This window comes from Streptomyces sp. NPDC006655 (assembly GCF_040703965.1).
Lineage (GTDB): Bacteria > Actinomycetota > Actinomycetes > Streptomycetales > Streptomycetaceae > Streptomyces.
Window position 1 is genome coordinate 1 of record NZ_JBEYJU010000067.1, and the last position, 48,236, is coordinate 48,236.

General features: G+C 69.4%; 40 protein-coding genes and 4 pseudogenes. 26 read left to right on the top strand and 18 right to left on the bottom strand.

The annotated features are described in order from the left end of the window. Positions 1-29 precede the first annotated feature (29 nt). On the bottom strand, positions 30-968 hold the full coding sequence (locus AB0958_RS30865; protein WP_366893760.1) for a zinc-dependent alcohol dehydrogenase family protein: 939 nt from the start codon (positions 966-968) through the stop codon (positions 30-32). Positions 969-1,084: 116 nt separating this feature from the next. Further along, positions 1,085-1,696, bottom strand: coding sequence for a TetR/AcrR family transcriptional regulator (locus AB0958_RS30870; RefSeq protein WP_366893761.1), 612 nt, complete (start codon positions 1,694-1,696; stop codon positions 1,085-1,087). Positions 1,697-1,877: 181 nt separating this feature from the next. Between AB0958_RS30870 and AB0958_RS30875 the strand changes: the two genes are divergently transcribed. From AB0958_RS30875 to AB0958_RS30890, 4 genes are all read left to right on the top strand, one after another. After that, a complete protein-coding gene (locus AB0958_RS30875) occupies positions 1,878-2,294 on the top strand; it encodes a nuclear transport factor 2 family protein (RefSeq protein WP_366893762.1) in 417 nt (138 codons plus the stop codon). A 126-nt stretch (positions 2,295-2,420) separates the two neighbouring features. Continuing rightward, positions 2,421-3,173 carry a glucose 1-dehydrogenase gene (locus AB0958_RS30880; RefSeq protein ID WP_366893763.1) on the top strand — a complete coding sequence of 251 codons (753 nt, stop codon included), beginning with the start codon at positions 2,421-2,423 and terminating at the stop codon, positions 3,171-3,173. A 254-nt stretch (positions 3,174-3,427) separates the two neighbouring features. Next, positions 3,428-3,844 (top strand): nuclear transport factor 2 family protein, encoded by a 417-nt coding sequence (locus AB0958_RS30885; protein WP_366893764.1) that lies wholly within the window; start codon positions 3,428-3,430, stop codon positions 3,842-3,844. A 73-nt stretch (positions 3,845-3,917) separates the two neighbouring features. Then, positions 3,918-4,508 carry a flavodoxin family protein gene (locus AB0958_RS30890; protein WP_366893765.1) on the top strand — a complete coding sequence of 197 codons (591 nt, stop codon included), beginning with the start codon at positions 3,918-3,920 and terminating at the stop codon, positions 4,506-4,508. Positions 4,509-4,825: 317 nt separating this feature from the next. On the opposite strand, the gene AB0958_RS30895 is transcribed toward AB0958_RS30890, so the two are convergent. Continuing rightward, positions 4,826-4,963: a hypothetical protein gene (locus AB0958_RS30895; RefSeq protein ID WP_280892723.1), complete on the bottom strand. Its 138-nt coding sequence runs from the start codon at positions 4,961-4,963 to the stop codon at positions 4,826-4,828. 139 nt (positions 4,964-5,102) lie between these two features. Between AB0958_RS30895 and AB0958_RS30900 the strand changes: the two genes are divergently transcribed. Next, positions 5,103-6,878 (top strand): CocE/NonD family hydrolase, encoded by a 1,776-nt coding sequence (locus AB0958_RS30900; RefSeq protein ID WP_366893766.1) that lies wholly within the window; start codon positions 5,103-5,105, stop codon positions 6,876-6,878. 186 nt (positions 6,879-7,064) lie between these two features. On the opposite strand, the gene AB0958_RS30905 is transcribed toward AB0958_RS30900, so the two are convergent. Next, positions 7,065-7,289, bottom strand: a complete 225-nt coding sequence (locus tag AB0958_RS30905) for a hypothetical protein (protein WP_366893767.1) — start codon at positions 7,287-7,289, stop codon at positions 7,065-7,067. A gap of 613 nt (positions 7,290-7,902) precedes the next feature. Here AB0958_RS30905 and AB0958_RS30910 point away from each other — a divergent pair. The 5 genes and pseudogenes from AB0958_RS30910 to AB0958_RS30930 form a co-directional block, all read left to right on the top strand. Next, entirely contained in the window at positions 7,903-9,579 is a 1,677-nt protein-coding gene (locus AB0958_RS30910) for an AMP-binding protein (protein ID WP_366893769.1), read from the top strand. Beyond that, a complete protein-coding gene (locus AB0958_RS30915; protein WP_366893770.1) occupies positions 9,576-10,364 on the top strand; it encodes an enoyl-CoA hydratase/isomerase family protein in 789 nt (262 codons plus the stop codon). The genes AB0958_RS30910 and AB0958_RS30915 overlap by 4 nt, the downstream gene beginning before the upstream one ends. Then, positions 10,361-11,119: an SDR family NAD(P)-dependent oxidoreductase gene (locus AB0958_RS30920; protein ID WP_366893771.1), complete on the top strand. Its 759-nt coding sequence runs from the start codon at positions 10,361-10,363 to the stop codon at positions 11,117-11,119. Before AB0958_RS30915 ends, AB0958_RS30920 begins: the two co-directional genes overlap by 4 nt. A gap of 393 nt (positions 11,120-11,512) precedes the next feature. After that, positions 11,513-12,133, top strand: coding sequence for a TetR/AcrR family transcriptional regulator (locus tag AB0958_RS30925; RefSeq protein ID WP_366893772.1), 621 nt, complete (start codon positions 11,513-11,515; stop codon positions 12,131-12,133). Between the two features lie 124 nt (positions 12,134-12,257). Further along, positions 12,258-12,484 (top strand): annotated as a pseudogene (locus AB0958_RS30930) (transposase); the annotation flags it as partial. 543 nt (positions 12,485-13,027) lie between these two features. Here AB0958_RS30930 and AB0958_RS30935 read toward each other — a convergent pair. From AB0958_RS30935 to AB0958_RS30945, 3 genes are all read right to left on the bottom strand, one after another. Further along, positions 13,028-14,737 carry a thiamine pyrophosphate-binding protein gene (locus AB0958_RS30935; RefSeq protein WP_366893773.1) on the bottom strand — a complete coding sequence of 570 codons (1,710 nt, stop codon included), beginning with the start codon at positions 14,735-14,737 and terminating at the stop codon, positions 13,028-13,030. Positions 14,738-14,809: 72 nt separating this feature from the next. Continuing rightward, positions 14,810-16,534 (bottom strand): thiamine pyrophosphate-binding protein, encoded by a 1,725-nt coding sequence (locus AB0958_RS30940; protein WP_366893774.1) that lies wholly within the window; start codon positions 16,532-16,534, stop codon positions 14,810-14,812. A gap of 299 nt (positions 16,535-16,833) precedes the next feature. Next, on the bottom strand, positions 16,834-17,127 hold the full coding sequence (locus AB0958_RS30945) for an alpha/beta hydrolase (RefSeq protein ID WP_366893775.1): 294 nt from the start codon (positions 17,125-17,127) through the stop codon (positions 16,834-16,836). Here AB0958_RS30945 and AB0958_RS30950 point away from each other — a divergent pair. From AB0958_RS30950 to AB0958_RS30960, 3 genes are all read left to right on the top strand, one after another. Beyond that, a complete protein-coding gene (locus AB0958_RS30950) occupies positions 17,126-19,981 on the top strand; it encodes a peroxidase family protein (protein WP_366893776.1) in 2,856 nt (951 codons plus the stop codon). The two genes, AB0958_RS30945 and AB0958_RS30950, sit on opposite strands and share 2 nt — an antisense overlap. 32 nt (positions 19,982-20,013) lie before the next feature. Next, positions 20,014-21,384 carry a hypothetical protein gene (locus tag AB0958_RS30955; RefSeq protein ID WP_366893777.1) on the top strand — a complete coding sequence of 457 codons (1,371 nt, stop codon included), beginning with the start codon at positions 20,014-20,016 and terminating at the stop codon, positions 21,382-21,384. Between the two features lie 66 nt (positions 21,385-21,450). Further along, positions 21,451-22,617, top strand: a complete 1,167-nt coding sequence (locus tag AB0958_RS30960; RefSeq protein WP_366893778.1) for a DUF2235 domain-containing protein — start codon at positions 21,451-21,453, stop codon at positions 22,615-22,617. Positions 22,618-23,048: 431 nt separating this feature from the next. Here AB0958_RS30960 and AB0958_RS30965 read toward each other — a convergent pair whose 3' ends face one another. Both AB0958_RS30965 and AB0958_RS30970 read right to left on the bottom strand, forming a co-directional pair. After that, on the bottom strand, positions 23,049-23,690 hold the full coding sequence (locus AB0958_RS30965) for a hypothetical protein (RefSeq protein ID WP_366893779.1): 642 nt from the start codon (positions 23,688-23,690) through the stop codon (positions 23,049-23,051). 745 nt (positions 23,691-24,435) lie between these two features. Continuing rightward, positions 24,436-24,617, bottom strand: a pseudogene (locus AB0958_RS30970) (IS5/IS1182 family transposase); the annotation flags it as partial. On the opposite strand from AB0958_RS30970, the gene AB0958_RS30975 reads away from it, so the two are divergent. Together AB0958_RS30975 and AB0958_RS30980 are read left to right on the top strand one after the other, a co-directional pair. Beyond that, positions 24,564-24,734 (top strand): hypothetical protein, encoded by a 171-nt coding sequence (locus tag AB0958_RS30975; RefSeq protein WP_366893800.1) that lies wholly within the window; start codon positions 24,564-24,566, stop codon positions 24,732-24,734. The pseudogene AB0958_RS30970 and the gene AB0958_RS30975 overlap by 54 nt on opposite strands. Before the next feature lie 481 nt (positions 24,735-25,215). Next, positions 25,216-25,827, top strand: coding sequence for a hypothetical protein (locus AB0958_RS30980; RefSeq protein WP_366893780.1), 612 nt, complete (start codon positions 25,216-25,218; stop codon positions 25,825-25,827). Positions 25,828-25,929: 102 nt separating this feature from the next. Here AB0958_RS30980 and AB0958_RS30985 read toward each other — a convergent pair whose 3' ends face one another. Further along, the gene (locus AB0958_RS30985) at positions 25,930-26,202 is read right to left on the bottom strand and encodes a hypothetical protein (protein WP_366893781.1); all 273 of its coding nucleotides are present in this window, start codon (positions 26,200-26,202) and stop codon (positions 25,930-25,932) included. A 539-nt stretch (positions 26,203-26,741) separates the two neighbouring features. Continuing rightward, a complete protein-coding gene (locus AB0958_RS30990; protein WP_366893782.1) occupies positions 26,742-27,563 on the bottom strand; it encodes a hypothetical protein in 822 nt (273 codons plus the stop codon). Positions 27,564-27,867: 304 nt separating this feature from the next. On the opposite strand from AB0958_RS30990, the gene AB0958_RS30995 reads away from it, so the two are divergent. From AB0958_RS30995 to AB0958_RS31015, 5 genes and pseudogenes are all read left to right on the top strand, one after another. Beyond that, positions 27,868-28,182, top strand: coding sequence for a trypco2 family protein (locus tag AB0958_RS30995; protein ID WP_366893783.1), 315 nt, complete (start codon positions 27,868-27,870; stop codon positions 28,180-28,182). Next, positions 28,179-32,066: a trypsin-like peptidase domain-containing protein gene (locus tag AB0958_RS31000; RefSeq protein WP_366893784.1), complete on the top strand. Its 3,888-nt coding sequence runs from the start codon at positions 28,179-28,181 to the stop codon at positions 32,064-32,066. Before AB0958_RS30995 ends, AB0958_RS31000 begins: the two co-directional genes overlap by 4 nt. 125 nt (positions 32,067-32,191) lie before the next feature. Next, positions 32,192-32,798: pseudogene (locus AB0958_RS31005) on the top strand (transposase); the annotation flags it as partial. A gap of 591 nt (positions 32,799-33,389) precedes the next feature. Further along, on the top strand, positions 33,390-34,016 hold the full coding sequence (locus AB0958_RS31010) for a lasso peptide biosynthesis B2 protein (protein WP_366893785.1): 627 nt from the start codon (positions 33,390-33,392) through the stop codon (positions 34,014-34,016). A gap of 1 nt (position 34,017) precedes the next feature. After that, positions 34,018-35,796 (top strand): asparagine synthase-related protein, encoded by a 1,779-nt coding sequence (locus AB0958_RS31015; RefSeq protein ID WP_366893786.1) that lies wholly within the window; start codon positions 34,018-34,020, stop codon positions 35,794-35,796. Here AB0958_RS31015 and AB0958_RS31020 read toward each other — a convergent pair. Continuing rightward, on the bottom strand, positions 35,780-36,067 hold the full coding sequence (locus AB0958_RS31020; RefSeq protein WP_366893787.1) for a hypothetical protein: 288 nt from the start codon (positions 36,065-36,067) through the stop codon (positions 35,780-35,782). The genes AB0958_RS31015 and AB0958_RS31020 overlap by 17 nt on opposite strands. Beyond that, positions 36,068-37,096: a hypothetical protein gene (locus tag AB0958_RS31025; protein WP_366893788.1), complete on the bottom strand. Its 1,029-nt coding sequence runs from the start codon at positions 37,094-37,096 to the stop codon at positions 36,068-36,070. 508 nt (positions 37,097-37,604) lie between these two features. Here AB0958_RS31025 and AB0958_RS31030 point away from each other — a divergent pair. Next, on the top strand, positions 37,605-38,012 hold the full coding sequence (locus AB0958_RS31030) for an SMI1/KNR4 family protein (RefSeq protein ID WP_366893799.1): 408 nt from the start codon (positions 37,605-37,607) through the stop codon (positions 38,010-38,012). Between the two features lie 131 nt (positions 38,013-38,143). Here the strand turns inward: AB0958_RS31030 and AB0958_RS31035 are convergent, their stop codons facing one another. The 3 genes from AB0958_RS31035 to AB0958_RS31045 are packed head-to-tail and all read right to left on the bottom strand — an operon-like array spanning position 38,144 to position 40,199. Further along, positions 38,144-39,091: a hypothetical protein gene (locus tag AB0958_RS31035; protein ID WP_366893789.1), complete on the bottom strand. Its 948-nt coding sequence runs from the start codon at positions 39,089-39,091 to the stop codon at positions 38,144-38,146. A gap of 15 nt (positions 39,092-39,106) precedes the next feature. Next, complete coding sequence (locus tag AB0958_RS31040; protein WP_366893790.1) at positions 39,107-39,241, bottom strand: hypothetical protein; 135 nt, start codon at positions 39,239-39,241, stop codon at positions 39,107-39,109. A 25-nt stretch (positions 39,242-39,266) separates the two neighbouring features. Next, on the bottom strand, positions 39,267-40,199 hold the full coding sequence (locus tag AB0958_RS31045) for an NADP-dependent oxidoreductase (protein WP_366893792.1): 933 nt from the start codon (positions 40,197-40,199) through the stop codon (positions 39,267-39,269). Between the two features lie 149 nt (positions 40,200-40,348). On the opposite strand from AB0958_RS31045, the gene AB0958_RS31050 reads away from it, so the two are divergent. Further along, positions 40,349-41,242 (top strand): helix-turn-helix transcriptional regulator, encoded by an 894-nt coding sequence (locus tag AB0958_RS31050; RefSeq protein WP_366893793.1) that lies wholly within the window; start codon positions 40,349-40,351, stop codon positions 41,240-41,242. A gap of 537 nt (positions 41,243-41,779) precedes the next feature. Here AB0958_RS31050 and AB0958_RS31055 read toward each other — a convergent pair. Further along, positions 41,780-41,920, bottom strand: a complete 141-nt coding sequence (locus AB0958_RS31055; protein ID WP_366893794.1) for a hypothetical protein — start codon at positions 41,918-41,920, stop codon at positions 41,780-41,782. Between the two features lie 239 nt (positions 41,921-42,159). Here AB0958_RS31055 and AB0958_RS31060 point away from each other — a divergent pair, with 239 nt between their 5' ends. From AB0958_RS31060 to AB0958_RS31070, 3 genes are all read left to right on the top strand, one after another. Next, positions 42,160-42,411, top strand: a complete 252-nt coding sequence (locus AB0958_RS31060) for a hypothetical protein (RefSeq protein ID WP_366893795.1) — start codon at positions 42,160-42,162, stop codon at positions 42,409-42,411. Positions 42,412-42,778: 367 nt separating this feature from the next. Further along, on the top strand, positions 42,779-44,965 hold the full coding sequence (locus AB0958_RS31065; RefSeq protein WP_366893796.1) for an MMPL family transporter: 2,187 nt from the start codon (positions 42,779-42,781) through the stop codon (positions 44,963-44,965). 322 nt (positions 44,966-45,287) lie between these two features. Further along, positions 45,288-46,274, top strand: coding sequence for an L-threonylcarbamoyladenylate synthase (locus AB0958_RS31070; protein ID WP_366893797.1), 987 nt, complete (start codon positions 45,288-45,290; stop codon positions 46,272-46,274). Positions 46,275-46,293: 19 nt separating this feature from the next. Here AB0958_RS31070 and AB0958_RS31075 read toward each other — a convergent pair whose 3' ends face one another. Then, complete coding sequence (locus AB0958_RS31075; protein WP_366893798.1) at positions 46,294-46,935, bottom strand: carbonic anhydrase; 642 nt, start codon at positions 46,933-46,935, stop codon at positions 46,294-46,296. A 1,039-nt stretch (positions 46,936-47,974) separates the two neighbouring features. On the opposite strand from AB0958_RS31075, the pseudogene AB0958_RS31080 reads away from it, so the two are divergent. Next, a pseudogene (locus AB0958_RS31080) lies at positions 47,975-48,166 on the top strand (integrase core domain-containing protein); the annotation flags it as partial. Between the last annotated feature and the right edge of the window lie 70 nt (positions 48,167-48,236).

The window sequence follows — 48,236 nt, forward strand, 5'->3', positions numbered from 1 at the left end:
CGGCTCCAGCTTCGCCCACTGCGCATTCGTCAGATCGTGCCTCCCCACGAAGTGGATCTTGACACATCAAGATCCACTTCTGAAACGCACCCTAGCGGCACGAACAGGGCTCCGCTCGCGACCAGGGGCGCGGCCTCGCGGATGACGGGGAGCACCTTTGTCGCGTAGTCGAAATGGCCGGCGAAGAATCCGTGTACCGTCGCGCGCTTGCCGATCAGGGTCAGTGCGTCGACGGACATCGGCTGTCCGGTCGCCGAGGCGTAGCTGACGAGTGCGCCGCCCTCGGACAGCAGGTCGAGCAGGCGGGCGGGAGCGTCGCCGCCCACCGAGTCGACGGCGAGCCCGACCCGGGCATCGCCGATCGCCGTGCGAACCTCTTCGACCGCCGTCGCGCCGTCGAGGCGGACGATGTCCGCGCCGGCCGCGGTCAGTTCGGCGAACACGGACTCGTCCCGGACGAAGTTGATCGTCCGGAATCCGCGGGCCTTCGCCAGGGCGATCAGGGAACGTCCGACGCCGGAGTTCGCGGCGTTCTGCACGATCCAGTCCCCGGGCCTCAGGTCGGCGTATTCGCTCAGGATCAGACCGGCCGTGGGCGGATTGATGCCCAGCATCGACAACTGCTCGACGCTGCCTTCCGGCAGTCGGAACAGCCCGTCGGCGGGCAGCAGCAGCCGCTCGCGCCAGGCACCGGCGAGCAGCGGCAGAACCACCAGGTCGCCCGCCGCGGGCGTGTCGACGCCGGGGCCCGCCTCGATAACCCGGCCGACACCCTCGGTGCCGAGGACCAGCGGGAGCGGTGGCCGCACGAGCTCGCCCTTGACGAGCTTGAGGTCGTGCAGGTTCAGCGGTGAGAACTCGACCGCGACCTTGACCTCGCCGGCGCCGGGAGCGTTCGGCTCCTGGAGATCGACGACGCGTACGACGTCCTCCGGCTTCCCGAACTGGGTGATCTGGATGGCACGCATGGGGACTCCTGGTGAGAGGCGGCGAGATCTTCGCCGCAGTCAAACTGCACATTTTGCTTATGTCCGCCGCGGTATGTCCGTCGTCGGACGAGAGGGGGGGAATGTCAGTGCCGCACCTATGGCGCGTCTGCCCTGGGGATCAGGTCCAGCGCCTGGCGGGCTGTCTGCCGGAGTGTCGTGGCGTCGACGCCCGCCTTGGCCATGTTGTCGATGCCCCTGATCACGCTCAGCAGCAGATATCCCAGGGCTGTGGCGTCGGCATGCTCGGCCACTTCTCCCGCGTCCTGGGCGTCGCGTATGGCGGATGCGAGGGCGCCGGCGAGATCCTCGAAGGCGCGACGGGCCGTGGCCGCCACCATGTCGTCCTCTCCGGCGCGGTCCGCGGTGGCCTTGGTGAGGAAGCATCCCCGGCGGGGTGACTCGGTCGCGAAGGCGTCGGCGAGTGAGACGACGTAGCGCTCCAGGCGGGCCATCGGCGAGGTGAGCACCGCGTGCGGGCCCTCCTGCAGCTCCTCGCGGGCCTGGGCGACGAGGCCCTGGCAGTAGTCGGAGAAGACGCGCACATAAAGGTCGTGCTTGTTGCCGAACGCCTTGTAGATGCTGCCCTTGCCCAGGCCAGTCGCATCCATGAGGTCATAGGTGGACGTGCCGTCGAATCCGGTGGTCCAGAACCGGTCGCGCACGACATCGAGCACGGTGGTCTCGTCGAAGCCTCGTTTTCGCCCCATGACCTCACGGTACCTCATTGTGGTCCGGTTGGACCACAATGGTCGGCAACCCAGCCCTCATGCCGGCACGGAGGGATCGCCTGACGCTCCTCATTTTTTGACTGACTGGACCACTTCATGCTTCCGTTGTGGTCCGGTTGGTCAACAAAGCCGTGTCGACCGGCAAACCTGTGGAGGACTGATGGCTCAGAGCCGAACGAAGACGGAGACGGAGCGGAACAAGGCCGCCGTCCTCGAATTCCTGACGACCGCGTTCAACTCGAAGGACTTCACCGCGCTGGACCGGTACCTGCACCCCGACTACGTCCAGCACAACCCGTTCATCCCGCCGGCCAGGGCCGGGCTGCGCAAGTTCATCGCGGACCTGCCCGACGCCAGCCGGTACGAGCCGGGAGCGGTCATCGCCGAGGGAGACCTGGTGATGATCCACGGCAGGTACTCCGGCAGCACCGAGACACCCCTCGTGGCGGTCGACATCTTCCGCTTCGAGCAGGGCCTGGTGGTGGAGCACTGGGACGTCCTGCAGGACGAAGTGCCCGCGAAGGACACGGTGGCGGGCAACCACATGTTCACCAACCCGCAGGCCGGCCGGGCCTGAGGCACCGGACCGGCGAGGCGGGCGGCACGCCCCGCGCGGGCCATGCGCCGTTGCCTTCCCCTGATCGGGACATTCTGCGCCCATCAATGCAACAGCAATAGTTGCGTCAAGAAATTGGAGAATCTCATGGGACAGCTGGACGGCAAGACCGCCCTTGTCACCGGCGCCTCCAGCGGCATCGGCCTGGCGATCGCCCGCCGTTTCGCCGCCGAGGGCGCGACCGTCTACCTGACCGGCCGCCGCAAGGACGCGCTGGACGCCGCCGTCGCGCAGGTCGGCGCCCGAGGCATCGCCATCCAGGGCGATGCCTCGGACCTCGGCGACCTCGACCGACTCTTCGCCGAGATCGCGCACCGCAGCGGCCGCCTGGACATTGTGGTGGCCAACGCCGGGGTCGCGGACTACAGCCCGCTCGGCGCGATCACCGAGGAGGAGTACGACCGCACTACCTCGATCAATATCAAGGGCACGGTCTTCACCGTCCAAAAGGCACTGCCGCTGCTGACGGCCGGCGCCTCGGTGCTGCTGCTCTCCTCCAGCTCGGCCCTGCGGGCGCGCCCGGGCCTGGGCGTCTACGCCGCAACCAAGGCCGCGATCCGCAGCCTCGCCCGCACCTGGGCCGCCGAGCTGGCCGGCCGCGGAATCCGCGTCAACACCCTCACCCCAGGCCCTGTCGAGACCCCGGGCCTGGACGAGCTCCACGCCGCTTTCCCGCACAGCGATCAGCCCACCGCGGCCGAGCCCGCCCCACCGACCCCGTTCGGCCGCGCCGGCCGTCCCGACGAGGTCGCCGCCACCGCCCTCTACCTGGCCAGCGACCAAAGCAGTTTCACCACCGGCGCGGAACTGTTCGTCGACGGCGGAGCCACACAGCTCTAGCGCCAAATCGCGGGACGCATCCGATACCCCAGGGCGTCTGAGCCGCGTACTTGCGACCGTCGCCAGAGCAACGGATTCGACACAACGACACATGAAGAGCCGAATTCGGGTTCGCGCCGGTCGACCTTGGCGCGCCGCGTGAAGACGGGGCGCTCATTCAGCTCGGCGGGCCGCTGAGCTGCAAGCACTTCCTGTTCCAGGGCTGAGGCCCGACCGACACCTGATGCAAACGAAGAGACAAAGGACAAGGACCGATGACAACAGATACTCAGACCTCGCGGACCGTGGCAAAGAAGTTCGTGGAGCGCCTCGCAAAGCATGACCCCGACGGCATCCAGGAACTGTTCGCCGAGGAAATCGACTGGCACGTCCCCGGCAGTGACGCGCTGCCCTGGACCGGGCGCCGTACCCGCCGGGAGGAGGTCGCACCGTACTTCACCACGATGTGGTCGCACTTCGCGCACGACAAGAGCAAGGCCGTACTGGAGCGCATCATCGTCGACGGCGGTGACGTGGCGCTGATGGCGGTCTTCACACACACCGTCGCGGCCAATGGCAAGGAGTTCACCACACCGACGGCCATGCACCTGGCGGTCGAGGACGGCCGGATCGTTCGCCTGCACCAGTACGAGGACACCCTGACCGTCGCCGAGGCGTTCAACGCCGGCTGAGCGGACCGTACCCAAGGGCCCCGCGGCCCAGATCCCGCGCGGCCCGACATGCACATCCGAAGGAGCAAGTAACGTGACCACCCCTGTCGTCTCCATCGCCTACCACTCCGGCTACGGCCACACCGCCGTCCTCGCCGAGGCCGTCCGCGATGGGGTGACCACCGCCGGCGCCACCGCCCACCTGATCAACGTCGAGGAGATCTCCGAGGAGCAGTGGAACCTGCTCGACGCCTCGGACGCGATCATCTTCGGCTCGCCCACCTACATGGGCACCGCCTCCGCCGTCTTCCACGCCTTCGCCGAGGCCAGCTCCAAGCGCTGGTTCAACCAGGCGTGGAAGGACAAGATCGCCGCAGGTTTCACCATCTCCGCGGGCAAGAGCGGCGACAAGCTCAACACCCTGCAGTACTTCACCGTGCTCGCCGGGCAGCACCACATGCACTGGGTCGGCCTCGGCCTGATGCCCGGCTGGAACACCTCCACGGCGTCCGAGAACGACCTCAACCGCCTCGGCTTCTTCCTCGGCGCCGCCGCCCAGAGCAACCAGGACCAGGGAGCCGAGGGCGTACACAAGGCCGACATCGCCACCGCCGCCGAGCTCGGCAAGCGCGTCGTCGAGGTCGCCCGTGTCTACGCCGCAGGCCGCACCGCCCTCGCCGCCTGAGCGACCGACGCCCGGGCGGATGCGCGGCCCGGACGACGAGGTGGTGCCCGACGAAGCGCACCGGCAACTGCTCCGGACCGGGCAGCAGCACCGCAGACTCGCGATCAGCGACGCGCAGCGACGCCATCATGAGGCGGTCGCTTGGCCTTGATCAACGGAACCGTGGTTGGCGCTGAGATTGATCTTGAGCGATGGCGCTCTTCGGTACACCCCCCGGCTCCGACCGCGGGCTCAATGGAGCGGGCACAGTGTCGCCGGTCGGACGCCTGTCCATGGGTGAGTGGGGCTGCCACATGGACAGGCGTGACCCGTGGGCCTCACGCCGCTTCGAGGAAGGGGTAGTCGGTGTAGCCCTCGGCGCCCGGCCCGTAGAACAGTTCCGGCCGCGCCCTGCCCTGACAGCCCCGGTAAGACGTCGGCGGCGACCAGCGCCCGTCGGCGACACCCTCGCCCACGGCGAATCACCAGAGATGGACCTTCTCGCGGAAGCCTTCTCGCGGTAATTTACCGAGTACGAACGCACCCTCCAGCGTACCCAATCTCGTCTTCCGGGGCGGCGAGGAGGCCGAAGCGTCGTCGCGCGCGGGCTGTCTCGTGCCGTCGACGATGCCGACGGCAGACCGCCGGCGACTCTGCGGCGTCAACCGGCCTCGCCACCTCCACCCTCAACACCCTGAAAGAAGTGAAATGTCCGATATCCTCATCGACTACGACGTCGACGTGCCCATGTCCGACGGCACGATCCTGCGCGCGGACGTGTACCGGCCCGGAACAGGCCAAGGCCCCTGGCCCGTCCTGGTGCAGCGCAGCCCCTACGGCAAACGTGGGTTCATCACCAAGGATTTCATCGACGTGCTCAGCGTCGCGGCACACGGCTACATCGTGGTGCTGCAGGACACCCGCGGCCGCTTCGCATCGGAGGGCACCTGGAAGCCGTTCGACTTCGAGGTCTCCGATGGCCGCGACACCGTCGAATGGGCCGCGAAGATTCCCGGCAGTAATGGGCTCGTCGGCATGTTCGGGATGAGCTACACCGGCAGCACACAGTGGACCGCCGCGATCTCCGGCGCACCCGCGCTGCGGGCCATCACGCCCGTGATGACGTGGTCGGAACCCCTGGACGGCATCCACCGGCGAGGCGGCGCGACCGAGTTGGGGCTCAACGCGCTCTGGACGCTGTTCACCGGTCCGAGTCACCTGCCGCGCCTGCATTCCGGTAGGGAATTGGGGGCGGCGTTCCACTCACTCGTCACCGACTTCGACGGGCTGCGGGATCGCGGCTATTGGGAACTCCCCACCGGAAAACTGCCGCTCATCGACCGCTACGGCGGTCCGGATATCGGCACCCAGGCCGCCGTGGCCGATCCCGGCGCGGATTTTCCGCACCGCGTCCGCGGCAAGCATCATGACATCGCTGTTCCCTCGCTCAGCGTCGCCGGCTGGTACGACGTCTTCCTGCAGGGCACGCTCGACAACCACGTCGACAACCTGACAGCGGGCAACACCGCCAAGTTGGTGATCGGGCCCTGGACACACCTCGGCCTGCACACCTCGGGCGGCGGCGTGAGCGGTGAGGTCAACTACGGCCTGAGCACCGCACCGACGAGCATGTTCGGCACATCCCTCACCGACCTGGAGGTGCGGTGGTTCGACCACTGGCTGAAGGGCCATGACACCGGCATGCTCGAGGAGCCACCGGTCAAGATCTTCGTGATGGGCGCGAACGTGTGGCGCGATGAGAACGAATGGCCGCTCAGCCGGGCCGTGGACACGCCGTGGTTCCTGCAGCCCGGCGGTGGCCTCGCGACCAGTGAACCGGCGCCCGAGCTGGGCGAGACGCCCGACGACTACACCTACGACCCCGCCGATCCGGTGATCACGCGCGGCGGCAACCTGTTCATGTCCCCCGAGTTCCCGGCGGGACCGTTCGACCAGGCCGCAGCGGAGGCCCGGGACGATGTCCTGGTGTACACCAGCGAACCGCTCACCACCGACCTCGAGGTCACGGGCCGAATCCGCATGCGGCTGTACGCCGCCACCGACGCCCCGTCCACGGACTGGGTCGTGCGGCTGTGCGACGTCGACGAGAAGGGCGTGTCACGCAATCTCGCCGACGGCATCATCCGAATCCAGGCGGAACCCGATTCCGTCGGCGCCTACGACATAGACCTGTGGTCCACCAGCAATGTCTTCCTCGCCGGGCACCGCATCCGGGTGCACGTCACCTCGAGCAACTTCCCACGGTGGGACCGCAACCCCAACACCGGCGAACCCGCCCACGAGGCGACCACCTTCCGGACCGCCCACCAGCGGATCTTCCGCGACCACGTGCGACCGTCCCACATCATCTTGCCGGTGATCCCCCAGTGACCTGGCCTCGGTGATTCAGCTGTCACCGAGTGATCTTGTCGAGATCGAAGAGGGTGCACCCGGCCTGCAAGGATCTGAGTGTCTACGTCAGAATCCCTGCACAATCGGGTGCACCCTTTCGGCGTCGAAGACTGTCGGCCCGGACCGGCGGCCGGCCGTGTCCGCAAGCGCGAAGAACCCGGTCGGTCATGTGGAGGCGGTGCTGCTGCGGGCCCGCGCGGACCGGACCGGGCTGACGGCAGCGTTGTCGCAGGCCATGCCGTCCAGCACCACGGCGGGTCGGCGGGATCGGGGTGCCACGCTGGTCGGCACCGCGATCGGGATCGTCCTGGGGGCGGTGAACCCGACCGACGCCGAACGGTTGTGGGCGCACCAGCCGACCGGGTTCGGGACGCCGGCCTCGGACTCCACGCTCCACCGGACCCTGACCGCGGTCGACGACGTGATCCTGGCGAAGGTCGCCAAGGCCCGGGCCCGGGCACGGTTTCCGCTGGCAGGGTCGTCGGCACGGGCACGCCGTCGCCGGCGGCCTCGAACTCGTCCTGGCCTGCGACGTCGTCGTCGCCGACACCACCCTCATCGGCGACGGCCACCTCAACCGCCGCCTGGTACATCCGGCGGGTCCAGCGTCCGACTGCACGCCACCTGTGCCCAGGATCGACTCTCCGCCTCGGGCAGCGGGTGCCCCTGGGAGTCGTAGCGACGGGTGTTCCCCCGGCCGGCGTCGTGCAGGCCGGCGGGGCATCCCGCCAGCGCTGCCGTCGCCCGGACCACGGCCACGACCGAGGTCCGCTCCTCGATCAGGCTGTCGAGTCATGTCCGCGGCAGTGCGAACATGACCCGTTGCTTGCCCTTCCCTCACGGCCCGGGAAGGGCGTCGACAGCGACCGGCCCCCGTCGCCGACACCGTTGCCTACTGCGAATCACCAGAGGTCAGCCTTCACGCGGTAATTGACAGGGTACGAACGTACCTCCTAACGTACCCACATCCGGGGCAATGCCGCCAGCTCGACGAGGAGCACCGATGCAGCACCTGTACGAGACAAAAGGACCAGTCGTCAGCGCCGCCGACCGGGTCTCCGAGCTGACCGCGGCCTTCGCGGCTCCGTCCCTCGACGTGGCCGGGCTGCTGTGCGACCGGCACCCCGCCGACCGCACAGCGTTCACCGTGGTCGACGGCGACGGCAAGGCATCGACGCTGTCGTACGGCGAGCTCGCCGCACACTCGCACCGGTACGCCCGGGCGCTGCAGGGGCTTGGGGTCGGTCCGGGTGACCGGGTGGCGACCCTGATGGGCAAGGGCACCGACCTGGTCACCGTCATCCTGGCGATCTGGCGGCTCGGTGCGGTCTACGTCCCGCTGTTCACCGCGTTCGCGCCCCAGGCCATCGCCCTGCGTCTGGAGGGCGCGGGTGCGCATGTAGTGGTCGTCGACCCGGACCAGCGTCACAAGCTCGACCCGGGCCCCGACCTGCCGGACGACCCCGAGCGCCGCGTCGTCGTCACCGGAACCGGCACCTCGCGCGGTGACATGGTGCTGGCCGACCTCGTCGCGGCCGCGTCGCCCGACCCTGTGCCCCCGGTCACCACGAGCGGGGACGGGCCGCTGGTGCACATGTTCACCTCCGGCACCACGGGCAAGCCCAAGGGCGTCATCCACCCCGTCTCCTACATCGCGGGCTGGCAGGTCTACCTGGAGTACGCCCTGGGCGTCACCCGCGACAGCAGCTACTGGTGCGCCGCCGACCCCGGCTGGGCCTACGGCCTGTACTCCGCCATCGTCGCTCCCCTGGCGGCCGGCATCCCCAGCCTGCTGCTGTCCGGCGGGTTCTCCCCGGAGACGACCTGGCGGACCCTCGTGGACCACCAGGTCACCGACTTCACCGCCGCCCCGACCGTGTACCGGGGCCTGCGGTCCTCGCCGGTGCCGGTTCCGCAGGGTCTGCGGCTGGAACGGGCGTCCAGCGCGGGTGAGCCCCTGACCCCCGAGGTCAACGAGTGGGCCGCCACCGCGCTCGGGCTCACCGTGCACGACCACTTCGGCCAGACCGAGGTCGGCATGCCCCTGGCCAACCACCACCACCCCGACCTCACCCGCCCCCTCAAGACGGGATCGATGGGCCGGCCGGTACCCGGCTGGAGCCTCACGGTCCTGGCCGACGAGAAGGACGAGGTCTCCGGACCTGGCCTGCTCGGCCGGGTCGCGATCGACGTCGCGGCGAGCCCGCTGATGACCTTCCGCGACTACCAGATCTCCGGGCAGAGCGCTTCCAAGTTCACCCCCGACGGCCGCTGGTACCTCACCGGCGACGCCGCGCGCATCGACGCGGACGGCGACTTCTTCTTCTCCTCCCGTGACGACGACGTCATCATCATGGCGGGTTACCGGATCGGGCCGTTCGAGATCGAGAGCGTCCTCGCCCAGCATCCCGCCGTCGCCGAGTGCAGCGTGATCGGCGCACCCGACGACGTGCGCGGCGAGGTCATCGAGGCGTACGTCGTCCTCCGCGACGGCCACGACGCCTCGCCGGAACTGGCCACCGAGCTCCAGCAGTTGGTCAAGACCCGTTACGCCGCCCACGCCTACCCACGCACGATCCACTTCATCGACGCCCTGCCCAAGACGCCCAGCGGCAAGACCCAGCGCTACCTGCTGCGCAACCGCCGACGCACCGAACTTTCCAGCCGAGAGGCACAGTGACCGACACCGATCCCCTCATCGTCGAGCAACGCGGCCCCGTCCGATGGCTGCTGCTCAACCGCCCCGAGCGGCGCAACGCCCTCGACGTCACCCTCATCGAATCCCTGGACAAACAGATCACCAACGCCGAGGCCGACCCCGACACAGCGGTCGTCGCGGTGGCAGGCAGGGGACCGAGCTTCTGCGCCGGCGGAGACTTCCACCAGTTCCTCCAACTGCACGACCGCGGCGACAACCCGGTCGGCTTCCTGACCGACGTATCGGCCTGCTTCAGCCGTATCGCGGCCAGCCCGAAACCATGGGTCGCCGTGCTGCACGGCCACGCCGTCGCCGGGGGCCTCGAACTCGCCCTGGCCTGCGATGTCGTCGTCGCCGCCGACACCACACTGATCGGCGACGGCCACCTCCAGAGGCGCCTGGTGCCGGCCGGCGGGTCGAGCGTACGGCTGCCCGACGCGGTCGGCCGGGGCCTGTCCCGCTGGCTCCTGCTCACCGGCGAACTGCTCCCCGCGACCGCCTTCGCCCACACCGGCTGGATCCACGCGATCGTGCCCGAGGCCGACCTCGACGCCACCGCCACCCGCATCTGCCACCAGCTGGCCGACCGCCACAGCCCCGCCCAGCAACGCCTCAAGACACTGCTGCACCGGATCGACGGCATGCCCCCCGAGCAGGCCCTGCGCGAGGAACTGGCCGTCTTCGCCGACAACTGGCCGGCGAGCTCGGTGGCCGACGCCCTGCGTGATTTCCTCACTCCCCCCACCACGAAAGCAGACACCAAGTGAACCGCTACCAGGGACGCGTCGTCGCCATCACGGGGGCCGCACAGGGTCTCGGCCTCGCCATGGCGACCCGGTTCGCCGCTGAAGGCGCCACCGTCGCGCTGGCCGACGTCAACGAACAGGCCCTCACCGCCGCCGCCGAAACCATCACCGACGCCCACGAGGCGAAACTCCGCACCGACGTGGTGGACGTGACCGACTCCACCCAGGTCAACGCCTGGATCGAGTCGGTCACCACCGAACTCGGCCGCCTCGACGTGCTGGTCAACAACGCCGGCATCATCCGGGACAACCGCGTCGAGGACATCACCGATGACGACTGGCACGCGGTCGTCGGCGTCAGCCTCACCGGCGGCTTCCACTGCGCCCGGGCCGCGTTCGGCCCCATGAAACGCCAGGGCTACGGCCGTATCGTCAGCTTCTCCTCCATGTCCTGGCGCGGGAACTTCGGCCAGACCAACTACGTGGCCGCCAAGGCCGGCATCGTCGGCATGACCCGCACCCTCGCGCTCGAAGGCGCCCGCCACGGCATCACCGCCAACGCCATCGCCCCCGGCCTCATCGAGACCCCCATGCTCGCCTCCATGAATGGCCCCGCACGCGACAAACTCACCAACAAGATCCCCATGCGCCACACCGGCAGGCCCGAGGACATCGCCGAAGCCGCGGCCTTCCTCGCCAGTGAAGCCGCCGGCTACATCACCGGTGTCGTCCTGGACGTGGACGGCGGCATCTCCATCGGATCCTCCATCCGGTAACCGAGAACAGGGCGGACGAGCAGGCGATCAGCCGCTGCATGAGCCCTCGTCGTCCGGCCGAGCCACGCCGACCGGACCGTAGTGACAATGGGGCCGGAGGTACTGATGCAGGGTGTACTCGTCACCGCGTTCGAGGATCCTGGACCCTGGTGGTACGAGAGCTTGCGGATCCGGAGGCTCAAGAGGGCCAGGTCCTCATCGATGGGACTGCGGTCCGCTGCTGCGGACATCGCCTGTTCCGACGCCCTTGTCTGAACGTCGCTCACGGGGGCACTCCAGGCGGGTACGGTACGTTAGACGGTACGATGGTACCCATTCGGAAGGGTCGGAAGCCTTCCGGCCTGGACGACCACCCGCCGCTTCCGGCGGAGAAGCTCATGGGGGACTGCTGCGGTGACGGCCCAAACTGACTCGCGTGACCGACGCCCGCGCCGAAGTGCGCGCAGGCGGGTCGTCGACACCCGTCGGCGGGACGAACTGCTGCGCCAGGCCGAGACGATCATCCTGACCGAAGGCTTCACCGCGGTGACCATGGATGAGCTCGCCCAGCGACTGGGGTGCTCCAAGGCGACGCTGTACAGCCTCGCCTCCACGAAGGAACAGCTGGTCCTGGCGGTCACCCGGGCTTTCTTCCGGGATGCGACCGCCGAGATCGAACGGGCTGTCCAGGCCGAGCCCGACCCCAGGCAGCGCATCCGGGTCTATCTCGCCGGCGTCGGCACGGCCATGCGCCGCCACTCCAACGCCTTCTACGACGACATGGTGGGCTACGAACCGACGGCGCAGATCTACCGGACGAACTCCGCCGCAGCGGCGCGCCGGGTTCACGAACTGATCGAGGAGGGCGTGCAGACCGGCGCTTTCCGCGCGCTCAATGGCCATTTCGCCGCCCAGGTCGTGGCGGTCACCATCGACGCGGTCCAGTCGGGTGTCCTCCTGGAGAGGACCGGCCTGACCGCCGGCGACGCGTTCTCCGAGCTCGGTGACCTCCTGCTGGACGGGCTCAGTTCGTAGCAGGGCGCATTCGAGCCTCCGTCCACAGCTGTGCGCTCGCCCGGGGACCAGGTCTCGGCGCCCAGGCAAAGCCCGCGGAAGGGGGCACCTCCCGAATCGCCCGCCCGGCGGGGGCACCTCAGGCAGCCCGGTCGACCACGCACGTCCGGGCAGCAAGCACCGCGTCATCACCGACGTCCAGGGCATGGCGCTCGCGGTGTCGCTGACCGGCGGGAACCGCAACGACGTCACGCAGTTGCTGCCTCTGGTCGACAAGATCCCATCCGTTGCCGGGACCGTTGGTCGGCCCCGGCAACGCCCCGACGCCTTACTCGCCGAGCGCGGCTACCCGACCACGACAAGTACCGGCGCTTAGGGGTTGTCTCCTAGGAGCACAGCGCTGGTCGCCCGGTCGCGGAACGCGTCGCGCTGCGGGCGGCGTCCCAGACCCGGGCCTCTTTCCTCCTGCGCTATTTCTTGCTCCCGCTCGCATTGCCCATCGCCGCCCTGCCTCCGAGTGTCTGCCGGTGCTGATCGTCCAGCTCCGGTGGACGCTGGGAAGCGTGCCACGGCGTCACACGGCCGGACCGGTGTGCCCGTCACCACCTCGCCTGGGGGGACCCAGGCCGCAGATGGGGCTCTGCCGGTCCCGGCCCAGGAACTCGGCGGCCGGCGCGGGAGGGTCCTCGTCCGCGTCGGCCGCCCGGGGCCCATGGACACCAAACGCAGTGCGTAGCAGGACTGCTCTGTCTGTGGGGACGCGTGACGTGAGCCGGCATACCGAACTCGCAGCAGGAATCGCCATGCCACTCATCGGGCGGGAACGGCGGGACCGGCTCGGGGGCCGAATCCTGCGTCCTCGGTCACCGTCGCGTGCGGCCGCGCCACCGCTCGAGGGGCCTGGTCGCGGGGAGGCTACTGGCCACGGAAGCGGTCCTCGAGCATCTCGACCAGCCCATGGATCACTCCGTCGGGTGAGGGGCTGTAGTGGGGCACCGCCCATCGCGCGATCCTGGCGTCGATGAGTGTGGGCCGGCCGGAGGCCAGTGCCGCACGGAACGCCTCCTCGAACTCGGCGAGATTCTCCACCCGGTGGCCGTCGGCGCCGCAGGCACGCGCGTACGAGGCGAAGTCCGGATTGCGGAAGTCGACCAGAGCGGACTCACCGTAGGTGGCGACCTGGAACATCTTGATCAGCTTGAACTCCTCGTCGTCGAAGATGACCCAGATGACGGGGATGTTGTTCGCCACGGCGGTCATCAGCTCGAAACCGGACAGCGAGTAGCAACCGTCACCGCAACCGACTACCACCGTCCGTTCCGGGTGCGCGACTTTGAGGCCGATGGCTCCGTTGACGTGACCCGCCATCGGTCCGAACCCGCCGGCCTTGCGGAATTTCTGGCCCTCTTCGAGCTCCACGTAATACCCGAGCCAGGCCAGATGGGCCCCGGCGTCGGCGAGCAGCACGCCGTACGGCGGCAGCATCCGGCCGATCGCCTGCGCGAGCTGTGCCGGGTGGATCTTCCCGTTCAGGTGGACGACTTGCCGGGCTTCGTAGTCCCGGCCGTCCACCTTCACCGCCGGCACTGTGCCGATCCGCTGCTCCAGCGCGCGGACGAGGGCCGCGACAGCGGCACGCGCATCGGACAACAGCGCGTAGTCGGGCCGGTAGGCCTTGCGGAATTCCGTCTCGGCGATGTTCACATGAATGAGGACCTTGTTCTCGAACAGATCCTCTCGGTAGTTGAACGTGGCGTGCTGGCCGAGGGAGTTGCCGATGCACAGCACGATGTCGGCTTCACGGAACGCCTTCCACGCGCTCGAGTGACCGCTGTCGGCGAAGACGCCCACCGCCAGCGGGTGCCCCTCCGCTACGATGCCCTTGCCGTCCAGGGTGGTGAGCAGCGGAATCTGGAACCGCTCGATCAGGCGCTTGATCTCCGGTCCGGCTCCGGAGCGGACCGCACCGAAACCGACCAACGCCACGATCTGTTTCTGCTGCACGATGGCGTCGGCCAGTAGAACCGCGATCTCCTCGACCCTCGCCGGGTCGGGCCGCACCGGCGGCACGTCCAGTCGTAGGGGCCGGAAGTTCGTCACTTCGACACCGTGCTCGGTCAGGTCTTCGGGCACATGGATGTGGACCGGTCCCGGCCTCCCCTCGAACGCGAGGTTGACTGCCTCCTCCAAGACGTCGCAGGTGTCGTTCGCGTCGGTGAGCAGGAAGGACTTCTTGGTCGTGGCCGCGAACATGGTCTGCGAGTCGGGGGTCCGGTTGAGCCCGGAGGTCTCATTGAGTGAGCCCCACCCGCGCCATTTCATCCGCGAGTACCCGGAGACGGCGAGGACCGGGTACGAATCCGACATCGCCACGGCCAGCCCGGAGAACAGGTTGAACGCGCCGGGCCCCGCCGTGGCGAAGCAGAATCCCAGTTGATCGGTGAACATCGCGTAGCCGCACGCCATGAACGAGGCGGCCTGTTCGTGCCGCGTGATGATCGGCCGGATCTGCCGCGAGTGCTTCAACGCCACCATCAGGCCCGCGGCGTTCTCCCCGGCGCCACCGAAAGCGGCTCGTACGCCGATTCCTTCCAGCCCTTTGACAATGGCTTCATACACCCTCATCGATTCGCCTCCGTGCTGCGCGGCTGACGGCGGAGTTCTCGCAGGCGGGTTTCCGGCCGCGGCCGGATCACGTCAACCATGGCGGAACCGCTCCTCGAGCATCTCCCACATGCCTGGGACGACGCCCGCGGGAGAGCCGCTGTAGTGCGGGAGGGCCCACCGGGTGATCCTGGCGTCTATCACCGTGGGCCTGCCCGAAGTGAGCGCGGCCTGGAAGGCGTCCTCGAACTCCTCCAATGTCTCCACCCGACGGCCCTCGGCACCGCAGACCCTCGCGTACGCGGCGAAGTCGGGGTTCCGGAATTCCACCAGGCCCGCTTCGCCGTACGTGGCCGCCTGGTAGAGCTTGATGAGCTTGTACTCGTCGTCGTCGAAGACGACCCAGATGACGGGGATGTCGTTCTGGACGGCGGTCATCAGCTCGAATCCGGCCATCGCGTAGCAGCCGTCGCCGCAGCCGACCACGACCGTCCGGTCGGGCTGGGCCAGCTTGACCCCGATCGCGCCGTTGACATGCCCGGCCATCGGCCCGAAAGTGCCGGTCTTGCGGAAGTTCTGGCCCCGCTCTAGGTCCACGTAGTAGCCGAGCCAGGCCAGATGCGCGCCCGCGTCGGCGAGGAGTACGCCACGTTCAGGCAGCATGCGGCCGATGGTCTGCGCCAGCTTCCCCGGATGGATGCCGTCGGGAGCGGGAAGGAGGGGCCATCTCTCGTGGTCGCGGTTCACGGGCTCGAGCGGCCCGGCGGGGGCGTCCCTCTTCTCCAGAGCGTCCGTGATCGCCTCGATCGCCAGACGGGCATCGGAGACAAGCGCGAGGTCGGGGACGTAGGTCTTGCCGATCTCACTGTCGGCGATGTTGACCTGGATGAGAACCTTGCCGTCGAACAGGTCCCTGCGCAGACCGAACGTCGCGTGCTGATTGAACGAGTTGCCGACGGCCAGCACCACGTCGGCCTCCCGGAAAAGCTTGCGGGCGCTGGCGTGGCCGCTCTCCGAGAACACCCCGGCGGCCAGCGGATGGGTCTCGGCGAGAACCCCTTTGCCGTCCAGGGTGGTGATGAGTGGGACGTGGAATCGCTCGACGAAATCCTGCACCGCTGCCTCGGCATGACTGCGGATCGCTCCGAAGCCGGCGAGCAGGACGATCCGGCGTCCGTTCCGCAGTGCGCCGGCCAGCACCTCGGTGATCTCCTCGACCCGCTCCGAGTCGGGCCGCACCGGCGCGATGTCGAGCCGGAGGTCGCGGTAGTTGTCCACGCTCACGTGACGATGGGTGAGATTCTGCGGCACGTGGACGTGCACTGGCCCGGGACGGCCCTCGAAAGCCGTGTTCACCGCCTCCTCGAGCACCTCGCAGGTGTCCGCGACATCGGTGAGGAGGTACGACTTCTTGGTCGTGGCCGCGAACATCGCCTGCGAGTCCGGCGTGCGGTTCCGGCCGGAGGTGTCGTTCACCGCGCCGCGCCCGCGCCAGTCGAGATCGACGTACCCGGTGATGGCCAGGACCGGATAGGAATCCGACAGTGCCACCGCCAGGCCGGAGAACAGGTTGAACGCGCCGGGACCCACGGTCGCGAAGCAGACCCCCAACCGGTTGGTGTACATCGCGTAACCGCACGCCATGAAGGACGCCGCCTGCTCGTGCCGGGTCATGACGGGTCTGATCCTCGACGAATGCTTCAGTGCCAGCGTCAGGCTGGCGATGTTCTCGCCGTTCCCGCCGAACGCCGTGTCGACCCCCACGCTCTCGAGCCCTTTGACGACAGCTTCGTAGACCTGCATGGCGCGGCCGCCCATCCCGTCAAGAGTTCTCTTCCAGGCGCGGCGCCGCTGGCCGGTCGGCAGGAGGGGGAGGCTGGTCTACGGACCGCCGCGGAACAACCCGTCCTGCGTCGGCGGAATCCGCGCGCAGTCGGTGCCGCAATACGGATGATCACAGGCTTGGGGCGAAACGTTCCTTTTTGTCACCCTAGAACAGGGTCGCCGCGAACGCTAGAACAGGGTCGCCGCGAACGTATCCGCTCCTACAGCCACAGCCGCCGTCGGACCGGAACCTCCTGCCAAGGCCGCGCGAGACACCGCCGACGTGCGGGCGGTCACGGATTGCGCGAACATGGTGTGGTGGGCCGGGTGGTGAGGAGAACCCGCCGGCTCCACCCTCCTCGACATCGATGCCCCGTGCCGGTCCGCCTCGCCAGAGGATTGAGGATCCCGTAGGGCGTACCGGCATCCCGCACAGCACCTACGAGTACCGCGCGAGCCGTGCGCGGCGTGGCGCGGCGGTCGGGGGGCAGCGACGGGTGCCACGGCAGACTGCGGCACCCAAGACGCCCGTGGCTCGACGCGCGGCCAGAAGCGTGACTCCGCTGGGAAGGGAACGACGCGATCATGAGCAGGACGGCGCAGTACGAGCGGTACGACGGTGGCAGCGCGGAGGCCGAGCGGCTGGTCTTCGAGCAACTGGCCGAGGAATTGATGCGGGTTCAGGCCAGGAACCGCAAGTCCAGCGGCGCGGCGGCCCTCGCCAGGACCTTCCACGCGAAGCCGGTGCTCGGCGTCGAGAACGCGCGTCTGCGCATCCATGACCAGGTGCCGCCCGAGCTGCGGATCGGCTTCGTCCTGCCCGGTGCCGAGTACCCGGTCACCCTCCGGCTCTCCAACGCCAGTGGCTCCCCGCAGGCCGACTCCCTGCCCGACATGCGCGGCGCGGCGCTCCGCGTCGAGGCGTCCGACGGCACGCACGACCTCCTCATGACGAACTTTCCGGTGTCCCACGCGCGCAACGCCCGTGAGTTCGTGGCGTTCGCCAAAACGATGGCGGGCGCCCGTACGCGTGTGCAGAAGGCGTTCGCCCTGTTCGTCGAACTGCCCTTCGCCGTAGGCTGGTCGACCGCTGCCCGGATGCGCCGGAATGTGCGGGCCGGCGCGCGCGGTGACGTGCGCAGCCTGGCCCTGGAGACGTACTGGAGCCGTGGCGCCATCCTGTGGGGCGAGGCCGGGCCGGTGCGCTACCAGCTGCGTCCCGTGCGGGGCGCGCCCGACGCGCCCGCACCGTCCCGCGCCGACCGCGACCATCTGAGCCGAGAGCTCGCCCAGCGCCTGGCCCACGGCGACGTCGTCTTCGAACTGCTCGTGCAGCGGTACGTCGACGAGACGATCACCCCCGTCGAGGACGCCTCGGTGGAATGGCGGGAGGATGACGCCCCCACCATCCCCGTGGCCACCGTGACCGTCCCCCGCCAGAACGTCGACACCGCCGAGGCCCGCGCGTCCGCGCGCCGGATCGAGGAGCTGGCGTTCAACCCCTGGCACACCACGGAGGCGTTCCGTCCGCTGGGCAACCTCAACCGCGCCCGCAAGGCCGCCTACCAGGCGAGCAGCGCACAGCGGCTGGGCTACCGGTTCACCAGCGACGAGCCCCTGCGCAACAAAGTGCTGGGCACTCCGGTGGGCGCCGCCTTCCGCCTCCTCAACCGGTGGGTGCCCTGGTACCGGCTGCCCTTGCCGGCCGACCTGCTCAACCTCGTCTTCCTGCGCAGGACGATGCGCAGGAAGAACCTCATCGACACCGATGTCCACGAGGCACCCCCGCAGCCGTTCCCGGTGCCGCCGCCGGTCGACGAGTCGCTGCGGGGCGCCCGCAGCCACGACGGCACGTTCAACGACCTGTCCGCCCCCACGATGGGAGCCGTGGGCGCTGCCTTCGGCCGCAACATGCCTCCCGTGCTGCGCCCGGACCTGTTCGACGTGCCCAGTCCGTACGAGGTCAGCAGGCTGCTGCTGCACCGCGACACCTTCGTGCCCGCCCGGTCCCTGAACCTGCTCGCCGCCGCGTGGATCCAGTTCCAGGTACACGACTGGGTCAACCACAGTCGCTACCCGACGGGTACCTCCAGCGTGGAGATACCGCTCCCGCCGGACGTCGACTGGCACAACACTCCGGGCGGTCCCACGGAACACGTGATGCGGTTCGCCGACAACGTGGCGATGGCCGGGGACGGCGGGCCGGTCCACTTCAGCGACTCGGCCTCCCACTGGTGGGACGGCTCGGAACTCTACGGCAGCGACGAGAAGGCCGCCCGCTCCCTGCGCGACGCCGACGGTGGCGCCGAGTTGCGGCTGGAGGACGGCCATCTGCCGCTCGGCCCGAACGGCATCCCGCTCACCGGTGTCCGCGAGAACTGGTGGCTGGGCCTGAGCGTGATGCACACCCTGTTCGCCAGGGAGCACAACATGGTGTGCGCAGCGCTGCGGCGCGAGTATCCGCGTATGGAGGAGGAGCGCGTCTACCACACGGCGCGCCTCATCGTGTCCGCGCTCATCGCCAAAATCCACACGGTGGAGTGGACACCGGCGATCCTCGCCACCGAGGCGATCGACATCGCGCTGAAGACGAACTGGCAGGGCCCACCCGCGAAGTGGCTGGAACGGCTGGGGCTCTGGTTGTTCGAGGCGCACTCGCTGACCGGCATACCCAAGACCGTGCCCGACCACCAGGGCGCGCCCTACTCCCTCACCGAGGACTTCGTCACCGTCTACCGGATGCATCCGCTGATCCCGGACGACTTCGAGATCTGCGACCACCGCTTCGGACGGCGGCTGGACGTCCTCGGTTTCGATGACGTGCAGGGCGCCGAGGCCGAGCCCCTCATGCGCAAGACCGGGCTGCCCGACTCGCTGTACTCGTTCGGCATCGCCCATCCCGGCGCGATCACGCTGCACAACTACCCCCGCGCACTGCAGCACTTCGAGCGGGACGGCGAGATCATCGACCTCTCCGTCGTCGACCTGGTGCGGAATCGGCGCCGCGGAGTCCCCCGTTACAACGACTTCCGGTCAGGCCTGCACAAGGAACGCATCCGCCGTTTCGAGGACCTGACGGCCGAACCCGGGACGCTGGCGAGGCTGAAGGAGCTCTACCGGTCGGTCGACGAGATCGACACCATGGTCGGGTTGTTCGCCGAGAACCCGCCCACCGGGTTCGGGTTCAGTGACACGGCCTTCCGCGTCTTCGTCCTGATGGCTTCCCGGAGGCTGCAGAGCGACCGCTTCCTCACCGTGGACTACCGCCCCGAGCTCTACACGCCGCTCGGCATGGACTGGATCGACCGCAATGGCATGACCGAGGTCGTCCTGCGGCACTGTCCGGAGCTGGCGAGCCTCCTGCCGCGCGACGCGAGCGCCTTCGCACCGTGGCGGCCGGTGCCGGTGCCGCCGAACGGGCCCCGTGACACGGCGTCCTGAGCCGAAGCGCGTCCTGGGACAAGGAGAGCATCATGACGGTGACCACCCGGCATCGGGGCATCGAAGCGCTGCTGGCGCGGCCGCTCCTGGAGACCATCTGGCGGCGGCGCACCCACCGGGTCAGCCGGGGTGCGGCCGTCCCCGCGGGCTCGATGAGCTATCGCTCGTCCGATGCCCCGCTCCCGCTGGGCGAGCTGGAGGAGGCGGTGCTGATCGCCCTCACCGGCTGTACCGGGCTCACGATGCCGGACCGGCCGTTCGAGGATCCGCGTGACGGCAAGCCGATCATGGCCAAGCCGAACCTCAACATGGTCGGCCGGACGGCAGGCAGCCCGGACAACGCGCAGGGCACCCACTTCTTCATGATCAACGACAGCGGCACCTACTACCTGCGCAAGTTGCCGCCGTCCCCGGACGCCTCCTTCGAGCCGGGCTCGCTGGTCGAGCGGGCCCGGCAGGCCAAGGTGCGGGTGCTGGACCACCGCCTGGACGTCGCCGAGGGAATGCGCGACTTCCCGGCCTACCTCGACTCCAACCGGGTGCTCTCCAACCTGCCGGGCAGCACCGTCCTCCTGCCGGTCGTCGACCTCTCGCACCAGTACATCAACGGCCTGATGTATCTGCTCACCCAACCGGACGGAGCTCGGCCCACACTCGTGGACGACCGCAACTTCTACCGCCCCGCCGGGGTGCGCACCTGGGTGCGGAACGGGTTTTTGAACAAGGACCTCAAGCTTCCACTGGGTGTGCTGGGCCCGCTGCGGACCCAGATCGAGGCCGAGCTGCTGCTGCAGAACCTCATGCTGACCGCGGACGCCATGGGGCTGGGCGCCTGGATCCATGCCTCGATCAACCCCCAGATCATGCTGGGGGACCCGAAGTTCTCGGCCCGGTACGGGCGGATGCTCGGCTTTGACTTCGTCACCCCCCGCTGGCGCCCGCTGGATCTCCCGCGCTGGCAGCTGCCCCTGCCCAGGTTCGCGGCCGCACGGTCTCATCCGGTCGGGCTGAGCGTCGACGGCGAACCGCTGATCGAAGCGGCCTGTCCGCCGTACTACCCGTCGATGTCGGAAGCCGTCGACGCGGTCGTCCGGACGAAGTTCGGCCCGAAGGGCCTTTATCATGACAAGGACATCTTCACAGGGATATACCGAAACGACTACGGGCAGCGCTACCTCGCCGAGGCCCGCGAGTACGACCAGCGGGTCGTGGAATGCGCGCGCGACGTGTGCGAGTACATTCACGCCACGCACGACCGGTTCCCCGCGCACGTCGACGCCGTTCAGGTGCCCGGCATCTGGCTCCAGGTCCACCATCCCGAACTGGACTACTACGAGCGGTTCTTCCGGGACGGCCTGACGGAGGCGCACAAGGAGCACACAAGCCTGTGGGACGCCGACTGACGCGCTCTGCGAAGTGACGCCCGGGGAGGATCCGATGGGCTCCTTCCCGGCACCAGGAGGATCGTCATGTCAAAGCGCCTCGTCATCTGCTGCGACGGAACGTGGAACTTCGCCGACCAGCCGAGCAGGACCAATGTCAGCAAGGTCGCCATGGCCGTGCGCCCAGGGGGCGCCGGCGGCAAGGACCAGCGTGTGTACTACCACAGCGGCGTCGGCACCAGCCGCTGGGAGCACCTCAGCGGGGGCGCGTTCGGCGTGGGCCTGTCCCGGAACGTGATCGACGCTTACCGTTTCCTCGTCGAGACCTACGAGCCGGGCGACGAGCTGTTCCTGTTCGGCTTCAGCCGTGGCGCGTTCACCGTCCGAAGCCTGGCGGGTCTGGTGCGCAACTGCGGCATCCTGCGCCGGGAGCACGCCGGCTGCATCCAGGACGCCTGGAAGCTCTACCGCGACCGGATCGAGATGCCGAACGGCACGGCTTCCACGCTGTTCCGCAGGTCGTACGCCCGGGAGACGGAGATCCGCTTCATCGGGGTGTGGGACACGGTGGGTGCCCTCGGCATCCCGCTCCCGGCCTCTCGGCGGCTCGAACCGGCCGTGGACCGCGTCAACCGTCACTGGGCGTTCCACGACACCCGGTTGAGCAGCCGGGTCAGGGCGGCCTTCCACGCGCTGGCCATCGACGAACAGCGCTCGGCGTTCCGGCCGGCCCTGTGGCACCAGCAGCCGGGAGCGGCTGAGCAGGGCCAGGAACTGAGGCAGGCGTGGTTCGCGGGAGTGCACTGCGACGTCGGCGGGGGCTACCGGGAGACAGGGTTGTCCGACATCACCCTGCTCTGGATGATCGAGCAGGCACGCCGGCACGGGCTCGCGTTCGACACCAAGGTCCTCGGCGCGACCGGGCCGGGTGGGACGAAGCCGGAGGACAGCATCGAGTTCTGGGTGCGGCCCGACGTCCTGGGTGAGGTGCACACCTCCCGGACCGGGCTGTACCGGCTGGCCGAGCCGTTCCACCGGCCCCTCGGACGCGCGGCGGACGAGGACGGGCGGCTCGACGGGAACGAGTTCCCGGCGGCGCAGGCCCTGGAGCGCTACGGCAAGGACGGCGACTACCGGCCGCCCGGGCTCGAGGAATACCTCCGCGACCAGGAAGAAAGCGCTTCGGAGGCTCCGCCCGGGCAGCCGGGGCGCCTCGTGGAGGACCGGCGAGACGCTCACAGGCAGCAATGGTGAGCGCGTCGAGGAAGGCGAGCTCCGCACGAGGTGCGCCCTCACCTCGTGCGGAAGGGCGGTGGTGCGCAGCGCTGCGCCGGAGAAGCCTTCCGTGGTCAGCGTCATCACCGTCATGTGGACGGCGCGGGCAGCGATAACCCGAACAGCGCGTACCCGCCGACACCGCATGCGAGCAGCGCCAGGAGGGCGAACGCCACCGTGAGCACCCGGCTGCCTGCGCGTGGCGCGGCCACGCCGCAGCTTTTGACCCTCACCGCTGTCTCAGTGTCCTCGCTGGGCCTCGGTGGGCAAGCACGGAACGGCCCCGCACCGGCCGGGCGGGGGCGGGGCGCGTCGAGACCGGGCGCGGGCCCGTGGAGTGTGCGGTGTATGGGCCGTGGATGTACGCCGCGCGGGCGGTTGCGCGGCGGTCGGTCGGCCGGCCGGCGAGGTCAGTGCAGGATGCTGACGGCCCGCGCGATCACCAGGAGCGAGGTCAGCAGAGCGGAGATGCTCTGCACGCCCATCAGGGCTTTGGCGCGGGTCGACAGCGGCATGGTGTCGGTCGGGCTGAAGGCGGTGGAGTTGGTGGTGGACACGTACAGGTAGTCCATCAGTGTGGGGACCCAGTCCGAGGTGGCGCTGGCTCCGTCGGCGACTTCCTGGACGGCGTCGTCGTTCTCGTCCTGGGAGAAGCGGAAGTCGGCCAGCGGCAGGGCCGAGCGGGGTGCCTGGGTGCGGCTGACCGGGCCGCCCCGGTCCAGCTCCCAGTAGGCCAGCCCGAAGACGATGATGTTGGTGAGCCAGATCTGCAGCGCGGCCATCAGCAGGGACCGGCCGTCCTTCACCCCGGCGTAGAGCAGTTCATGGATCAGGATGACCAGCGCCACGAGATTGCTGACCACGATGACGCCCACGAGCGTCAGCGACAGAACGCGGAACGTCTTCGTCTGCCGGGTCAGTCTTTTGGGGTTGATCGCGATGAGCGGGATGAGCAGCAGGCACTCCAGGGCGGGCAGGACGTACCGGGGAGCGATCAGCAGCCGTTGCGGCAGCAGCAGGTACAGGGCGATCGCGGCCAGGGTCGCGACCACCGCCGGAAGCCGTGCCTCTCCCCTGCGCTCATGCCTGGGATGCCGGGTGCTCGCCTGCGCCCGCGTACATGCCATACCTCGCGACCTTCCCGTCATTCCCCAACGAACCGTGCCCCAGCGCCTGAACATCCCTCCATGCCCGACGCCGCGCACCCCCAGCACGTACCCCCGAACAGACAACTCGTGCCGTGAGACCGCAGGACCCCTGCAGGCGAGGAAATGAGGCCCGACGATTCCGACCGGAGGGTCCCGGCCAGGATGCCAGGACCCGCCACAACCCGAAGCCCCGCCTCACGCCACCTCACTGCGCACCCTCCCCCGGCCCGCCGCGCCGCTTGTTGAAGACCGCGGCGGTGAGGGTGGCGACGGCGGTGACGACGGCCACGATGATGAAGTCCACAACTCCCCGTGCCCCAGGGCGCCGGGTCACGCCCGGCCATCACCACGGCACGCCGAAAAAGACCCATAGACCACTCAAACTGGCTGCTCAACAACGGTGTCCAGGTGTGACGGCGCCCGGTCGCCTCCTGACGCTGATCGGCACCACGCCTGAGGTCGCCCCCGCGCGCACCCCTGACACACCACCGTCGAACACGCCCAGCCCTTCGCCGAGACCCACGGCCACCTCGCCGTCCCCCGCGACACCCCCAGGACGGCTCCCCACCCGGCCGATGGCTGGACAAGCAGCGCTACCCTCGCTCCGTTCCCCCTGGTGGCCGTCAGCATGGCACGCGGAACCGACAGTTCAGGCCGGTCGTAACCATTCACCGATCGCGGCGATCAGGACGGTGGCTTCGAAGCGGACGGCGCGTTGTCGAACCTGGTGGCGACCGCCCGGTTGCGCTTGAGCCGGTTGCTCCCGCATTCGACCGCGTGCCGGGCCTTGTAGTCCTCGCGGTCGAACGCCGGAGGCCGCCCGCCGGAGCGCCGCCGCCCATCCGCACGACGAACCAGACCACCATCAAGACGATCCACGTGGTCACCAGCCTCGCCCCCGAACAGGCCACCCCGGAACGGATAGCCGAACTGATCCGTGGACACTGACAGGTCGAGGCACTGCACCACGTGAGAGACGTGACCTTCGCCGAGGACGCCTCCAGCGTCCGCATCGGCACCGCGCCCTGCGCGATGGCAACCCTCCGCAACCTCGCCATCGGCCTTATCCGCCAGGCCGGCTGGACGAACATCGCCGCCGCGACAGACCATTACCGGTCGCGAACCGACCACGCCCTCCAACTACTCGATCTTGGAGCCTGTGAACCCATCGACCCCGCTCCTCGACCCTGCCGACTTCGCTCAGCTCCAGCACCGCGACGAGCACGAGATTGCTGCCGTGAGCGGTGCGCAACGCCTGGCCGCCCGTCTCCTGTGGGCTTAACCTGCGGCCATGTGGGGGCACGGATTTTCATGGACCAAGAACAAGGCGTCTCTCGCAGTGCAACGTCGGCGGCTCGACCGGCACGTGCGCCGTTCGCGGCGAAAGTTGCCGCCCTCCCCGACGGAGCCTTGGCTTGCCCGTCGCCGCATGCGGCAGGGGCTGGGGATCGTGGGCGCGGCGTGGGCGACGGTCGTCCTCGCGGATGCGGGGCTGATCCGAACTCATGTACTGAAGGAGACGGACACCGGGATCGCCACCGGGGCGGGATTCGTCGCTGGAGCGCTGGCATACGTGATCTGGTTCGGAGAAGCGGGCACGCCGCACGTCTCCACCGTCGAGGGAAGACGGCTCCTTTCTGCCCGCACGCTCACCGGCGTCCGCACCATCGAGCTGGACGCTCTGGCCAGTGTCCGCCGATTCGCTGCGATGGGCCGATACGGCGGCACGATCGATGAGTTGCGCCTGCGGGACCGGCATGGCCTGCGCTTGACGATCGGCCGTAACACGCGGGCGGAGGGCTCCATACGCCACGCCGTCGTGAGGGCGGATGCCCAACCGTTCGGCGCGTCGGTCCAGGTGACCAGGCATGCCCGTAGCCGTCTGGGCTTGGATCCGCGCTCATCCGTTCCCCGCTTCGTGCACTTGTTCTTCGGTGTGTGGGTCATGCTCGCGGCGCTCCTGCTGCCCGTGCTGGGCAGCTACACCGTTGCCTGTTTCCTGGCGGGAACCAGCGCGTGGGTTTGGACATCAGGCCGTTGACCGCACCCGACAGCGAATACCACCCGCCGTACGGCACTACGCCCGGGCGACCGGGGAGAGTTCCGCCGCTGCCGTGTCTTCACCCGACCGAGCGGCCGGCCGTCAGGGGCTGTCGCCGCCCCAGTGCCAGCGGGCCGGGTCGCCGGGGCGCGGATCGTACAGCGCCCGCCCGCCGGGGCCGAACTGCCCGAGCTCCGTGTCCAGGGAGACACCGTCGTCGATCTCCTCCGGCCTCCAGCCGGTGATGTCGAGCGGCAGTCCGTCCAGCGGCCCGCCCACCAGTTCGGCGTAGCTCCGTCCCGGCTTCGGGCCCGGGTGGTCGGGGTCGGCTCCGTAGATCCGGCCGCGCAGCAGCGGCTCATCGTCGCTGTCCACCCGATGATCTCCCGTACGGCCTCCGGCCCTCCGTCGCTGTCGGGCTCACCGGAGAGCACGCGGTACGCCACGGATTCCGGGGCGCAGGTACCGAAGGGCAGCCGCCCGGTGGCCGCGTACGCGACGAGCGCGCCCCAAGCGAACATGTCGCCCTCGGGTCCCGACTCGCTGGTGCGGTGATAGTCGGGTCTGATCCACTCGGGCGTGCCGGTCATGACGCCGGTCCGGCCGCGACGGCGTACAGGGTGGCGCCGGTGACCGGGCCGTGCTCGACCAGGTACCCGCTGAGGTCCGGCCGGGGGCGTAGACGGTCGCCGGCCAGGGCGCGTCGGCCTCGGTGTCGGTGGCGAACCGCGGCAGCAGGCACGGCCCCTGCACCCGGGTCGAGAGCTGTACCTGCCGCCGGAAGCGGGCCCGGAACTCGGGTCCTCCGCGTGGGCCGGATGGATCACCTTGACCGCGACCCGCAGTCCCCGGCGTCCAGCGCGGGCGTGCAGGGTGCCCATGTGAATAACACGCAGATAACCGCGGACCGGCGGTCAGGCCGGAACCACCGACGGGAACCGCCGTCCGGTCAGCGCGGTGTAGTCGGCGGCTAGCGTCTCCAGGTCGACACCCTCAAGAAACGCCGGGTGCTGCAGGTGTTCCCGCCAGACCACGACCCATGCCTCGTCCGTGTTGCGTCCCCAGTAGGCATCCGTGAAGCTCGTCTCCTCGGCCCAGGTGATGAAGCGTTCGTCGCCGCCCAGCGGACCAAGGCCGGGTGGCCCGTAGCCGCCGGTGATCACCGAATGGCCCCCGGCATCGGGCGAGTTGCGGTGATAGTCCCACGGCTTCTCCGCCGCGAATTCCGCCTCGTTCGCCTTCTGGACGACGACACCGGTCCACACGAAGCCGAAGATCGCCAGCGCGGCCTTGACCTCGTCGGGGCTCGTCGGATCCACGCGGGCGAACGCGAGGGGCTTGGCGCCGTCCGGCCCGCCCTCCAGGACCAGGCGCTCCAGCAGCGTCTGGATGTCCATGCCGTTGTCGGCGGAGGAGCCGGGCCCGTTGATGTCCGCGCTGCCGTGCGGATCGAAGTCGGGATTCTGCGTCGCGTACACCTTCCAGACGGCGTCCTGGTCCGGATAGCGCTCGTCACCCGAAGCTGCCGTGACGAGTCGGCGGACGTTTGCCCAGGTCACGGCCACACAGTCACCTGCGGTGTCGTTCCCGAGCATGTTCCAGCCGCCTTTCATGGCGGCGAGGTAGTCCTCGGCCGGGGGATGCGCCGGCACCTGGCCGGTGAACATCCGGGCGAACGCGAGGGACGGGCGCCGGGTCGGGGCGCGACGGCCGTACTTGTGAGCAATCCTGGTCATTTGAGGCCTCCTCTTCCCAGGAGAAAACGTCGCCGTTCGCGACGGGAAGGGTTGCCGAATTTCTGTGGTCCCGGTGAGTGCGGGAGGACAGGACATTCACTCACAACACTCCCACGGCGGATACGAATTCGCAACCCCGAAGTCATTGAACCGAACACCGTTGAAGTGTGGAATTTCTCCGCCGAGTCAAGGTGGGCTTGCCGTTCGGCCGTGGACTTTCGAGCATGGAAGTGAAGGGATCTCTCCCCGCCTTCCCCTCGTCGCCTTTTTGACCGGAAGGCTTTGCGGTGAAGGAGTACCCGCCATGACCGACGAGCAACAGTCACTTGAGGACCACGAATTGGGCCTTGGAGAAATGATCACGGCGCTGCGGAGCGAGCTGTTGGCGGCTCAGTGGCGCGCGCAGGGGGAAGAACTACGCTTCGGCGTCGCGGAGGTCGAGGTGGAGGCCGCCGTGGAGATCACCAACAACGCCGGGGGCAAGGCAGGTGTGCAGTTTTGGGTCGTTCAGGCCGGGGGCGAGTTCACGCACGCCAGATCCAGCACACACCGGGTCACCATGAAGCTCACGCTGCCGCCAGGCACTCAAGTCTCCGACAAGGGAGATGACGCGGAATGACGGGTCCGGACATCGAGCGGCTGATTTCCCTGCGCGCCGCTGACCGCAGGGGTTCGGGTTATCTGCTGACACCGGAAGCCGTACTCACGGCGGGCCATTGCGTAGGACCGGAGGGCTCCACCGTCGAGGTCCGCAAATACTCACGGATGAACGGCCGTTACGATCTCTCCGAGGCACACGCTTTTCGTGTCGTGGTACGGAAGACCGGGGAACTGGATCTCGCACTCCTGGAGTCCGCCTCCCGCGATCCCTTCGAGCCTGAACTGGGCGGCCGTTGGGGACCCGTCCGGCTGGGACGTCTCGTCGGAGAGCAGGCGGTTCCCGCTCAGGCACTGGGCTTTCCGAGGTCAGGCGTGGCACAGGCCGGCGCCAAGCGTCTGGTCAACCCGGAGGACGTGCGGGGGCAGGTACTCCCGCAATCCGGCTCGCGGCACCGGGTGCGGTGCCTGAACCTGCAGATCGAGACGGGGTCGCCACCGGTCACCGGGGGCACGTCGCTGTGGAGCGGGATGTCGGGTGCGGCCCTCTTCAGCGGTGACCACCTGGTCGGCGTGATCACCGAAGACCGCGCCATGATAGAGGGACGCCTGATCGCACTGCCGGTCAGCGAACTCTTCGGGGAGGACGGCCTGGAGGAAGCCGACGCCTTTCTGCTGCGGGCCACCGGGGACACGACGCCCGTGCCGCGTGTCGCGCTGAACCCCGTATGGGCCGGTGGCGAGGTGCTGAAGTCCGCGTACAGCCCCCCGCCGCCGAGCGACCAGTGGTCCGAGGCCGACCTGCTCGAGTCCCGCTACGGCGTCGTCCCCTTCCTCGGGCGGGCGGAGCAGCTCGACGCCCTGACCGGCTGGTGCGAGGAGGACCGCGAGGGGCAGGGCCGGCAGCGCATCCGGCTGCTCTCCGGCGGCAGCACCGTCGGCAAAACCCGTCTGGCACGCGAGCTGTGCCGCGCCATGGGCGGGAAGGGTTGGGTCGCCGGTCTGGTCGACCCTTCCCATGTGGAGTTCGCCGGCGTCTGCGCCCTGACGGAGCCACGGCTGCTCGTCGTCGACGACGCGGACGCGCACGCCGGTCAGCTGGACGCTCTCCTCGCCGCGGTCGCCGAGAGCGGCAACGACCGGCCGCTGCGGATCCTGGCCGTCGCCCACAGCGGCGGTCCGTGGTGGCAGGCGATCAGGCGGCGGTACGAGTCGCTGGCCGACGACGAGGACCCCCCGCCGCTTCAGCCACTGCCGGAGGCCGGCCGAGCGGAGGTCTACCGGGTGGCTTTCGAAGCGTTCTGCGTCTGGTACCGGCGCGGCGGCGAAGTCGGCCCGGCCGCGCCTTCCGTGCCGGGCGGCGAGGCCGCTCCTGTGCCGGGCGGTCAGGCCGCTCCTGTGCCGGGCGGTCAGGCTGCTCCTATGCCGGGCGGTGAGGCTGCTCCTATGCCGGGCGGTGAGGCTGCTCCTATGCCGGGTGGTGAGGCCGCCGGGGAGCCCGTGGCCGGGCACGAGAGGGAGGCTCCCGGTCTTGACGGTCCTGACTTCGGCAGCTACTTGCTGCTTCTGATCCAGGCCCTGGTGGACGCCCGTACGATGCTGTGCAAGACGCACGCGACCGTGCCGGGCCCGCCTACGCGCTCCCGCGCCAACGCCCTGCTGGACTACGCCCTCGATGTGGAGCGTCAGAGGTGGCAGGTCTCCGCCGAGCGGCAGGACCTCCCGCACGACCCGGTACTGCTGGAGCGGGTCGTCGCCGTGTCAAGCCTGGCCGTGGTCGGCGGCGGGACGGAAGGGGAACGGGAGACCGAGGCCGCACGCCGGCTGCGGCTCGTCCCCGATCTCGCCGACCAGCCCGAGTGGCTCACGCGTGCGTTCGCCCGCTGGCAGCACGCGGAGTTCACCGGCGACGGCTACCTGCGGTCCCTGCAGCCGCTGAGGCTGGCCGAGCGGCTGGGCGCGAAGGTGATCGTGGCCTTTCCCGACCTGGCCCACCGGCTGCTCGACGTCGGCGGCCGGGGCCCCGGGATCCCGCAGGACGGCACGGACCAGGCACGCCAGGTGCTGAACGTCCTCCACGTCCTGCAACTCACCGCCGACATGGACGACACCGGCGACACCAGCGACACCGGTGACACGGTCAGCAGCGGCGACAACGATGGCACCGGCACCGACTGCGCCGACGGCCCGGGACTGTCCGGCTACGCGGCCGGCAGGACGTCCGCCCAGCACCGGGCCCGCGAAGTGCTGGACGAGGCGCTGCGCGACCACGCCCGCTCGATCGTCGGGCTGGTCAAACGGCTCGCCGCCGCCGACCAGGACCAGTTCGCCAGCGCCATCGGTACCTCGCTGGCCTGTGCCCTGAACACCACGATGCGCAAGGAGTCGGCCCAGGAAGTGGCCGCGCAGGTGCTGGAGGAACTGGACCTCGCCTGCCCCGACGTCCTGCTGGAGATGGCCACCGCCGTCGCGGAGCACGCGGTACGGCACTACCGGCGTGCTCCTGGGCCGGCCGCCCAGGAGGACCGCAGGGCGCTCGCCCGGGCGCTGCAGCGCTGGTCCCAGTACCTGGCCAGTTCCGGCATGCGCGTGAAAGCACACGAGGTGGCGGGGCAGGCCGTCGACACCTGTCACGCGCTGCATCAGCTCAGCCCGTCAGAGGACCACGAGTTCGCCCTGGCCGGAGCGCTCAAGGACCTGGCGGACCGGCTGGTCGACATCGGACGGTTCGAGGCCGCCGACGACTGCGCCCGTGACGCCATTCGGCGTCTGGAGTCCCTGTTCCAGCACAGTCCTACGCACCGGAACGCCTTCGGCCTGGTGACGGCCCTGTGCACACTGGCCACCGCCGCCCACCGCATCGGCCGCCAACGGGAAGCGCTGCAGGCGGCCACCGAGGCGTGCGAACTCGTCGACCGGCTGGCCCGGGAGCCCGCGGGCGACGCGCACGGACCGGACAAGATCCAGTACTTGAGGGCGTCCGCGCTGCGCGGTCTGGCCTGGCAACTCGGCGCCGACGGGCGCGTGGACCAGGCAGTGGAGAAGGCCACAGAGAGCGTCGAGGCCTACGAGGCGCTACGCGAGAAGTGCCCGGGCCTGTGGAAGCGGGACATCGCCGAGGCGTTGTCCGTCCTCGGCGTGCAGCACGCCGCCCGGCAGGAGTGGGACGCGAGCATCGAGCGGCACACCGAGGCGCTGAACCGTCACTACGACGTCCTGGAGCGCAAGTACCGTGAGGCGGTCCGCCCACAGCACGCCCTCGCGCTCGGCCGGTTGGCGGACGCCTACCTGGGCAGGGCGCGTTCAGGATCGTCGGCCGGCCGCCGCGAAGACCTGCTCAGGGCGCTGGAACACGTCGAGCACGGGCTGCGGCAGTACGACCGCATGCGCAGTGAGGACCAGTGGGCCAACCGCGTCCATGAGGCCTGGACCAACTGCCTGCACGCGGAGATCCTGCTCGCGCTGGACCCCGCGGACCGGCCCCGGCACGGCGTCTCCGGCCCCCGCAAGGAGGCCTCGGAGGCAGAGAAGGCCGCGCGGAGGGCGCTGGAGCTCTACGACCAGCTTGAAGTCCGGGCCTGGAGACTGAGGTTCAACAGAGCTCACGCGCAGGCGGTGCTCGCCCAGTCGTACGGCTGCGGCAACCGTCCGCGGAGCAAGGTGATTCGCGTGCACGAGCAGGCGCGGAACGCCTTGGTGCGGCTCGACGCGGAGGAACCGGGGCGGGCCGAGGAGGAGTTGCGGGCGATCGACACCGCCATCGCGCAGCTCAAGCAGACGCTTCCGCCTGGAAGGCCCCGCGCGCAGAGTGGTGGGAGGGGCGCAGCGAAGCGGCGCCGGCGGCAACAGCCGAAGCCCAGGCTGCGCTCACGCAGGACCATGCCCGCCCGCCGGCGGCACCACTGACCGGCGCGTGTGCGGCGGCGGCGCGACCCGTCAGCTTGTCGTTTATGGTCCGGCGTCGAATGCGACTCGAACTTGATCGGCGTTTTCGCAGTTCAACGGATACGCAGGCGGCCTTCGTCTGATTCTCGCCGTGGCTGCGGCCGGCCGCCAACACAAGTGCTGACCGGGCTTCTGCCCCACCTTCAGGCGGGGCGACGGCAAGCACCAGATGGTGCCCGGCCGGCCGTACTCGGTCGTGGCCGCGCTGGAGAGCAGCCGCACGGCCTGGACAGCGGTGCTGGACGCGGTCCGCCTTGAGCCCGGCGCCGACGTTGCCGCGGTGACCACCGCGCAGATCCGCGAGTCGTCGAGCGGCTGGTCGCCGCCGGTCAGTGGAAGCCGGGTGATCCGGAGTCCATGGTCGTGCTGGACTCGGGATACGACGCCCCTCGCATCGCCCACCTGCTGGACGGCCTGCCCGGAGAGATCCTCGGCCGGCTCCGGTCCGATCGCGTGATGCGGCGTCCGACACCCTCCCGCGAAGAGTTCCACCTGGCCACCCCCAAAGGCGGCTGGCCGCCCAAGCACGGCGGCGAGTTCGTCTTCGGCGACCGCACGACCTGGGGCACCGAGCAGGCCCTGACGGTCACGGACACCCGGCTCTACGGGAAGACGACCGCGCAGGCGTGGGACCGGCTGCACCCGCGGCTGACCCGCCGGGCCGCGTGGCTCGACCACGACGGCCCGCTGCCCTCATCAAGGACACCCGCTGCGACGTCGGACGAGTCCTCGCCACCGGCGAGGCATACGCCCGCCCCGCTCACCACGACGTCGGCACCAAACCCCCGGATCCTCCGCAAGTCGATCCAGCCGATGGCCGAGCGGAGGATTCTCCGCTTCGTTGCCGTCCGGCCGGGGGTTCGGAGTGACTCACGGCTGAGCTCCTCGGCGCAGCCTCCCGGGCCGGCCACCGGCTCGCGGGGCGGAATCCCCTGCATCCGGCGTGCGCCGCCGACCGGACGACCGTGATCGTGGGCAAGGCCCCTGCGTGCACGGCATGTTGACGGTGTGTGGTCCTAAGCGGCGCCGCGCTCGTGGACGCCCGGCTCGATCGGCGTCGGCGGCCCGGTTGCGGAGCATTCCGGCCAGAGTAGCCTGGAGTTGATTCGGCCCTGCCCGATCTGGAGGTGGGCGACGTTTCTCCGATTTCTGCGGCGTCGTCATTCACACCGGCTGGTCCTTCTCGGCGACGGCCGTCTGATCCGGGGCTTCAGCGGGGGACTCTACGACGGTCACGGTTACCTGTCCTGACGCCGTTCACTGTTGGACGTTGGAGGAAGTGCGGTGACTGAGGACACCCGTGCCATGGCAGCCCTGGCGAGGATCCTGTCACCGCACTGCCGTGTCAGCGGGATGTCCGGCGGAGCGCTGATAGCGGACTGGAAACGGACCCGCTTCCTCGGGATGACGACGGCGGACCTCCGTAAGTTCGCCGACGGAACCCCCGAGGAACGCGCCGAGCTCGTCGCCGTGCTCCTACGTGCCGGCTGTGTCCGGGACCGCCGCAAGCAGCATCATGCCGACGCTGGTGTCGGGCACTGGTTGCGCGGAGTGCACCTGCTGATCCGGACCATGGGATTCGGGCGGGTCCTGCGGCTGTTGTCCCTGGCCGCCCCGGAGTACGTCCGCGCGGACGTGCCCTGTACGGAGGAGGTCCTGCGGCTGAAACGGGCGGTGCAGACACACAGCCGCGGCAGCTGGCTGGTCGACGGCGACTGCAAGTCCGAGGCGGTGACGGCCTTCCTCCTGCTGCGCCGGTCCGGTCTGGAGGCCGCACTCCACGTCGGTGTGCGCGACCACCCGTTCGCCCTGCACGCCTGGACGGTCTCGGCCGGTCTGTGCATCCCGGACGCCGATCCGCGGGGGCACGTCTTCGACCCGGTCCTCTCGATCGACGGCGGGGGACGGTGACATGGACGCCCTCCGCCTCGAGTGGGCGGGCGGTGCTCCGAGGCTCCGGACCACCGACGCCATGGCGGGTCAGGGACTCGTGACGACGGTCTCCTCGCCGGCCGGCACCGCAGCCGTCGTCGGCTGGGTGGGCTCGGCCCGCGACCGGGTGACGGGCGCACGCGCCCTCCTCGGCGCCGACGACCGGCACCGAGCGGCTCCGCCGACGCCGGCCGGTGACTACGCGGCCGTGCTGGTGTGCCACGACCGCATCCTCCTGACCCGTGACGAGCAGGGACGCGTCCCCCTGTTCTTCGGGGAGTCCGGGGGCCGCGTGAACGCCGTGGGTACGTCCGCCCGCGCCCTGGGCAGCGCCGACGGGCTGGACCCCCGCTACTTCTGCCGGTACCTCACCGGGAACATGGCGCAACCGCACACGGACCTGACCCCGTTCACCGGCGTGCACCGCGTGCTCGGCGGTGAAGTGGTGGAGCTGTCCCTCACCGGACAGCTGCGCGGTCGTACGCCGCGAAGCGCCCGTCCCGTCACCGGCGCGCCCGCGCCGCCAGCCGGCGGTCCCTGCCTCGACGAGGCCGCGCAGGAGCTGCGCCTGACGCTGAAGAACGCCGTCGGGCGCCGTATGGGCGCGAGGACGGCATGCCATGTCTCGGGCGGCACCGACTCCACGGGGGTCGCGCTGCTCGCCGCGCGCCTGCTGGGCTCGGGGACCCACGGCCCCGGGGAACTGGTCCTGCTCGCCGGGCGCTTCTCCCAGGGGGAGCTGGCCATGGAGCAGCCGTACCTCGGCCTCGCGCTCAAGGCGATCCGCCGCCACGCCCCCGCCGCCCGCCCGGTGATCGTCGACGCGGACGACGTCGCCGACTTCGACGACTTCCGGCACCACGCGGGAGACACGGACGAACCTCATGCGCACGCGTTCCGTGCCCCGTTCTGGAGCAGACTCCACGGCGAGGCCGCGCACCTGGGCTGCGACACCCTCCTGACCGGTTGCGGGGCCGACCCGGTCGCCGACGCCAACCCGTTCCACCTGCACAGGCTCGCGCGCACGGGCCGACTCCGGCAGATGACCCGGCAGGCACGTGCCTGGGCCGAGGGGAGCGAACGGGGCCTGCGGGACATCGTCCACTCCTACGTGGTCCGGCCGACTCTCCCACTCACGGCCGAACGGATCGCCACACTGTCCCGGGGCGGCTCCGTACTGGGCGGACTCGGCGCCTTCGCCCGCCCCCGATGGCTGCGGCCCGGATTCGCGCGGGTTCACGGGTTCCGGGAGGCCCGCGTCGCGGAGAGCCGCTTCGTGTTCGGGCGCAGACCGGAACAGTCGTTGTACGACGCCGCCAACTACCTCGCTGCCCCCGACCCGCTGTCTTGGCACCGGGCCGGGCAGGACGGGTTCTTCCTCTCACACCCCTTCCTCGACCCCGAGGTGGTCGCCACGATGAACCGCCTCCCCGCCGCGGCCACGTTCCGGCCGGGCCGTCCCAAGGCCCTTCTCCGTGAGGCCCTGGCGGACCTGCTCCCGGCCCCGATCCGTGGCAGGGAGGTCAAGGTCCCCTTCGACGACCTCTACGTACGCGGCCTGCGCAGACACGGCGACGAGCTCATCGCCCTGTGCTGCTCTGCCCGGCATCCGCTGGTCACGGAGATGTTCGACACCGAGACGCTGTGCCGGGCCGTGCGGGAGGCGCAGCTCGGCATCGGCGACGCGCACTCCTGGGACCGGATGAACAGCTCCCTCGCGCTGGTGGCCTGGCTGGAGGGGCTCAGCGCTGGCTCTTGATGTCCCACAGGGTCCGCTCGACGGGGCCGGCGAAGAGATCGACGAGTCCGTACCGGCTCACCAGCGCCCGCTGGTCCTCCCCGGACAACTGGCCACTGTCGTCTTCGCCCTTGCGGGTGATGCTGGACTGCAGACTGGCGCCGTGCGTGCCGAACGTCCAATAGAGGCTGACGAAGCGCGGCTCCCTGATGGCTTCGTCGATCGCGTTGTTCTCGTGGACCCGAGCACGGTAGACGAGGGAGTCGAGTCCCTTCTGCTGCTGGGCCTTCACTCATTTCGGGATGTCGCCACGACCCCAGGAGGTCGCCACGAAGTTGAGCGGTGGCTCCAGCACGAGCTGATCCTTGCGCGCAAGGCTCGCGCTGGCGTAATAGGCCACCTGGTCGTACCGCGTGTCCAAGGGTAGTTGCACCACCATGCGCGTGGTGAAGGCGTCGTTCGGCTCGATCCAGTTTCCGGGCTGCATCCAGGGCTTCGCCTCCACCAGTTCGCCGGGCTGGTGGATCTCCCTGCGGGAGAGCGGGTTCATCTCCCCCGAGGAGCGGGCGAACTGCTCGGCATCGGTTCGCCACTGCTGGCGGAGGCGGTCCCTGGGGCTCAGCCCCACTCGTTCCCCCATGGCGTGGACTTCCGTACCGAGCACGTAGAACCCCACATCGGCGTGGTTCTGGATCGTGATGTCGACCGGTACGGCGAACGCCTTGCGGTCCTTGCTCAACACAGCCTTGTCCACGGACAACGTGATGAGAGGCCTGGTCTCGCGCCGGTAGGGCAGGTAAAGGTTCTGGTAGCCGAAATTGGCGACGGCGAGGGCCGAGGAGACGATCACCGCGGCGGCCACCCGCTTCGGGGCGGGGACCGTGACCGACGTCCGCCACACGGCGTACAGAGCCCACGCCGCCGCCGCCGTGAATACGCCGAACACCACGGGGAAGACCACCAGATCGCCGTTCTTCAGCGTCCTGAGCAGGAGCATGGTGTCGGTCAGGAGCGCCAGGAACACACCGATCAGGGCGAGCAGGCCGGAGTGCTGGAAGCTGTGCCCGGTCCAGTGATCCACCGTCGCCCCGACGGCCAGGAGCGTGGTGAAGGCGATCGCGATGAAGACGGCACCGGTGAGGCGACCCGGGAAGGTCAGGGCATGGGCGAAGTTGCCGAGACCGAACCAGCCCAGCAGCACCGTCGTCGCGACGAGGACCAGCAGGATCACGGTCATGTCGAGCCGGGCCCGCGGGGTGTTCAGCGAGGGCCGTAACGCTTTCGGGCGCAAGCCGTTGTGCGGCTTGGGAGGAGTCCGCACCCGATAACCTCCTTAGACCGAGACTGAGACCGAGACCGAGGCCGAGACTGAGACCGAGACCGACGACCGTGCTGGGACACACGTGTGCGGCGCGACCGCGGGGGTCCGCTGCCGTGCCGTGAGGTTTCGGCACCATCGTCCGCGGTGATCCACCGGGGCGCCATCGGACGCCCCCAGCCGTGCGACGTCCCCCGTGCCTGCGCGGTTCACCAGGCGGGTTTCGCAACCTTGTCGTGGGTACAGCCGGCGTGTCCGCCGAGCGTGCTGAGGGAGGCGTAGCCGGGGATGCCGTCGGCGTCGGCTCCCGTGCAGCCCTGGGCGAGCTGTTTGGCGCGGTAAGAAGTTGTTGTCTTTCCGAGAGCGGCCGCTCGGCCTGGAGGCGGTTCCGGCGAAGGTCGAGGGGGTGCGGTCGAAGGCGAAGCGCCCGGTTGCCCGGGGTTGGCTGGCCGAGGCACGTCCGGGGACGTTCAGCGTGATCAACTGGTCGGATGCGGCGCCGTGGGTCGAAATGGAGCGGGAATTCGGCATGGAATTCCCTGCGGAATTTCGTGAGATCGTGAATGCCTATGGTTCGATCCAGATCAACGGGCAGTTGTACCTGGAGCACCCCGCCGGCCATCTTCTGCACAGCCTGGGAGAGACCATCAGGGGGGATCTGGAGATGTGGCGGGAGGAGGACATGTCAGCGCTCCTGCGGAGTCCGGCTGGGGCGAACCCCGGTGAGTTGCTGCCGGTGGCGTCGGCCACGACGGGAGAACGGGTTTTCCTTCGTGTTCCAGATGGACCCTTGTCGCCCTGGCGCGTCCTGGTTCAGGAGCTTGACAGTCCGGCCTGGACTCTTCATGAGATGACGTTCAGTGAATGGTTGCTGGCTTATCTCAGGGAGGCTGGAGTCGGCTATATCGAAGGCTCCTGATCTTACTACTGGACTCTCGGCATGGGGACGACATAGCTCCGACTGCTGGTAGGAACCGACACCGCCAGGCCTCGCACGACACGCCGAACTTCTTGTGCGCTCCGCCCGAACACGGAGGGACAGAACGTGTCTCAGGCGCCCTCCCACCACGGCTTCATGCCCTCCTCGGCGACGTACTCGTGGAAGTCCATGTTGGCGATCTCCAGATTGCACGCCATCGATCCGACCTCGCGGCATGGAAGGACGGCCTGCTGCCCCGGGCTGTCGTACAGGTCGACGACGGTCAGCGGTCGTCCGGGCTCGGCAAAGGTGCGGGCGTCGGCGAGCGCGACCAGCGTGGTGTGCTCATCGGGCGGGACGAGCGCCGGGACCTGGCCCGGCTGGAGGCCTTCGAAGGCAGGGTCGCTGACGACCAGCGCTGTCAACGGGTAGTGCTCCTCGTCGATCTCGTCCGGGTCCAGGTCCGCGCCGACCCAGCCGTCTGCGTCTGTTCCGCCCAGTTCGCCGAGCAGGGCTTGCCAGCCGGCCTCGTCGTCGAAGCAGGTGCGGACCAGCAGGGCCGCGGCGGTGGAGGGAAGAGGTGGGAAGGACCGGTGCGGTGGTGTCGACGTGGGTGTGGGGAAGGCCGGCCGGCCGCCGTCACCCTGGTACGTCCCGTACCGGTCCATGCCGAGCACCAGGTCGTCGAAGGTGAGCGCGCCGTCCAGCAGGACGGCGAGGATCTCGCCGAGGCGGGCCGACGGGATCCGGACGCCGCGGCCGGGCATCGCCGCCAGGTCCACCAGCAGTGGGCCGTCCCCGCCGTACACCACCGGGATGTCCGCCACAACGGCGACCGGCGGCACGGGACTGCTGCCGGGGACAAGCGCCGGGATGTTTCCCCCATGCAGGTAGTCCCATCCGCTGTCCTCGACCATGCGCAGCCGCACGCCGCTGCCCTCGAGGATGAGACGGTCGTCTTCCCGGCGGGCTGCGATCTCGTCGAGGAGCCCGCCCCGCAGCGCCCTGCCGTTCTCGTAGCACGTGCAGATCAGCAGCACCTCACCGGGCGCCGGCTGAGGAAGCTCGGCAAAGGACATGTCTCTCCTTGCGGATCAGTTGAGGTAGTCGGCGACGAGGACGGCGAACTCGTCGGGTGTGGCGAGGCGGATGGCGAAGCGCTCGGCCGCGCCGAGGCCCACGGTGGCGTCGCCGGTGGCGGCAACGGTGCGCCCTTCGAATCGGTTCATCGTGACAGGCCCCTGCCGCTCATGGTCACGGGACCAGTACGATCCGGCCGCGCAGTCCTCCTGCGGCGAGGGCCTGATGGGCGTCTGCGATCTGCTCCAGCGGGAATGTCTTGGCCACCCGCAGGCTGATCAGGCCGGCGCCTGCGTATGCCGCCAGCTTGGTCAGGCGCTCGCCGTCGGTGTGCCAGGCCAGATTGGTCGTCCGCACCTGGCGACGCGCTGGTGGTGCAGAGTTGAGCAGCGATACGAACGCACCGCCGTGTCGCACAGCGTCCGCGGTTCCAGCGGCCATGTTGGCTGCGTCGATCGCGCCGTCCACGCCACCGGGCACCAGCCGGCGCACGGTGGGCACGAGGTCCTCATCGCGCGAGACGAAGAGCTCCGCGCCTGCCTCGAGCACGAGCTTTTCGTCGGTCGATCCGGCTTGGGCGACCACCCTCAGTCCGCGCAGCCGCGCGAGTTCGACCGCGAAGAACCCCACCCCGCCGGCGGCGCCCGAGACCAGCAGCCACTGCCCTGGCTCAAGAGCCAATGCGTCCAGGGCCTGGTCGGCGGTGGTTGCGTTGAGCCCCACAGTGGCCAGTTGCACGAGGTCGGTTCCGGCCGGCGCGGAGGCGAGTTCCCAGTCTTCCAGCACGACGTACTCAGCCTGGGTCCCCAGCGGCCGGTCGAGTCGCTCCTGAGTGCCGACGACGGCGTCCCCGACGGCGAACTTGGCAACTCCCTCGCCGAGGGCGGCGACAGTCCCCGCTACATCCGTGCCGAGACCGAACTGGCCGCGCGCGGCGGTCGCGCCGTACTGAACATTGAGACCCGCCCGCACCATGACGTCGGCGAAGTTGACCGAGGCGCCGGCGACTTCGACCAGTACCTCTCCGGGACCCGGCGCAGGCGTCGGTACTTCGACGATCCGGAGCACCTCGGGGCCACCGAACTCTGTAACCACTGCTGCACGCATCTGTTCCAGCCTTCCCGTCCTGCTTTGTTAGTCCGGTGCGGAGTCGCAGGCATGAGATTGGCCGACCGATGGGCTGGGCGGAAGGTCCGGTGTTACCTGGTTCCAGCAGGGCCAGGCAAGGCTGCCGTCGTCGACGTACCGTCGATGGGGTGGAGACGACTATCGGTGAGTTCCTGCGTACCCGACGCGAACGCATCACACCTGAGCAGGTGGGGCTGCCCCCCGGCATCACTCGCCGACGGGTGCCGGGGCTACGACGCGAAGAGGTGGCTCTGCTCGCAGGAGTCAGCCCTGACTATTACCAGCGCCTGGAGCAGAGCCGCACCACGCACGTCTCCGATCACGTGCTCAATGCCGTCGCGCAGGCGCTCTCGCTCTCAGACGTCGAAACTGAACACCTGCGTAACCTGGCTCGGCCCACTCGATCCGGAGCCGAGGCAACCGTGGGAAGCCTGCCGGGGGCAGTAGTGCCGGATGAGCCGCTGGTTCGGCTACTCAAGACCATGGGGGACGCTCCTGCGCTGCTGCTCAACGCCCGTCTCGACATTGTGGCGTCAAACGATGCGGCCGAGGCCGTATTCGACGTGAGCAGCATGCCGCAGCCGCGCAACGCGGCACGCCAGCTGTTCCTGCACCCTGAGGCCCGAGCACGGTACTCGAACTGGGAGACGATTGCCGCTGAAACAGTCGCTCAATTGCGTCTGTTGACCGGGCGTTGGCCTGACGACGCCCGGCTCGCAGCGCTGATCGGCGAGCTGACCATCCGCAGCGAGCCGTTTCGGCGTCTGTGGGCGACGGGCGACGTGCGGGAGAAGCGGTTGGGAGTTGCCCGCATCCTGCACCCGGTTGTCGGCACGCTGGAGTTCGACTATCACATGCTGACTGTGCCCGCGCGTCCCGACCGCTCCCTGCTCACTTACCTGCCGCAGCCCGGCTCGTCCACGGCTGAGGCGCTCGGAGTGCTGCTGAGCTGGGTCGCCCATCGTCCCAAGGACGGCCAGGATGATGCGGCCGCGGCTCGGAGCCCGATGGGGCGGCAGTAGGCCAGGAGGCGCCATGCGGTGGGGGTGGAGGCGACCGGCCCGAATACCTCGCGCTGGTCGCGCAGGAGGGACAGGTCGGCTATTGCCTCGCCGCTGTCGGCAAGCATCCCTACCAGGCCGACCGCTACGGCTGTGAAACCGAACAACGGCCCGTGATGTAGCTGGAGTTGTTCGGCCTCCGACAGGTTCGCTGCCCCGAGCACGATCGCGACCACGAGCTGGACCAGCACTGCTGGACCATCCCGCCGGCCGGCCACGGCGCTGGACGGTAGCACCTTCACCAGCGCGTCCGTCAGTCCCGTGCGGTCCGCACACCGGCGCAGCAGCACCGCCCCGACATGCCCCATCAGCCTCTTCCCGTCAGCCACCACGGACAGCCGACGGTCCCGCTGGCGACGGCCTTCACGGGCGACCGACTGATGACCACAGGGTGGGTCGAAAGGCCGAGCGATCCGCCGCCGAGCAGCGCCGCTGCTGCGGTCTCCTGTGGATCACGCTGCCCCCGTCCTGACCAAGCGTCGTGCGTCCTTCTCCGGGTCACTCGCGGGGTACCGCCCAGACGGCGGTGACGATGAGGGCGCCGGGCAGCAGGAGCGAGACTTCGCCGAGGCCGTAGACGAGCCATGGCGGCATCACTGTCCAGTGGCCGTACGGGATTCCCACGGCGACACCGCTCACGATCGCGAGCATCGCCGTGGATCCGCTTCAAGACGATCCGGTGGAGGCATGGCGCAAGAACACGCCCGCCGGTCGGCGTCTGCACATCATCGAGGCGTCGGGCGCCCACGGGCTGCTCGCCTCCCTGATGGCGTCCGCGCCCCCTTGCACCAGGGTCACCGTGATCGGCGCCGGGATGCGGCTCGAAGAGATCCGTCCCGTCGTGGGAGTCCTCAAGAACGCCGGTATCGAGTTCGTCGGTGGCCCCGGATTCGGCGAGAGGGAGTACGTACAAGGCGTTCGCCCGAACGTTCGACCATCTGCGCTCCTGCCTGTTCGACCCCGCACTGATGGTCACCGGCTACGCCGGCCTGGACGCCGCGGCCGGTGTCTTCGAGGCCCTGCGCCCGAGCAGCCCCAGCGCCATCGACCACGTGAAGATCCTCTTCCGCCACGGGCTGGTCGGAGAATCCATCCGGACCCCGGAGGAATTCGCCGCCGGTTCCGTGTGACGGCCAGGCGCGCGCGAGGACACCGCCCCGGGCACGACGAGCGCCGGACCGCGCGGTCATTCCGTCCACTTCCTCGCACTCGCTGATGACCGCAACGGTCCCTGCGGGCTGGAAGGGCCCTGGCAGGCCGCCGATGCCCTGAAGCGGGTAGGCCACCGTCGTCCTTGACCGGTGCCGCTGCCGGGGAAACAGAGGCGATTCGACCTCTCTTACCCGGTCAAGTGTGGTTCCGCCGCCCCGATTACTGCGATCGCAGTAGACGCAAGTGTCTGCGGGCGGCCAACGACGAGAGACCCAGGACATGCGAATTTGAAGGTGGGCCGCAGTGTCGGCCCGTCTGTCCGCGTACCTCCGGAAAGGCTCGTCGATGTCATCTCTCGCCCGCTGGTGTCACAGGCACCGGCTCTCCGTCGTCCTGGCCTGGGTGGGCCTGCTGCTCGCCCTCGGCGCCGGAGCCGGCGCGCTCGGCAGCGACTTCGGCAACAGCCCGACCTCGCAGAACACGGACTCCGCCAAGGCGACGGCCCTGCTGCAACGCGCCTCCAGTAGCGCGGCGGGCAAGAGCGGCCGGGTCGTCTGGCAGGTGAAGGACGACAAGGTCACCGACCCCGCGGCCGAGCGGGCGATGACCGACGCGCTGGGACGCATCGCCCACGCGCCCGGGGTCGTCGCCGTGACCAGCCCCTACACCCCGGCCGGCAAGACGCAGATCAGCAAGGACGGCAAAACAGCGTACGCCAGTGTCGCCTTCGAGGACGGCGTCGGCGACCCGCAGGTCGAGCATGTGAAGGAACTCGCGACCGCCGCGGAGTCGGAAAGCCTGCACATCGCGCTCAACGGGCAGGCCTTCACCGTCAACCCCAAGCCCAACCCCCTGGCCGACGCCATGGGCATCGTGCTCGCCTTCCTGGTGCTGCTGTTCGTCTTCCGTGCGGTGTGGGTGGCGGCGTTGCCCATCCTCACGGCGATCGCCGGCGTCGGCACCTCGGCGATCGCAGTGCTCCTGCTCAGTCATGTCATCACGCTGTCCGACACCACACTGACCCTCGGCTCACTGATCGGTCTCGGCGTGGGCATCGACTACGCCCTGTTCATCGTCAACCGGCACCGCGCCAACCTCAAGGCCGGCATGGGCGTGGGCGAGTCGGTCGCCAAGGCCCTCAACACTTCCGGTCGTGCCGTGGTGTTCGCCGGCCTGACCGTCGTCGTCGCCCTGCTCGGCATGCTCACCCTGAATGTCGGGATCATCAACGGCATGGCCATCGGTGCGGCCATCACCGTCGTGCTGACCGTGCTGGCCGCCGTCACGCTGCTCCCCGCGCTGCTGGGCATGATCGGGCCGCGGGTCCTCAGCCGCAGCGAGCGCCGCGGCTCCGCCGGGCAGGCCCCGCCGTCGTCGGGCGGACTGTGGGGGCGGTGGGCCGCTCGGGTCCAGGCCCGGCCGAAGGCCCTGGGGCTGGTGGCCCTCGCCGTCCTGGCGGCGCTCGCCTTCCCGACGCTGTCGCTGCGTCTGGGCGCGTCCGACGACGGCAATCTGCCCACCACTTCGACGAACCGTCAGGCGTACGACATGATCGCCGACGGGTTCGGGGCGGGCTTCAACGGCCCGCTCGTCCTCGCCGTCCAGGCCCCTGACGCCGCCGCCAGGGCGGCCGAGGCCAAGTTGGTGACCGCCCTGAAGGACGTCGACGGGGTCGCGACCGCCGGTGCGGCGCCCATGAAGGCGGGACAGACGGTCGGTGTGATCTCCGTCGTCCCGACCACCTCCCCTCAGTCGGCGGCCACCTCCGACCTGATCCACCACCTGCGCAACGACGTGATACCGAAGGCCGAACAGGGCACGTCGATGACGGTCTACGTGGGCGGTGTCACCGCGAGCAACGACGACTTCGCGTCGGTGCTGATGAGCAAGCTCCCCCTCTTCGTGCTGGTGATCGCCGCGCTCGGCTTCCTGCTGCTGACCGTCGCCTTCCGCAGCCTGCTCATCCCGGCCGTGGGCGCGGTACTGAACATCCTCAGCATCGGGGTGGCCTTCGGCGCGATCGTCGTCGTCTTCCAGTACGGCTTCGGCGCTGGACTGCTCGGCCTGGGCGCTGCCGGTCCGATTGAGTCGTTCGTGCCGATTCTGGTGGTCGGGATCATGTTCGGCCTGTCCATGGACTACCAGGTCTTCCTGGTCAGCCGGATGCGTGAGGAGTGGGCCCACACCGGGGACAGCGGTCGCGCCGTCCGGGTCGGGCAGGCCGAGACCGGCAAGGTCATCGCCGTGGCCGCCACGATCATGGTCTGTGTCTTCGGCTCCTTTGTGTTCGGAGGCATGCGGGTGATCTCCGAGTTCGGGGTCAGCCTCGCGGTGGCCGTCGCCGCAGACGCCCTACTGATCCGTATGATCGTCGTTCCCGCGCTCATGCACCTGTGCGGGAAGTCGAACTGGTGGCTGCCCCGCCGACTGGACAAGGCACTGCCCAAGGTGTCCGTGGAAGGCCCCGCCGACGAATTCCTGCACTCACAGCACCCGGTGCGGGAGCGGGAGACCACTGGCCTGGCCAACTGACCGTCCCCCCGACGGACCGGCATCCCACGCGGACCGGCGGAGGGCGACGTGACCCCGTCTTCCTTGATGGCGTTGAGGAAGTCGTCACGACAGCCGGGGACGACCTGGAGCGAGACGGTCAGGGCGATCATGCGGGCAGCTCCTGGGACGTGGGAACGGGGACGGGTGGGCCGCCCTTCATCGCACGAACCGTGCGCGCACTCATGATGGCCATGCGGTCGTGCTTTGACCGGCAGAATCACCGTGGTTACACGGTCTTCTCGCGGTGAAGTACCAGGGCTGATGTGGTGCCCCCGGCCGGGGAGAGCGGGACGGTGAAAGGATGACGAGGGTGACGGCAACAACCACTGACATCGAGACGGCGGCGGGCGTGCTGCGGGCCGGGGGCCTGGTGGCCCTCCCGACCGAAACCGTCTACGGCCTGGGCGCCAACGCTGAAGATCCTGCCGCTGTGGCGCGCATCTTCCAGGTCAAGGGTCGTCCGCCCTCCCATCCGCTGATCGTCCACATCGGCGGCGCGGACCACCTGGACGACTGGGTCGAGGAGGTCCCCGCCACGGCGCGCCTGCTGGCCGGGAACTTCTGGCCGGGGCCGCTCACGCTGGTTCTGCGGCGCGGCCGCCGGGTGCCCCTGGAAGCCACGGGTGGCCTGGAGACGGTGGCCGTGCGTGTGCCCGACCACCCCGTCGCCCTGGCTCTGCTGTCGGCCTTCGGCGGTGGTATCACCGCCCCGTCCGCCAACCGCTTCGGCTCGGTCAGCCCCACCACCGCCGACCACGTCCGAGCCGAACTCGGTGACGCCGTCGACGTGGTACTGGACGGCGGCTCCTGTGGCGTCGGCGTCGAGTCGACCATCGTCGACGTCACGGGAGCGACCCCGACCATCCTCCGGCCCGGCGGAGTGACCCGAGAGGACCTCGAAGCGGTGCTGGGGTACGCGATCGAGACCCCGGCCACGAGCCATGTCAGGGTGCCGGGTCAGCACCCGTCGCACTACGCGCCGTCTGCTCGAGTCGTCCTCGTCGATCCGGAGAAGGTCGCGGACGAGGCGCAGCTCGCACAGGAGCAGGGCCACCAGGTCGGCATCCTTCTTCCCCCATCCCTCGCCGACACGCCGGTGAAGGCACACGCCGTGGTGCCGGTCCCCGCCTCCCTGCCCGGCTACGCGCGCGCGTTGTACGGATTCCTGCGCGAGCTGGACCAGCGGGGGTGCGACCTCATCGTCGCGTCCCTGCCGGTCGAGGAAGGGCTGGGCCTCGCGATCGCCAACCGGCTCCGCCGGGCCGCGGGGCCCCGGTCCTCTCAGTGAGCGGCCACGGCCGGGACGGTCAGGATGCGGTGGGAACCGTCGCATCAAGGCCGCGGGCGGCGACGAGCTGCGCGCTGCCGTCGGCCAGCCGGTAGCACAAACCCACCACGGCGGTCCGGCCGGCAGCCACCCGCTCGGCCAGGACGTGGGAGCGTTCGAGCAGTAGGTCCACGGTGTGCTCGATGTGCTCGGCCAGGATCTCTTCGGCCCTGTCGCGTCCGGCGGCGCGGGCGGCCAGCACGCTCGGGGTGACCCGTTCGACGACGTCGCGGACGAATCCGCCCGGAGTCCGGCCGTTCTCCAGGGCGGAACAGGCCGCGGCGACGGCACCGCACGAATCGTGGCCGAGGACGACGACCAGCGGCGCGTTGAGGACGGCGACGCCGAACTCGATGGACCCGAGGACTTCCGTACCGGCGACGTGCCCAGCCGTGCGGACGACGAACAGGTCACCCAGGCCCCGGTCGAAGATGATCTCGGCGGCAAGCCGGGAGTCGGAACACCCGAACAGCACGGCGAAGGGCTGCTGGCCCGGTGCGATCTCGGCACGGCGGACAGCGTCCTGGTTCGGGTGCTCGGGGGTGCCCGCGACGAAGCGCTGGTTGCCGGCCATGAGCAGCTGAAAGGCATCGCGGGGCGTGGGCGTCTGGATCTCTGTCATGTCCGCAGCCTACGAGACGGCAAGAGCGCCTGCACCGCCTGGTCACGCCGGAAGTCTGCGGGGTTGGGTCCCTGATAAGAGCCTGGCACCACGCTCCATCGCAGTTGTGTCCCCGGTGCTCCGTCGGTGCGGCTCAAGCCTTGCGGAGCCGCACCGAGGACAGGTGCCCAACAGTTCCGGCACGAGCGTGACCCTCGGAGTCGACACCCACGCCGACGTCCCTATCGCTGCCGCGATCGACCAGCTCGGGCGGCGGCTGGGCACGCTCGCTGTCCTCTCGACACCAGCTGGCTACGCATCCTTGGAAGCGTGGGCCACCGGTCTCGGCACCGCGAGCAGGTGGGCTTGGAAGGCACCGGCTGCTACGGGGCCGGCCTGTCGAGGTGGCTGCGCCGACACAGCCACCGTGTCGTCGAGGTGAACCGCCCCGACCGTCAGACACGCTGGCGTCGCGGCAAGTCCGATGTCGTCGATGCCGAAGCCGCCGCACGGGTCGGCCGTGCAGGACGAAACCGCGACAGCGAATTCCGGTGACGGCGCTGTCGTTCTTCGGGAACACGTGCGCGGACTGCACCGAACGGAACTGATCCGCACTGTGACACGGTGGCGCCCAGGGGCCGAGCCGGACACCCTGACCACGGTCACCAAACTGGCGATGCAGTCCATCGCCCACCGCTAGCTGCAGCTCGACGACGAGATCTCGGAGCTGGACCGCGACCTGCAGCGGCTCGTCGCCCGGGCAGCACGGGAACTCATGGCGGTCAAAGGACTCGGCCTCGAGACCGTCGCAGCCCTGCTCGTCGCTGTCGGCGACAACCCAGGAGGCCTTCTTTCAGTGCCTTCGCCCACCTCTGCGGAGTCGCCCCGATCCCTGCATCCTCCGGCAACACCAGCCGCCACACCTCATCATCCGCTGCTTGAAACGACACGTCGTCCGTGAGGTCTACGGCCTACTCGTCCCACGAATCCCAGCGCAGCCACCTGTCCGCGACGGCCTGACAACAGCAGCCTGGCCTCCCTTGACAGCAAGAGGAGCATCGGCAAAGTCGAACGCTTCAATCGCACCCTGCTCGACCAATGGGCCTACCGGCGGCCCTGCACCAGCAACACCGAACGCACCGACGCCCTGGCAGACTTCCTGCACACCTACGAACACCACCGCTGCCGCACCGCACTCGGCGGCCACCCACCCATCAGCCGCGTCAATACTGACTTCGGCTCGTCAGGGTGATATTTCCTGAAGTCCCCGCTGGGCCTGGGGTAGTGGCTGTACTCCGTGGTGTGTGAGGTATGCGGATGGG

What these genes read in the sequence shown, in the direction of transcription:
- AB0958_RS30865 (WP_366893760.1), bottom strand. Translation starts at nt 968, where the DNA reads ATGCGTGCCATCCAGATCACCCAGTTCGGGAAGCCGGAGGACGTCGTA.
- AB0958_RS30870 (WP_366893761.1), bottom strand. Translation starts at nt 1,696, where the DNA reads ATGGGGCGAAAACGAGGCTTCGACGAGACCACCGTGCTCGATGTCGTG.
- AB0958_RS30875 (WP_366893762.1), top strand. Translation starts at nt 1,878, where the DNA reads ATGGCTCAGAGCCGAACGAAGACGGAGACGGAGCGGAACAAGGCCGCC.
- AB0958_RS30880 (WP_366893763.1), top strand. Translation starts at nt 2,421, where the DNA reads ATGGGACAGCTGGACGGCAAGACCGCCCTTGTCACCGGCGCCTCCAGC.
- AB0958_RS30885 (WP_366893764.1), top strand. Translation starts at nt 3,428, where the DNA reads ATGACAACAGATACTCAGACCTCGCGGACCGTGGCAAAGAAGTTCGTG.
- AB0958_RS30910 (WP_366893769.1), top strand. Translation starts at nt 7,903, where the DNA reads ATGCAGCACCTGTACGAGACAAAAGGACCAGTCGTCAGCGCCGCCGAC.
- AB0958_RS30935 (WP_366893773.1), bottom strand. Translation starts at nt 14,737, where the DNA reads ATGAGGGTGTATGAAGCCATTGTCAAAGGGCTGGAAGGAATCGGCGTA.
- AB0958_RS30940 (WP_366893774.1), bottom strand. Translation starts at nt 16,534, where the DNA reads ATGGGCGGCCGCGCCATGCAGGTCTACGAAGCTGTCGTCAAAGGGCTC.
- AB0958_RS30950 (WP_366893776.1), top strand. Translation starts at nt 17,126, where the DNA reads ATGAGCAGGACGGCGCAGTACGAGCGGTACGACGGTGGCAGCGCGGAG.
- AB0958_RS30945 (WP_366893775.1), bottom strand. Translation starts at nt 17,127, where the DNA reads ATGATCGCGTCGTTCCCTTCCCAGCGGAGTCACGCTTCTGGCCGCGCG.
- AB0958_RS30955 (WP_366893777.1), top strand. Translation starts at nt 20,014, where the DNA reads ATGACGGTGACCACCCGGCATCGGGGCATCGAAGCGCTGCTGGCGCGG.
- AB0958_RS30960 (WP_366893778.1), top strand. Translation starts at nt 21,451, where the DNA reads ATGTCAAAGCGCCTCGTCATCTGCTGCGACGGAACGTGGAACTTCGCC.
- AB0958_RS30980 (WP_366893780.1), top strand. Translation starts at nt 25,216, where the DNA reads ATGCGGCAGGGGCTGGGGATCGTGGGCGCGGCGTGGGCGACGGTCGTC.
- AB0958_RS30990 (WP_366893782.1), bottom strand. Translation starts at nt 27,563, where the DNA reads ATGACCAGGATTGCTCACAAGTACGGCCGTCGCGCCCCGACCCGGCGC.
- AB0958_RS30995 (WP_366893783.1), top strand. Translation starts at nt 27,868, where the DNA reads ATGACCGACGAGCAACAGTCACTTGAGGACCACGAATTGGGCCTTGGA.
- AB0958_RS31000 (WP_366893784.1), top strand. Translation starts at nt 28,179, where the DNA reads ATGACGGGTCCGGACATCGAGCGGCTGATTTCCCTGCGCGCCGCTGAC.
- AB0958_RS31015 (WP_366893786.1), top strand. Translation starts at nt 34,018, where the DNA reads ATGGACGCCCTCCGCCTCGAGTGGGCGGGCGGTGCTCCGAGGCTCCGG.
- AB0958_RS31030 (WP_366893799.1), top strand. Translation starts at nt 37,605, where the DNA reads ATGGAGCGGGAATTCGGCATGGAATTCCCTGCGGAATTTCGTGAGATC.
- AB0958_RS31035 (WP_366893789.1), bottom strand. Translation starts at nt 39,091, where the DNA reads ATGTCCTTTGCCGAGCTTCCTCAGCCGGCGCCCGGTGAGGTGCTGCTG.
- AB0958_RS31040 (WP_366893790.1), bottom strand. Translation starts at nt 39,241, where the DNA reads ATGAACCGATTCGAAGGGCGCACCGTTGCCGCCACCGGCGACGCCACC.
- AB0958_RS31045 (WP_366893792.1), bottom strand. Translation starts at nt 40,199, where the DNA reads ATGCGTGCAGCAGTGGTTACAGAGTTCGGTGGCCCCGAGGTGCTCCGG.
- AB0958_RS31065 (WP_366893796.1), top strand. Translation starts at nt 42,779, where the DNA reads ATGTCATCTCTCGCCCGCTGGTGTCACAGGCACCGGCTCTCCGTCGTC.
- AB0958_RS31070 (WP_366893797.1), top strand. Translation starts at nt 45,288, where the DNA reads ATGACGAGGGTGACGGCAACAACCACTGACATCGAGACGGCGGCGGGC.
- AB0958_RS31075 (WP_366893798.1), bottom strand. Translation starts at nt 46,935, where the DNA reads ATGACAGAGATCCAGACGCCCACGCCCCGCGATGCCTTTCAGCTGCTC.